Consider the following 57,671-nt stretch of genomic DNA (forward strand, 5'->3'; position numbering starts at 1 on the left):
CATTGCCCCCAGAACGGCGCCCAATAACGCCTCTTCCTTACTCCAGCGTAATCGGTGAATACACCACAAGTAGCATGCGGTGAATTGCAGGGATAAGCATACTAATAACAACACCAGTAAAAATGCGATATTTCCTTGCGCCCCAAAAGAAAAATCGCGAAATAAAAGACCAATTGACGTACCAAGAGAGAGTTGAATCACCGTCAGGCTGCCCGGCAGTACTGGCACAGAAAGACCGGTACGTTTTAACACCAGCACGGTAATAAGGGGGCCAAACATCATACCTAACGGAACGTTGCAATAGGTAAAACCCAACCCAGCCAGGATACAAAGAGCAAAACCTAACAATAATTTCATACACCTTTCTCCTGGCTACCGGGAGTGTTAAATACTCAGTGAACGGTTTCGTTAACCCAAAGGGTATTTTCAGCAACCCATTGGGTCAATGCATCAAGACGTTCGTGTATTTCCCGGCTGGACTCCGCTTGAACAATAGCACTCACGATCTCGCCATTTGTTAATTTCATCGCGTCATATTGGCGGCCGACGACACCTGTTGCCCGATATTTAACCACAAAAGGCAATGGACATTTTTCCGCAATAGAGAGGAGCGTGCCCTGTGCAGGCGGCACATTTAATTGGCCAACCCGTAAAACGGGTTGTCTTTGCGATAAATCCTGCGGATAGATTTCGCATAAACTGGCTTTAAGCCAGGTCATTCGAGGATCAAGACCAAAAGCGGCCCCTAATTCTTCATTGACAAAGCAGCCACCTAATCGGCAAGCAAGCTCGCCAAAAATAATGTTGTTATCTTTATCAACAAAAACTTCAAGGTGAAGCAATGCGTTTTCTTCCGTTGGAAAAACCTCTTCAGCAAGATATTTGGTGTAGGCAATCAGTTTACGATGCAGCGGCGTGTCATCTTCCATAACCAGACCTAATGTTTTCCCGGATAGAAAATCCAGGCAGGAGACGGTTGCACGAGATGCAGAAACAAATATCGCCTTTCCTTTTAAATACAACGCATTAATTTGATAAGCTTCGCCTTCGATAAATTTTTCAATGAGCAGATTGTGATACTCTGGCGGCTTAACCTGCGCCAGATATTTATAAAGCTGGCCTTCATTTTTAAGAACCACCACGCCCTGTGATCCACGCCCATCATTAGGTTTGATGACGCAGGGATATCCCTGTTCGGCAATGAATCGCGCCATCGCAGTCGCACTGTCGACGCGTGCCATAGCAGGAACCGGTAACTGATGAGACTGAACAAGCGATTTCATCATAAATTTATCACGGAAGAACATGGCCTTTTTTTCACGGTCGTGTGTCAAACCCAGACGATCGCTGATTCGCGCGGCCCTCAGAACATCGATTTCGGCGAGGTAAAAGATACCCGTTGCTTTATTGTCCTGGGCGTAGTGGTAAATATCCATTTCCACGAAGGGATTATCATTAAAGTTTTCATAAAAAAGGAAAGAAAAACCTGCCCCCATATGATCAAGAATATTATCGATCTGGCTTGCGCACGTTGCAATCAGAACCGGGGCCACTGATTGCAATGACTGCCACTCTTCACGTGAGTGCTGAAAAATAATTTTTGGTGGACACAGCAAGATATTCATTGTTTTTCTCATTCAATATCAAATGTAATGACAAATACATCCCGATAACCTTTTCCTGGCAACAAAGGAACCACTGCCGCGGTATAATGCTGATAATTCACATCATTGAATATTACTGCATCGCCCGCATGCAGTTTGAACGTAGAGGCATCATTGCCCCCATCATGATTAGGAATAAGCGTGGTTTCTCCACCAGTCACATTCTCAATTTCGCTGCAATAGATTGCAATGTACTTAAAACCATCTTTATGAATACCCTCTGGAGCGGGATATCCAGGCCTTCGGTCATCTGTCGTTATTCTTATTTGATGAATGCCAATATTGTAAGTCGTGTCTGGAAGCAATGGCAAAAGCTTACGAAACACCAGATTCATCACTTCTTCAGCAACGTCTTGTTTTATTTCTGGGTATTTTCTTGCAATGCCGCCAGCGTAATTGTTCAGTTTTTCCGCTTGAAAAAACTCACCCACTGCGCACAGATCAAAATACTTTTCACGTCCGGCCCTGGCCTGCATGTAACTTCTGAACCGAAAAATACCATCTTCAGCCTTAAGCCATGGATCGGGTAGTAATTCATCAAAACTATTTTTGACTTTCGCTGAAGTCTTCCCCAGTCGAATATGATGATAGGCGTGCATAGATAACGTCCTTAATACGGTAGTTTGAGCAGTCTACTTATAAGATATGAAATGCATATCCAACAATAAATAATATTGCAGACTCTTTTATACTGATAATCTATGGGCAAAAGTAAGGAGGCAGGCTCCTTACTTTTTAAATAACTCTACTTGCTTTTTTTACGTAACTCCGTCACTGGCACGCCACCAATTCCCCAGTTATCAGTCTCCACTTCATCAATGACCACGATGGTTGTGCTGGGGTTTTTATTCAGGACATCAACCAATAGTTGTGTCACTCCCTCCATTAATTTTTTCTTTTGCTGATCGGTAGCACCTTCATTAGTAATTTTAATATTTACGTAGGGCATATGAACTCCTTTTATTAGATAATTTTTGACATTGCACCAAGATAAACAAGTGCAAAGAGATTAAACGATAGAACATAACCGTAGTGCATTTTAAAACTGGTGTTACTGGGTGATACATTCAGACTGTTTGCGGCGAAAATAGCATTGATCGATACGGGAGAAATAAGCTGAGTTGCAATAAATAAGCAAATCCATATCTGATAATCAACCATCCCCCCCGTAAGATAATCAGAAAATATCGACCATGCGATACTAAAGATAATCAGTGGATGGATACCTAATAAACCAAAAAGCGGTACGATGAACAAAATAATCGCGTAGATCTGCAACGTTGTCAGCCCGCCAACATAAGCAGTGATACCCTCAGGTACATGGGAAAAAAGCAGCCAACAAACTGAGGTCAACACACTACAGCTTAAAAGCAACAATACCTCACCGGATATATTCTGTGCAGATTCAGTTAATTGCTCAGCCCAGGGTTTATCCTTTTTAACCAGATGATCGACAACAAAGAGCACGACTGCTGTAAAGGCAATACTTTGCAGTGAATTTAGATTCAGTACCGTTAATGAAAAAATGAATAGTCCCCAGAACAGACCTACACATAGCAGGATATACCGCATCCCATCACGGCTGGGTGTCACCGTCTCGTTTTCAGCGATTACCGTCACTTTTGCGCTTTGGTTGAACAAGATACTGAATAAAAAGAGAGGGATACCCACCAGCAGCGCCTTAAGATGCGGTACGTCAGGCATTGCCGCCCAAACGGCAGCAGCGCCGATGGTGGTTGGCATCAGTACCATCGTAATGCATACGGTGCGCGTAATAATCTTTGCCAGGTTGAATCTTGGCCCAATAACTGACTTGAGGCCATCGAGCAGCAATGATATTGCCCCCAGACTCATTGGCCATGTTAAGAACGCCGTCAATAACGTAACCCCAAAAGTCATGTTCGATGTTTTTCTACGCGAAAAATATCCTCCCAGAACAGCTGTAAAATTAAGAGAGGCCATGACTTGTCGTAATAAGGCAATACCAACAAGCAGTAAAATCACATCAAAATATCGCGAAAAAATTGCAGGGAGCACAATGCCTTTCAGGTTGTTTGTAGCAAGAAGAAACATCATCGAGCAGAGAAAAATAATCACACCACTTCTGGCGGATGATTTTTTTGACCAGAAAGCAAATGTCGATGCGAAGTAGAGCACGGCGGTAACTCCCGCAATAGCCGACATCGCCGCATGTTTATCCGTCAACGCACAAGCGAACAGAAATACCAGCAATGATGTTATCGCTAACGCAGGTTGCAATGATTGCCACGCCTTGCCACGGGCCTGGATTTGCTCAGTCTGCATTTATCGCTACCTCTGGCTGTGCCTGCCGCACCATCATTTGATGATACATATCTGCGACACAACGGCCTGCATCAACCAGGAATCTTGAATTAACCAGCGGACGTGGCAGGACGTAGGTGTAAAAATTCGCGCCTTCCGCAGGATTGCCCAGCACCCAAAAAGCCGTCTGCGCTTCCCCCATGCGATTAATAGGATGCTGGCATTGATCGATATCCAGCCCACCCGGGTGATACCCCTCATTCATAAATGGACGAACAATACCATTGGCTGTCATATTTCTGATTAACGGTGAAGCGTCATGTAGTGGCGAAAAACTGGCAATTTTCGCCTTGATTAAAACATCAGCCTGAATCTCAGTACTCTCTTCTTTAAAAGGTGAGTGAACTTCGAATTTTCCTTCGCAGTCGTTCAATACTAACCTTGAATCTTTACCACCGGCCAGACTCACCACATTCGCTTCCATTAATGCTAATAGTTGTTCATTTCTTAACTTCGGCGGGCCAACGGCAATGCGGTTAAAAATAGGATTAAAATGCTCAAGGAAATACTGATGTGACCGCGATTCAAGCCCTGAATTATCAATCGCTTCTCGTAAAATATCCCTGACATCACGAATAATGTCTGTCGCCGCTTTGATCGGGCCATGGACATTGCCCTCCTCAGACTCCTGGAGATCTTTACGCAGGAAATACATAAACCATTGAGTATAATCCTTTAAACTCAGATATTCCTGCGATTGATGTGGATAAAGCACACTGTCAATTACCGCGATGTCTTCAGCGCTCGGTTCATAAGAGCCAGCATCTAACCACTGCCCATTTAGGGTTGAACGATAGGCATAACACATTTCTTTATGCAGTAAGGGGAAAACTTGTTCAAGAAAATCGATTTTTGAAGATCCTTTCTCAAACACATTTTTCACCCGCAATTCTCTGATAGCCATTGCCGTTAAGAAGCGTGGGGAGTACTGCCCAGAAACGCCTTTTTGATTCGCGCCGCGACTGCTAAAAGGTAGAGCCTTACGTGAATAGATAAAAATACCCGGTTCTTTTCCGGAAGGATGATAGCGAAGCTCACCCTCTTCCCGGCTAAATTTTCCACCCCTGCCGATAGTGAGTTGCGAAATGACATCATAGGCAGTCAGACCAATACCCTGAACAATCACATTTGATTCCGCTGTTATTTTATTCAAATTATTTATTGGATAAGGAGTCGAATAGTAGTCCAGGCGTTCATTTTTCTTATAATTATTGGCAATAAATCGTTCAACAAGATGATCGTCAAACGTTTTGGCGTTGTCGCTGTGACCAGTGGTTAAATAGACGTAATCGGCCACCACACGCTGACTGTCTTCCAAGACAATAATAGACTTCGCATCGTCCTGAATCAGAATGTTGTTGGCCTGCTGATTTATCTGTGTAACCGAGATATTGTCAGGCAAACTTTTGATAATTTCGTGATAAAACCAATTTAAGTATTCACCTAATAATCGACGAGGTAAATAATCGTTGGCGTCAATTGGTTTGCCAGCCACGTCTTTTAAATAACGGTCATCAACATTTTTATAGTCCTGCTCATTAGCCCACTGATGAAAACATGGCCCTGAACGGAAAGATCCGGCATTTTTTACCGTCGCATCACCAAATAATGTTATCTGGCAAGCAACGGTGTTAACCAATAAATGGTCGGGCTGCGATAAACTGTGCGCACCTACACCCATCGCATTTTTATCAACGATAACAATATTAATATGTTCATTCTGTTTACGTTGTGCATGCTGAGCACAAATCCTTTCCAGAATACTAAGCCCCCGAGGCCCCATTCCTATAATAGCAACGGTTGTCTTTCTCATTCTTTGCTCCAACTTTGAGAGTATTTAACTTTGCTGTGTTGAACATAGCTAATCCCTGCTGCGATAAATAACGCACAAGCGCCAGATAATATTGAAATAGTCATCCCGTTTTTATTGTTCTGAAACGCACTCACGATTAATGGCCCGGCAATTTGCCCAATGCCATATGTTAACGTCACCAGACCCAGAAGATTAATTTTCTGTGGTGCAGAAATCTTTTTCGCGAGTGGCATAACGAGAGAACTGGTTCCCATGAAAGTTGCACCAAAGCCAATACAACTCAAGGTCAATAAAAGCGGGGAATGGATAAACGAGGCCATCACAACGCAGCTCGCCTGCACAATTAAGTTAACACTCAGGCAGGACAATATGCTCCACTTGCGTGCAGCCCATAACCAACCATAGCATCCTGGGATAACGGCAAGGCCAACAATAGACCAGATATGGTTGGCCAGAAATTCATTACCCACTCCCCGGGCCATTAAAGGGAGATAAGTAGCTACAATGATATAACCGAAGCCTGCCAGTCCATATAACAATGCTAAATTCCACCACTGGATGTTCGGCTCGGATGACGAAGCTTTTTTCTGAGGAGGTAGAACGTGTTTATTTGCAGGCAGCAAGATAATCAGCGCGATGAAGAGTACAGCTGAAATGATTGACGCGCCGATCCATAGTAGCTTTGCATTTAATGCATATGCGATACCGGCTATAACATATTCATTGCCTATAAAAATACCCACCCCGACGCCGGCAAACAAAGAAGCAATGACAAACGGATTATGGGTATGCTGTAGCATAAGCATCGACCCGAATATCATCATGCCTGCGCTGGCAACACCGGCGATAAATCGAATAACAATTACTATATCAGGGTGCGTAACTACTGCCATCGCAAAAATAAGCAGGCCGGTGACTAATGCAGCACAAATTAACATCGTTTTGATATTCTTCAGGCCACCAAAAATACCAAACGAGAACAGGAGGCTGCCAACCAGGTATCCGGCGTAATTCGCGCTTGCGATTAACGATAATTGCGAAAAATTAAAAATGCCTTCATGCAACATGACCGGCAGCATCGGAGTATATAAAAACCGACCAATTCCCATCCCCAGCGTTAAAACAATCATACCGAAGACAGCCGTGCTCAACTGGCGATGGCCAATAACATTGTGATCAAGATCCATTTTTCAGGCTCAATATGTCAATCAGATTTGATTGTTATGTTACATAAAGAAATGATAATAAAAAGTTAATAAAAATGACGAAAACCTTCACTTTGAGTGACAGACACGATGAACAGTACCTCATTAAATTTGTTTAAAACCGTCGCGGAAACCGGCTCTATCACCGCAGCAGCCCGTAATCTGCACTGCGTTTCTTCAAACGTCACGACGCGGCTCAAGCAACTGGAGTCCAGCCTGGATGTTTCGTTGTTTGTTCGCGAGAAGAATCGTCTTCACATCACCCCTGAAGGTGAACTGCTTCTGCGTTACGCTAACAAAATCCTCGCGCTTTTAGACGAAGCCGAGTTGTCTATGCAGGGAACGAAAGTGGCTGGCCCTCTGCGCATTGGCGCAATGGAAACCACTGCCGCCGTCCGACTTCCTGCTTTGCTGGCAAACTTCCACCGTGAAATGCCCTCCGTAGAATTAAACTTAAAAACGTCACCGACAGATGTGTTAGTTCGTCAGATCCAGAATAGTGAACTTGAAATTGCCTTCGTCGCTGACCACAAGGCGTTGCACGTAGACAATTCAAGGCTACAAACGCAGGTGCTGTGTCAGGAAACCCTGGTTCTGGTTACGGCCGCAGAGCATGGTGATGTCGTGACGGGAGCCGATCTGGAGGTGACAAGGCCGCTCGTCTTTGTGAAAGGATGTAATTATCGTTCCCGGCTTGGGCAATGGTTACGGCTACAAAATGTCGATTATGACGACCCGCTGGAGTTTGGTTCTTTTCAGGCAATACTTGGTTGCGTAAGTGCCGGAATGGGCATTGCATTATTGCCTGAGAGCGTCGTCAAACAGTATGAAACGAGCTTCCCCATACGGTGCCACTCTATTACTCCTCACATTGGTAATGTCAATACTATGATGATATGGCTTAAAAATCGTGAGGTTAGCCGGGTATTGAATTGCTTTGTTTCCTTTGTTTCATCCCACTGAGGTATTCCACAACCATATTGTGCCGTTAGGGCTTTTGGGCTGGTAAATACTCTATATGGATCTATTATCGATGCAGGCTTTCAGTTTCAGGATTGACTAATGCAATTTAATAGAGTTGCTGAAGATTTCTTTCCTGGGATTGGTCAAGAAATTTGACCACTGTTTTGTAGTAAGAATGGCATCTGCTCTCTGATTCGTTCGTTGCCAGTCTGCCATTGGCACAGGGCTGCTGTTGCAGCCCTGACAACCTTAGACTTCAATCGATTCAGAGATCTCTAACGCATCATCGACTTCAATGCCCAGATAACGGACTGTGCTTTCCAGTTTCCTATGGCCCAACAGAAGTTGGATCACCCGAAGATTCTTGGTTTTCTTGTAGATCAGGTAAGGTTTTGTTCTTCTCATGGAATGTGTGCTGTAAAGCGAATCTTCGAGACCAAGCTTTTCTACCCACCCATGAAAGATTCGGTTGTATTGCCGGGTTGAAATGTGCTGGTTAGTTCCGACCCTAGACCGAAACAAGAAGTCTTTACTGTGCAAATTGCTAAGCTGTATCAATGCAGCAACAGCTTCTCTTGTCCCTTTGGTTATCTCAAATTGCACAGGGCTACCGGTTTTCTGTTGCAACACCGTTGCTCTGCTTGAAACAGAGCTACCATATGCAACATCAGATACTTTGAGTTTGACCAGATCACAGCCTCGTAGCTTACTGTCTAAGGCCATGTTGAACAGAGCTAAATCACGCGTTTTACCTTCCAGTTCAAGCCGGATTCGGATCCCCCAGATATGAGATATCTGAAGTGGTCTTTTTTGGCCTATGATACGGTCTTTGTTCCACGGTGACATGTTCATACTCAAATCTCCTGCAATGTTGGAGATTTGAGTATGGTTGTCCCTTATGAGCGAGGAGCGGACATCCTCACTATTTTACTCTTATCAAAAAATAGTGAGTCAAGCTTGATGTAAAATATAGAATTAAACTTGTATTAAGTGATATTTTCATCTCTATGTTATTATTATTTTAAATTAACATTCTTGTTCCAAATTAATCAGGAGGTTTTATGGGTAAGAATAGTCAAAGTAGACGCGTGAATAAGAAAAAGCAGAAAAACGAAAAAATAAGAGAGTTAGCTGCAAAGAAAAATAAAATGATGCACATAAAACCTAATATATTCTTTGATGAGTCGGGTAATACCGGTGGAAATTTACTTGATTCAACACAACCTTTTTTCACCTTAAGTTCAAGTAGCATTAATAAACCAGATGCACTTAAAGCATTAGAGCTAACTGGAAGCAAGTCACCAACAGAAGCTCACTTTAAAACTCTTAGACGTAGAAAATCAGGCCAAGATGGAATTATTAGACTGCTTGAAAGCAAGTACGTCAATGAAGAAAATGTCAAAATCTTTTTGGTCGATAAAAAGTATATGTTAACAACAAAAATTGTTGATATTTTAATCGAAACATGGTGTTTCAATCGAGGGTTAGATCTTTATAAAAATGGGCAGAATCTTGCTCTATCTAATGTTTATTATTTCTGTTTCCCAGCTTTCTGTGGAGAGGAGAAAACAGATAAAATGTATCAAAAATTTATGAGCATGGTTAGAAATCAAACCCCTGAATCTATTGATGAATTTTACACGTCAGTTGATCAGCTAAAGGCATGTTCAAGCGACCAAAGGTTTGTAGACACAATCAATAGAATTAGCATTACCAAAAATGAAATTGATGACATTCTAGAAGATGTTGAAAAAAATACACTAGATCCTTCCATACCCTCTCTCTTCAAACACTGTATAGAATGGGGTAAATTATATCCCAACGGTTTTTATATTAAGCATGACGATTCCAAAGCGATTACAGAACAACAAGATATTTTTAATAAGTTTATGGATATGTCAAAAATTACGGAGGTATATGGATATGATAGAAGGACTTTTGAGTTACCAATTAAAGCTCGCTCTTTGACATTTCATTCATCGCAAGAATATCCTCAACTACAAGTCGTAGATATAGTGGCAAGTGCGGCAGCTTATTATGTTAATTGTTTAAAACGAAATGAATTAGATGATTATCTCTTTAAAGAGCTCAAAAGAATTAAAATAGATAACTATTTTAAAGATATGGTTATATGGCCTACAACATATGTTACGCCTCAAGAACTAGGAACAGTCTATACCGGTGGACTAAATCCGGCGAATGGAGTTGCAGAGTATCTTTCTCAATATCAATAGCTGATTTCCTGTTCAATTTGGGTCGCATTAGCGGCCTTTTTCTTCCCGCATTTTCTTGGCCGTACGCTTGATTAACGCACCACAACATAGCAACGTCCGCTCCTGGCACAAAGTGGACCCTGAGGAATGAGTTCTATCCTCGTGGTTCACTAAGTGCAGCAAGTTCTACTCGAATCCTGCTACCCATTTGTCCAACATATCAGCCCATTCCTGCATCATCACTGTACGCTCATCAAGATAAGTTGCATGGTTGTATGTGCGACGAACATTGTTGGTATCAGCGTGCGCAAGCTGAGCTTCGATAGCATCAGGTCGATAGCCCATCTCGTTTAAGCGCGTACTTCCTGTGGTTCTGGTTGCATGTGGGCTATAAGTACCGCTCCAGCCGAGGCTTTTAAGTAGTTGACGCAGCGAGTGTGATGTCATCGGGCCACGCGGGTTATCACGGCCCGGAAAGAGATGGTGTCGATGCCCGGTTAATCCCTGTAGTGTTCTGAGCATGTTGACAGCCTGGGAGGGAAGGGGAATAACGTGTTCTCTGCGAGCTTTCATTCGCGTTGACGGAATCGTCCACAGTGCGTTATCGAGATCGAATTCTGTCCATTCTGCCTCAGTTACTTCGGCTGGTCGCGCCAGCGTCCACCACATAAGCCACATGCAATAGTTAACTTGGTATGAGCCGCGACTGTTGTCAAAACAGCTTAATAGTTTCCCGATTTGCGGCGGATTCAATGCCTGTTTGTGCTGCGTTTTGTTTGCCGGAAGAGCTTTGCGCACGGGCCAGACAGGATCACTATCAGCTCTAAGTGTCGCTACTGCCAACTCGAAAACTGATGAAATGGTGCGGCGGGCTTCAGCGGCAACGGTCGGAGCGCCGCGCTTAGCCGTTTTCTGAAGAATTTTAAGAATGTGGTGCGGGGTGATTTCCCTGATAGGAAGTTTGCCGATGGCGGGGAAAACCACACGTTCAAGCATATCAAGTCGCCGCGTTTTGGTAATTTCGGCCTGGTCTTTCATCTGCAACCACTCTTTGGCGATCAGCTCAAAGGTGTTAGATGCGTCATTGACCTTGCGAATCTTATCTAACTGACGAGCCTGTGTCGGGCTAACTCCATCTGCGACTTGCTTACGCGCTTGCTCGCATTTCTCGCGAGCTTCGGCAAGTTTGACCGTCGGGTACTCACCCAGCGCAAACATGCTGGATTTACCGTTGAGTTTAAACCGATAGCGCCATGCCTTTTTGCCGTTGGGTTTTACTTCGAGGTAGAGACCATTGAAGTCATTGAGTCGATAGCGTTTTTCTTTCGGCTTAGCAGTGCGGCATTGCGTATCAGTGAGCATAGCGAGTCCTTGTCTATTTCTTAGACCGCTATTGCACTCACCTAAAATGAAGATGAAAACTGATTGTATTCATGTCTGTACTCATTTTTGACTGCGCTGTTATGAGATGAGTTGAGACATTATGAAAAGAAAAATCCACGCAAGTGCGTGGATTTTATAGGGTTTTTCGGTCTTCATGCGATTCACTGAGATCGCATGAGACAACAGAAGCGAATTAGACGTTGAACAGGAAGTTCATCACATCGCCATCTTTAACGATGTAATCTTTACCTTCTGCACGCATCTTACCGGCTTCTTTCGCGCCTTGTTCACCTTTATAGGTGATGAAATCTTCAAACGCGATGGTTTGTGCGCGGATAAAGCCTTTCTCGAAGTCAGTATGAATTTTACCCGCCGCCTGCGGAGCCGTTGCGCCAACAGGAATGGTCCATGCACGAACTTCTTTCACGCCAGCGGTGAAGTAGGTCTGCAGGTTCAGCAGTTCGTAACCAGCGCGGATTACGCGGTTCAGACCTGGCTCTTCCAGACCCATTTCAGCCATGAATTCTTCACGGTCAGCATCATCGAGTTCTGCGATGTCAGCTTCAACGGCAGCGCAAACTGCAACCACCACGGAGCCTTCAGCTGCGGCGATTTCACGCACTTTATCGAGGTATGGGTTGTTTTCAAAACCGTCTTCGTTGACGTTGGCGATATACATGGTTGGCTTCAGCGTCAGGAAGCTCAGGTATTTGATAGCCGCTTTGTCTTCATCAGTCAGCGTTTTCAACGCACGCAGCATGCCAGCGTTTTCCAGTTGTGGCAGGCATTTTTCCAGTGCAGCCAGTTCCGCTTTAGCGTCTTTATCGCCGCCTTTGGCCTTCTTCTGTACGCGATGGATAGCGCGCTCACAGGTATCCAGGTCAGACAGCGCCAGTTCGGTATTGATAACCTCAATGTCGTCAGCCGGATCCACTTTGTTATTAACGTGGATGATGTTGTCGTTTTCAAAGCAGCGAACCACGTGGCCGATAGCTTCGGTTTCACGGATGTTCGTCAGGAACTGGTTACCCAGACCTTCGCCTTTGGACGCGCCTTTTACTAGACCGGCAATGTCGACGAATTCCATCGTTGTTGGCAGGATACGCTGCGGTTTGACGATTTCGGCCAACTGATCCAGACGCGGATCGGGCATCGGGACAACACCTGTGTTCGGCTCGATAGTACAGAACGGGAAGTTTGCCGCTTCAATACCCGCTTTTGTGAGCGCGTTGAACAGGGTGGATTTGCCTACGTTTGGCAAACCGACGATACCGCATTTGAATCCCATGTTTAAATCACCTTAATCTTTTGATATTCAACCTGTTATGGAAAACAGATTGTAGAAAAGTAAATAACTCTGCCTATTATACACAGCACGCGAGAAAAATGCCGCACATCGCTGCTTATTGCGCTTTAAAGGTGTGTAACCGGCTCGTTGCCTTGGTCAGGCCATCTTTGAATAAAATCTCGGTACAACGTGCCGCTTCGTCAATTGCTTCATCAATTAACTTCTGTTCTGAAACAGGCGGTTTGCCTAAAACAAATCCGACAACTTTGTTTTTATCACCCGGATGACCAATTCCCACGCGTAAACGATGAAAGTTGGGGTTATTGCCCAACTTGCTGATGATGTCTTTCAGGCCATTATGTCCGCCATGACCGCCACCGAGCTTAAATTTTGCCACGCCAGGCGGCAGGTCTAATTCGTCGTGCGCGACCAAAATTTCATCGGGGTTGATACGATAAAAACTGGCCATCGCACCCACGGCCTTGCCGCTGAGATTCATAAATGTGGTCGGTACCAGCAAACGGACATCTTCCCCTTCGAGCGTTACTCTGGAGGTGTAGCCGAAGAATTTCGGCTCATCACGCAGGGACGCGCGTAATCTCTCTGCCAGTAAATCGACATACCATGCGCCTGCGTTGTGTCGCGTTGCCGCATACTCTGCGCCGGGGTTCGCCAGGCCGACAATCAATTTAATCGTCACGTGTTTTGTCCTGAGTGTTTCCATAAACGACGTGTAGTTTACTGTCTGATGCTGCTCTTGACAAAAAACTGCGTTCTAATCGCCAAAAACTGAATAATTGCACAAATGGACTATTAGAAATTGAGTGTGTTCAGTAGCTTATTTGTAAAGTTTTGTTGCGCGAGTGTTTGTAATTGTGATCGCTCCCGCACTTGCGAACGGCAGTGTTGTCTATACTTTACACATAAGGATTAGGGGTATTCCCTGTAGCAACCCAAAGTTCCGGAGGTGACACATGAAACGCAAAAACGCTTCGTTACTCGGTAACGTGCTCATGGCTTTAGGGTTGGTGGTGATGGTGGGGGGTGTTGGTTACTCTATTTTAAACCAATTGCCGCAATTTAATCTGCCACAGTTTTTCGCACATGGTGCCGTGCTCAGTATTTTTGTAGGTGGTGTTCTGTGGTTGGCGGGAGCCAGAGTGGGCGGGCACGAGCAAATCAGTGACCGTTACTGGTGGGTACGCCATTATGACAAACGCTGTCGTCGCGGTGATACCACTCATCGTCATAACTAAATCGTTTCCCGGCAGAGAGGGCTGCGGTTTGAATACAAAGTCCTGGTTGAAAAACCAGGACTCTGCTTGTTCATTATCCTTGCATAGAACGCACTTTTATATTTGCTACGGAATATAAGAAACGTTATTCGAATAACCGATAATGTAACGTTTTAACCGCGCTATCCGCGTCTTCAGCGGGCAACAGGAAACACAGGTTGTCATTTGACGCGCCGTGGCAAATCATTCGCACCGTATGCCCTTCAAGCCAGGCAAAAACGTCTTTGCAAACCCCCGCCGCCTGAGTCAGCCGATTCCCCACCAAAGTCACCAATGCCAATCCGGTTTCCACTTCCACACGACAGTGGGAGGATAATGCGGTAAACAATGCGCTGGTCAGTATATGATCTTCACCTGAGGTTGCGTGAGTCGCGTCCAGCGCCAGTGCAATACTGTTCTCTGAGGTTGTAACCAAATCCACCGTGACCGCGTGGCGAGCTAAAATGGCGAAGGACTGCGCCAGGAAAGAACCGGACGGTTGTGTCTCCAGACTATGTAATCGCAACAGCGTCTGTTTACGGCGCACGGCAAGCGCACGATAGCGAGGTGGGTTGTCGGTGGTGTTATGCACCAGCGTACCACCGGCAGCCGTATCCTTACTTGAGCCAACAAAGACCGGAATGCTTTTGCGCATTGCCGGAAGCAGCGTAGCCGGGTGGAGGACCTTCGCACCGAAGGCCGCCATATCGCTGGCCTCGGAAAATGAGATGTGGTCAATCCGTTTGGCCCGCGGCGCAATGCGCGGATCGGTGGTGTAGATCCCTGCGACATCGGTCCAGATGTCCACGCGTGCGGCGTGAAGCGCCTCACCGAGAAGCGTCGCCGTGTAATCACTACCACCGCGTCCCAGCGTAGTGGTATGCCCTGCGGCATCCCGGCCGATAAACCCCTGGGTCACCATAATCGCTTGCTCAAGACGAGGGCGCAGGTGAGTCTCCACCAGGTGGTGCAGGGTACTGAGTTCGGGTTCGGCGCAGCCGAAACTGGAGTTGGTACGCATCACGCTGCGGGCGTCAAACCACCCGGCCTCGGCATGCCGTTCACGTAAGACTTCAGTAAACAGTAAAGAGGACATCAGCTCGCCGTGACTGACCAATTCATCGCTTAGCGCATCAGACGGTGAAACGGTCGCCGTTTGTGCAAGATGGCGGATGTTGTTGAGAAGATTATCGATTTCCGTGCTGATAACGGACGGCTGCTTCAGGCGGGAAATAATGTTGTATTGGATGGCGCGTAAGGTCTCAAGCTTATCTAATTGTTGATGCGTTTCCAGACCTTCAGAAAGCTCGACCAGTAAGTTTGTAACGCCTGCTGAAGCAGACAGTACGACTAAACGGACATCTTGATCAGCAAGGACAATGCTGGCGCTTCGGTTCATCGCATCAAAATCAGCGACGCTGGTGCCGCCAAATTTGGCAACGACGGATGGTGGATAAATGCGAGTCATAACAATCTCATATCAGGGCGCCATAAAAGTATGGCTAGAAAATTTTCATTCTCGGCATAAGGGGAAACGGTGTTCGCCTTACGAAATGTCCGCCCGCGAACATTTCTGCTGACAACCCAGGGAATTCCTGTTGTCGAAAACGCGTGTCGCCTGTACGCGTTACCGGGTGCTGCGCATTAATTTTATTTACATAGCCTGCAAATAAGCGCGCCATACTAAGTGATTTATATTTAGGGATCGACTTTTTTATTCGATTTATCGACAAATAAGTGAAAAATCATGTCGTAACAAGAAAACGCGTACATTATTAATGGTAAAAACGTGTAAAAAAATAATAAAAACATGAAAATTACATGGTTTTTATAACATCGTATGCGTTGCAATTGGCTACGGTAATTGTTAATTAAATAGATATATTTCTTTAGGATTTCGTAATGAGGGGTGGCTGTTACACTTTGAATTATAAAGAAAAAACACCCGCTAAATGTGTTGAAAAATAAATGATTGAGTCCAGGGCTAAAACAACATATATTAGCCGCGCTTTTTTACAGGTAACCCTTATAACCATTTATTCAATCAGGCGTTAATCTACACCTGGTTGTAGGAGTGATATGATGACGGATAAAGTCCGTATTGATACTTTAAGTGCTAATTCATTACCACAGAGCAATGATACCTTTTTAGCAAGACAGGCTGAGTTTGAATCTAATGTCCGCAGCTATCCACGTAAACTGCCATTAGCGATTGCTAAAGCGCAGGGCGTCTGGATTACTGACGTAGAAAATAATCAATATCTTGATTGCCTGGCAGGTGCCGGAACCCTGGCGCTTGGTCATAATCATCCTGAAGTGCTGCAGAGCATTCAAAGTGTCATCACAAGCGGCTTACCGTTACATACGCTTGACCTTACCACACCGTTAAAAGATGAATTCTCATCGTATTTACTTTCTTTATTACCGGGCCAGGGCAAAGAGTATTGCCTGCAGTTCACCGGGCCGTCCGGTGCCGATGCCGTTGAAGCGGCGCTGAAGCTGGCGAAGAAAGTTACCGGCCGTTCCAGCATCATCAGCTTCTCCGGTGGCTACCACGGGATGACCCACGGCGCGCTGTCCGTGACCGGCAACCTGTCGCCGAAAGAAGCCGTCAGCAACATGATGGCGGAAGTGCAGTTTATGCCGTATCCGCATCAGTACCGTTGCCCGCTGGGTATCGGCGGCGACGCTGGCGTCAAAGCATTGACCTACTACTTCGAAAACCTGATCAACGACGTTGAGAGCGGCGTGCGTAAACCGGCTGCCGTGATCCTCGAAGCGGTGCAGGGCGAGGGCGGGGTAAACCCGGCTCCGATCGAGTGGCTGCAGCGTATTCGTAAAGTGACCCAGGAACACGGCATTCTGCTGATTATCGATGAAGTTCAGGCAGGCTTCGCGCGCACGGGTAAACTGTTCGCCTTCGAACACGCTGGTATTGAGCCGGATATCATCGTGATGTCCAAAGCGGTTGGCGGCGGTCTGCCACTGGCGGTACTGGGCATTAAAAAGCAGTTCGATGCGTGGGCTCCGGGCCATCACACTGGCACCTTCCGCGGCAACCAACTGGCGATGGCGACCGGTCTGACAACGCTGAAAATCCTCAAAGACGACAAGATTGCCGATAAAGTTGCTGCCCAGGGCGAGTGGCTGAAAGGCAAACTGACTGACCTGCAGAAACGTTACCCGGTTATCGGCCAGGTACGTGGTCTGGGCCTGATGATTGGTCTGGAAATCGTTAAGCCGAACGAAGCGCAGGATCACATGGGCTGCTACCCGGCCGATGGCGAGCTTTCCGCGCTGCTGCAGAAAAAATGTTTCGAAAACGGCCTGATTCTTGAGCGTGGCGGCCGTAACGGTTGCGTACTGCGTCTGCTGCCGTCTCTGTTGATCACCAACGCAGAACTGGAGATTTTCCTCGATAAATTCGAAAATGCCCTGCTGGGCGCTGGCGTGAAGCCGGTTTAAACGGAGTTGGATCGAATGTCAGACGTAAATCCGATTCTGTCCGGCTCGGCACAAAGCATCGCTGCCTACCAGGACGCTATCGAGCAGAGTACGCAAGCGGTCGTTGAATGGTTGAAGCAACCTGAGATGTATCAGGGCAAAACCGTTGAGCAACTGCGCGAACGTATCAACCTGAATTTTACGTCTCAGGGCCTGGGCAACCAGGCCGCTATTGAGCGTGCGGTTGAATACTTTCTGAAAGACAGCTTGTTGGTTCACCATGCGCAGTGCGTGGCGCACCTGCACTGCCCGAGCCTGGTGATTAGCCAGGCGGCAGAAGTGTTGATCAACGCCACCAACCAGAGTATGGACTCCTGGGATCAGAGCCCGTCGGCGACCATCATTGAGATCAAACTGATCGAATGGTTGCGTGAGCAGGTGGGCTATGCGGCAGGCGATGCGGGCGTGTTCACCAGCGGCGGCACCCAGAGCAACCTGATGGGCCTGATGCTGGCGCGCGACGCCTTTTTTGCCCGCCAGGGGCATTCCATTCAGCAGAATGGTCTGACCGGCGACCTGAGCAAAATCAAAGTATTTTGCTCTGAAAGCGCGCACTTCTCTGTGCAGAAGAACATGGCGCTGATGGGGTTGGGTTACCGTTCCGTCACCCAGGTGAAGACCGATGCGTTCTCACGCATGGATCTGGCTGACCTGAAAGACAAGCTGGCCCAGGCGAAAGCCAACGGCGAACAGGTGATGGCGATTGTCGCCACTGCTGGTACTACCGATGCGGGTGCAATCGATCCGTTAGCGGACATTGCGGCGCTGGCGGCAGAACACCAGATCTGGATGCATGTGGATGCAGCATGGGGCGGGGCGTTACTGCTTTCTGAGCAGTATCGTCACTTCCTGAACGGCCTTGAACTGGCGGATTCCGTGACGCTGGACTTCCACAAACAGTTCTTCCAGACCATCAGCTGCGGCGCGTTCCTGCTGAAAGACGCGCGTCATTACGAGCTGATGCGTTACCAGGCGGCGTACCTGAACTCTGATTTTGATGAAGAGGCGGGCGTACCGAATCTGGTGTCGAAATCGCTGCAGACCACGCGCCGTTTTGACGCGTTGAAGCTGTGGATGGGTCTCGAAGCGCTGGGCAAAAAGCAGTATGCCGAAATCATTGATAACGGCGTAACGCTGGCGCGTGATGTGGCTGCTTTTGTGAAAACTCAGCCACACCTGGAACTGGTGATGGAGCCGCAGCTGGCAAGCGTGCTGTTCCGTTTCCGTCCGCACAGTGACGACATGGCGTTCGTTGCGCTGTTGAACCAGCGTATTGGCGACGTTTTGCTGGCTTCTGGTAGCGCCAACGTTGGCGTGACCGAAGCAGATGGCGTAACCTGCCTGAAGCTGACGCTGCTGAACCCAACGGTGTGTCTGGAGGATGTCAAAGTCCTGCTGGCAAGCGTGAAAGCGACAGCTGAGCAACTGCTGAACGCGTAAGCAATAAGCTGATTATAAAAAAGGCTCCCACACACGGGAGCCATTTTTTTGCCTGTCATTTGTAGTCCGGTGGCGCTTCGCCTGGCCGGGCTACACGTCAGCTGATATCTGCCAGCGCGGCGTCTTTATTCGGGAAGAACGTCAGGCGTCCGGCAATCGGCTGAATGCCCGCGCGCGCCATGGTACGTAACGGCTGGAATTCCAGATTACTGATCCGCAGTTCACACCCTTCCGGGAGGCGTTTTACAAAACGCTGGAAAGCGTCCAGACCACCGGCATCCAGTACCGGGACCGCGTCCCACTTTAAGACCACAATACGTTTACCTGCAATACGCGATTCGAGATCGGTAAATAATCCCTCCGCAGCGGCAAAGAAAAGTGGGCCAATAACGCGCAGCACCAGCACATCGTCAGGTACGTCTACGTTGACCGGCGCCAGACGCGTCATGCGCGCGATACGACGCATAAACAGCAGGGAGGCGAGAACGATACCGACGCTGATGGCGATCACCATGTCGAATAGCACCGTCAGCGACATACACATAAGCATGACAATGATGTCGTCTTTTGGCGCATGACGCAGCAGATCCACCACTTTATGCGCTTCACTCATGTTCCATGCCACCATCAGCAGCAGGGCGGCCATGGCGGAAAGCGGTAACCAGGAAAGCAGCGGCGCAAGCACCAGCAGGGCAAGGATCACCAGAATCGCGTGGATGACCGCTGAAATTGGTGAGGTCGCCCCGGCGCGGACGTTTGCCGCAGAACGGGCAATTGCCGCCGTGGCGGTGATACCACCGAAGAACGGTGCCACGATGTTGCCCAGGCCCTGGCCAATCAGCTCACTGTTGGCTTTATGCTTGGTGCCAGTCATCCCATCAAGTACGACGGCGCACAGTAGAGATTCAATCGCCCCGAGCATCGCCATGGAGAAGGCGGCCGGTAACAGCGCCTGTAACGAGCTCCAGCTCAGGGTAAAGTTTGACTCCGGCATGTCCCAAGGTAATACCAGTTGCGGGAGCAACTGCGGGATACCGTTACCCTGCGAGCCATCAGCCAGAATGTAGTGGAACTGAGAACCGATGGTGGCGACATGGCCGCCGGTCAGGTTCACAATCCCCATTACCGCACAGCCTGCCAGCAGTGCAGGAAGGTGGCCCGGCAGTCGGATCCCCAGACGCGGCCAGAAAATCAGGATCCCTAGCGTCACCACGCCAATTGCGGCATCGCCAACGTTGAGGGTTGGCAGGGCCATAAACAGCGCGCCGACCTTTTGCAGGTAGTGCTCCGGGACATGGGCCATTTGCAGACCGAGAAAATCTTTAATCTGCATGGTACCGATGGTGATACCAATACCCGATGTAAAACCTAACGTAACGGATACCGGGATATATTCGATCAGGCGACCAAAACGGGCGAGGCCGAAAAGGATCAGGAATATCCCGGACATTAGCGTTGCGACCAGCAGGCCTGCCAGCCCAAACTGTTGCGACACCGGATACAGAATCACCACGAAGGCGGCAGTTGGGCCAGATACGCTAAAACGTGAACCCCCGGTAAGGGCGATAACAATCCCAGCCACGGCTGAGGTATACAAGCCGTACTGCGGCGCCACGCCACTGCCTATTGCCAGGGCCATCGCCAGCGGAATGGCAATGATCCCAACGGTTATCCCGGCGATCAGGTCGCGGGTAAAGCGAGAAGCGGTATATTTTTCTTTCCAACAAGCGTCGATGAGGGCGCGGAAAGGCATCACATGTGAGGAAAATAATCTGTTCACAATAATGTTTCATCCATGAGCGCATCATCTGTCAACTAAATGGCAGGTGAAGGAGGCATAAGTCATACAAATAGATGTTGCAGATAAAAAAACCCGCCGCAGCGGGTTTTTGAGCCGGGCTCGATTAATGCTCGAACATAGCAGAGATGGATTCTTCGTTGCTGATACGACGAATCGCTTCGGCCAGCATACCCGACAGGGTCAATGTACGCACGTTTGGCAGTGCTTTGATTTCGTCAGTCAGTGGAATAGTGTCACAGACAACGACTTCATCAATCACTGAATTGCGCAGGTTGTTTGCCGCATTACCTGAGAAGATCGGGTGGGTAGCGTAAGCAAATACGCGTTTTGCACCACGTTCTTTCAGTGCTTCTGCTGCTTTACACAGCGTACCGCCGGTATCGATCATATCATCAACCAGCACGCAGTCACGACCTGCAACGTCACCAATAATGTGCATCACCTGAGAAACGTTCGCGCGCGGGCGTCGTTTGTCGATGATAGCCATGTCGGTATCGTTCAGCAGTTTAGCGATAGCGCGGGCACGCACGACGCCACCGATGTCCGGAGAAACCACAATCGGATTGTCCAGATTCAGCTGCAGCATGTCTTCTAACAGGATCGGGCTACCGAATACGTTATCAACCGGTACGTCAAAGAAGCCCTGGATCTGTTCAGCATGCAGGTCAACGGTGAGGACGCGGTCAACGCCAACGCTGGACAGGAAATCAGCGACGACTTTAGCAGTAATCGGTACACGAGCGGAACGTACGCGACGATCCTGACGTGCATAGCCGAAGTAAGGAATAACGGCGGTGATACGGCCTGCGGAAGCACGGCGCAGCGCATCAACCATAACGACCAATTCCATCAGGTTGTCGTTAGTAGGGGCACAAGTGGACTGGATGATGAAAATATCACCACCGCGTACATTTTCATTAATTTGTACGCTGACTTCGCCGTCGCTAAAGCGACCTACAGCGGCGTCGCCGAGTGAAGTGTACAGGCGGTTGGCAATACGTTGTGCTAGTTCCGGGGTGGCGTTACCAGCAAAAAGCTTCATATCAGGCACGAGAAGAACCTCAGGCATGCGTCCATTGGTGGAAAGAATCTGCCGAAAACTGTGCGGGCCAGGCAGTATCCTCTCCATGCGGTGTATTAAAGAGCGCGATGCAACGTCTGGAACAGGGTGACGTTGTCACCGCAACTCAGCTTGCCCGGCTTACTCGTCATCTTTCACGTTTCATGTGTGCTGGCATATTTCGCCATCTTCCTGAAACCCGAATGATTTAGAGTAACGCTCTGTGCAATGGGGAGAGGTTGACACCTTTCGCCACAAAGCCTTTGAGCCATTCCGGGGCTTGCTCAAGCACCTGGCGAGCACAAGACTCAGTGTCAAATTCAGCAAAGACACAAGCCCCTGTACCAGTCAGGCGCGACGGCGCGTATTCTAACAGCCAGGAAAGCGCCGCATCAACCTCGCGAAAACGTTTTCTTGCGATAACCTCGCAATCATTGCTGAATTCACATTTTAGTAACGTTTTTATTGACCTTTTTGGCGTGTTGCGCGGGAGGTCGGGATCTTTAAAAATCACCGGCGTCGGAATACTGACTCCCGGGTGTGCGACCAGATACCATTTTTCCTCTGGCTCGACCGGCGTCAGAATTTCACCTACGCCTTCGGCAAAGGCCGAATGGCCGCGCACGAATACGGGAACGTCCGCCCCCAGCGTTAAGCCGAGTCCTGCCAGTTCATCAACCGAAAGTCCGCACTGCCAAAGGTGATTCAGCGCCACCAGGACGGTAGCCGCATTCGACGAACCTCCGCCAAGACCGCCGCCCATCGGCAGGCGTTTTTCGATACTGATGTCGGCGCCGCTCCCTTTGGGAAGGCGATCGCTTTCAGACGCCGCCTTCATCAGCAAGCGCGCCGCACGGACAATGAGATTGTCTTCATGTGCAACGCCTTCCACCGGCGTTAACAGGCGGATTTCGCCGTCGCCACGCAGCGCAATACCTAACGTGTCGCCATAATCAAGAAACTGGAATAGCGTTTGCAAAGTGTGATAACCGTCCGCACGCTGCCCGGTGATGTATAAAAACAGATTCAGTTTTGCCGGAGAGGGCCAGTGGGTCATCATTTCACAATCCAGTTATCCATTTTCAGCTTAATACGCTGATCGCCGTCGGACAGTTCCATGTTTGCCGGCATCGCAGGCTTAATTTTGCTGTCGTAGGCGCTATAGACCACTTTCCAGTTTTTACCGTCTTTGCTGTAGTTCACTTCACTCAGACGATACTGATCGTCGAGTTTGTAATCGCTGGCGTCTCCCGGCAGGCCAAGGATCCACTGGCGCAGGCTATTCAATGGAATAGGCATGCCGGTCAGTTTACCAATCATCTCTTCGGCGTCGTCAGCGGTGTAGTGCTTGCCTTTGTTATCGACAAGTTCGACGTTGCCCGGCTGGGCATTGAGTTCCAGTTCAGTGCTGCCCAGGGGATTGGTCAGCAGGAGACGATAGCGATCCTGTCCGGTTTGTTGCCAGAAAAAGCGGGCATAGACTTTCTGTTGATCGGAAATATACGCAAACGCACCGCGCGTCTGATATTGGTTCAGGGCGCGTACTTCCTGCTGGTGCTGGCGCCACTGTGGAGAGTCAGGGCTTTTGCCGGGACCTTTCGGCGCGTTGAGCGTACAGGCGGTAAGAGCCAGGGCCGCCAACGGCAGCAGGCGAATCAGGCGAAAATCAGGCAGGGTCATAATGATGACAAATCCTTGAGATACGTTGCAGTTATAACTCTTAATGCTAGCGCCGCCATCATACATCGTCTACGTTCAAGTTATCTTAAATCGCTCAAATTTGTGCACTAAGCTATTACTCCAAAAGGGGTCAGTCTCTTTTATTGACCGCACGCATCCTGTATGATGCACCCAGTCTAACCTTATCAACGCTGGTACTATTCCCGCACACATGACCCTTTTAGCGCTTGGTATTAACCATAAAACGGCACCTGTATCGCTGCGAGAACGCGTAACGTTTTCGCCGGATACGCTCGATCAGGCGCTGGACAGCCTGCTTGCGCAGCCAATGGTGCAGGGCGGGGTGGTGCTGTCGACGTGTAACCGTACAGAACTGTATCTCAGCGTTGAAGAGCAGGATAACCTGCAAGAAGCGCTGGTTCGCTGGCTGTGCGATTACCATAATCTTAATGAAGAAGACTTGCGCAATAGCTTGTACTGGCACCAGGACAACGACGCCGTCAGTCATTTGATGCGTGTTGCCAGCGGTCTGGATTCGCTGGTGCTTGGTGAACCGCAGATTCTGGGGCAGGTGAAAAAAGCTTTTGCGGATTCGCAAAAAGGTCACCTGAACGCCAGTGCGCTGGAGCGCATGTTCCAGAAATCATTCTCTGTCGCTAAACGTGTACGTACAGAAACAGACATCGGTGCCAGCGCCGTGTCCGTGGCTTTTGCCGCCTGTACGCTGGCGCGGCAGATATTTGAATCGCTCTCCACGGTGACCGTGCTGTTAGTGGGCGCAGGCGAAACCATTGAGCTGGTGGCGCGACACCTGCGTGAGCATCAAGTGAAGAAGATGATCATCGCCAACCGTACCCGCGAGCGGGCGCAAGTGCTGGCGGATGAAGTCGGCGCCGAAGTGATTTCGCTGAGTGATATCGACGCGCGTTTACAGGATGCCGATATTATTATCAGTTCTACCGCCAGCCCGCTGCCGATTATCGGCAAAGGAATGGTGGAGCGCGCGCTTAAAAATCGCCGTAATCAACCTATGCTGCTGGTGGATATCGCCGTACCGCGCGATGTCGAGCCGGAAGTGGGTAAGTTGTCCAACGCCTATCTGTACAGCGTTGACGACCTGCAAAGCATCATTTCGCATAACTTGGCCCAGCGCAAAGCGGCGGCCGTGGAAGCCGAAACCATTGTGGCGCAGGAAACCAGCGAATTTATGGCCTGGCTACGCGCTCAGGGCGCAAGTGAAACTATCCGCGAGTATCGCAGTCAGTCAGAACAGATTCGTGATGAACTGACCGCCAAAGCGTTGGCCGCTCTTCAACAGGGTGGTGATGCGCAAGCCATTATGCAGGATCTGGCCTGGAAACTGACCAACCGCTTGATCCATGCACCAACCAAATCACTTCAACAGGCCGCCCGTGACGGGGATAGTGAACGCCTGAATATTCTGCGCGACAGCCTCGGGCTGGAGTAGCAGCACACCAATCTTATTTTTTACAGGGTGCATTTACGCCTATGAAGCCTTCTATCGTTGCCAAACTGGAAGCCCTGCATGAACGCCATGAAGAAGTTCAGGCGCTGCTCGGGGATGCGGGTACTATCGCAGACCAGGAACGCTTTCGTGCACTGTCGCGCGAATATGCGCAATTAAGCGATGTATCTCGCTGTTTTACGGACTGGCAACAGGTTCAGGAAGATATCGAGACGGCTCAGATGATGCTCGACGATCCTGAAATGCGTGAAATGGCGCAGGATGAACTGCGTGAAGCAAAAGATAAATGCGAGCAGCTGGAGCAACATCTGCAGGTTCTGCTGTTGCCTAAAGATCCTGATGACGAACGTAACGCCTTCCTCGAAGTGCGTGCGGGAACCGGTGGTGATGAGGCCGCGCTGTTTGCCGGCGATCTGTTCCGCATGTACAGCCGTTACGCTGAATCGCGTCGCTGGCGGGTAGAGATCATGAGCGCCAGCGAAGGCGAACATGGCGGGTTTAAAGAAGTCATTGCTAAAATTAGCGGCGAAGGCGTGTACGGTCGACTGAAATTTGAGTCCGGTGGGCATCGCGTGCAGCGCGTACCTGCGACGGAGTCACAGGGCCGTATTCACACCTCGGCCTGTACGGTCGCGGTCATGCCGGAACTGCCGGATGCCGAACTGCCGGACATCAACCCGGCCGATCTGCGTATTGATACCTTCCGCTCATCAGGCGCAGGGGGGCAGCACGTTAACACCACCGACTCCGCAATCCGTATTACCCACTTGCCGACTGGTATCGTAGTGGAATGCCAGGACGAACGTTCGCAGCATAAAAACAAAGCGAAAGCGATGTCGGTGCTGGGGGCGCGAATTCGTGCCGCCGAAGTGGCAAGACGTCAACAGGCAGAAGCCTCTGAGCGTCGCAATCTGTTGGGCAGTGGCGATCGCAGCGATCGCAACCGTACCTATAACTTCCCGCAGGGTCGCGTGACCGATCACCGCATTAACCTGACGCTCTACCGTCTGGATGAAGCGATGGAAGGCAAACTGGATATGCTCATTGAGCCAATTGTCCAGGAATACCAGGCCGACCAACTGGCGGCGTTGTCCGAGCAGGATTAATGGATTATCAGCACTGGCTGCGTGAAGCGATAAGCCAATTACAGGCAAGTGAAAGCCCGCGCCGTGACGCCGAGATTTTGCTCGAGTTTGTTACCGGTAAGGGACGCACCTTTATTTTGGCTTTCGGTGAAACGGTATTAACCGAGGCGCAGCGTCAACAGCTCGACACATTACTGGAGCGCCGTCAGCGGGGTGAGCCGGTGGCGCATTTAACCGGCGTGCGGGAGTTCTGGTCGTTGCCGCTGTTTGTGTCTCCGGCTACGCTTATCCCTCGTCCGGATACTGAGTGTCTGGTGGAACAGGCGCTTGCTCGCCTGCCGGCCTCAGCGTGCCGCATTCTCGATTTGGGAACCGGCACGGGCGCCATTGCGCTGGCACTGGCAACCGAGCGTCCGGATTGCGCGGTAACGGCGGTTGACCGCATGCCGGATGCCGTTGCGCTGGCCACTCGCAACAAACAGCATTTGGGCATCGACAATGTTTGCGTGCTGCAAAGCAACTGGTTCAGCGCTTTGCAGGGACAGCAGTTTGACATGATTGTCAGCAATCCGCCGTATATCGACGAACAGGATCCGCACCTGGCGCAAGGCGATGTACGCTTTGAACCTCTGTCGGCACTGGTGGCGGGCGATCGAGGACTGGCGGATATCGTGCATATCATTGACCAGTCTCAGCGCGTGTTAACGCCCGGCGGCTATCTGTTGCTGGAACATGGCTGGCAGCAGGGGCAGGCCGTCCGGGACGTCTTTACTCGTGCGGGTTACCAGGCGGTTGAAACCTGTCGTGATTATGGCGGCAACGAGCGTATTACGCTTGGACGCATCCCATCATGAGTACCTTCAGTGTGTTACTCAACATTCATCTCATCAGTATTGCGCTTTCCGTTGGCTTGCTGACGCTGCGTTTTTGGTGGCGTTACACCGACTCGCGTCTTGCCTGCGCACGCTGGACGCGCATTGTGCCACCGGTTGTGGATACCGTTTTATTACTCAGCGGCGTGGCGTTAATGGTTAAAGCGCACATCCTGCCATTCACTGAGCACGGGACATGGCTGACTGAAAAGCTGTTTGGGGTTATCATTTACATCGTTTTGGGTTTTATTGCGCTCGATTATCGTCGGGCGCGCAGTCAGCAGGCGCGATTAGTCGCATTTCCGCTGGCGCTGGTGGTGCTGTACATCATCATTAAACTCGCCACCACAAAAATACCGTTACTGGGGTAAGCATGAGGTCGTTAGCTGATTTCGAATTTAATAAAGCGCCATTGTGTGATGGGATGATCCTGGCGTCGGAGTCTATCCGTCTGGATTTTCCAACACAAACTGTCTACGACGAACTGGAACGTCTGGTCAGTCTGGCGCAAGAAGAAATTAGCCAGCTCCTGTCTCAGGATGAGCAACTGGAAAAACTGCTGGCACTTTTTTACGGCGAATGGGGATTTACGGATACCCACGGCGTCTATCGTCTTTCTGATGCACTCTGGCTTGACCAGGTACTGAAAAATCGGCAGGGTAGCGCCGTGTCTCTGGGGGCGATCTTATTGTGGATTGCCAACAGACTGGAGCTGCCGCTGGTACCGGTGATTTTCCCGACGCAACTGATCCTTCGTATTGAGTCGCTCGATGGTGAAATGTGGCTAATCAATCCATTCAATGGCGAAACGTTAAATGAGCACACGCTGGAAGTGTGGTTGAAGGGGAACATCAGCCCGGTCGCGGAGCTGTTTAACGAAGACCTGGATGAAGCGGATAACGCGGAAGTGATCCGCAAACTGCTCGACACGCTGAAATCATCACTGATGGAAGAGCGGCAAATGGAGCTGGCGCTGCGTGCCAGTGAAGCACTATTGCAGTTTAATCCTGAAGATCCGTATGAAATTCGCGATCGTGGTTTAATATACGCGCAGCTCGAGTGCGAACATGTTGCGCTGACAGATTTAAGTTATTTCGTTGAACAGTGTCCGGAAGACCCGATCAGCGAAATGATTCGTGCGCAAATTAATACTATTTCGCACAAACAAATTGTATTGCATTGATTAATCACACTTTACCTACCGTTTAAGGCGATCCTATGAAACAAAAAGTGGTTAGCATTGGCGACATCAACGTGGCAAATGACCTGCCGTTCGTGCTGTTTGGCGGAATGAACGTGCTGGAATCCCGCGATCTGGCGATGCGCATTTGTGAGCACTACGTAACCGTTACTCAAAAGCTGGGTATCCCTTACGTGTTTAAAGCCTCCTTTGATAAAGCCAACCGTTCTTCCATCCACTCTTACCGTGGACCGGGCCTTGAAGAAGGGATGAAAATCTTCCAGGAACTGAAACAGACTTTTGGCGTAAAAGTGATCACCGACGTTCACGAAGCCAGCCAGGCACAGCCTGTTGCTGATGTGGTGGATGTGATTCAGCTTCCGGCATTCCTCGCTCGTCAGACCGATCTGGTGGAAGCGATGGCGAAAACCGGTGCTGTAATCAACGTTAAGAAACCGCAGTTCATCAGCCCGGCTCAGATGGGCAACATCGTGGATAAATTCCATGAAGGCGGCAACGATAAGGTTATTCTGTGCGACCGTGGTGCGAACTTTGGTTATGACAACCTGGTTGTGGACATGCTGGGCTTCAGCGTGATGAAGAAAGTCTCCGGCAACTCACCGGTGATTTTTGACGTTACCCATGCGCTGCAGTGCCGCGATCCGTTTGGCGCAGCAAGCGGCGGTCGTCGGGCGCAGGTTACCGAACTGGCGCGTGCCGGTATGGCGGTTGGTCTGGCAGGTCTGTTTATTGAAGCGCATCCGGATCCAGCCAATGCGAAATGCGATGGTCCATCCGCGCTGCCGCTGGCGAAGCTGGAACAGTTCCTGACGCAGATTAAAGCGATTGATGACCTGGTGAAAAGCTTCGACGAGCTGGATACCGAGAACTAAGTGAGTGTGACAGGCCGGAATTTCCCTCCGGCCTGCTATTTGAAAAGGGTGTCAAGGTCGCCGTCAGGCACCAGACGCGCCATCGATTGTGTTATATCGGCAGAAAAGAAAACGGCCCTCAAGAGGACCGTGCGGTACGTCTAAAATAATAATCAGGCAAATATTGTCATCAGATAGGCGATAAACAGTGCCAGATGCGCTGCACCGTTAAGCACATTGGTGCGTCCGGTGGAGAAAGAGATCTGACACAGAACCAGTGATGAAACCATCACAATCATCTCTGGCGCCCCCAGCGCAAACATCAAATCATTCCCGGTTGCCCATGCAATCAGCGTCACCACCGGTACGGTCAGCGAAATTGTGGCTAACACCGAACCGAAGAATAAATTCATTGCCCGCTGTACCTGATTGCTCAGAACCGCTTTCAGTGCGCCCAGTCCTTCAGGCGAAAGTATCAGTAACGCGACCAGGAAACCCGTAAATGCGACTGGCGCATTCAGTTCAGTCAGCAAGGTCTCAAGCGGGCTGGCGTTCATCTTGGTCACGGCGATAACAGCGATCAGATGAATGATAAGCCAGGCGGCGTGCCACAGATTGCTGTGCGCTGACGGCTTACCGTGATGCGGGTCGTCGTCGTCACCCTCGTCTTCATGCTCGTAAATGAACAGACTTTGGTGCGTTTTAGTTTGAATCAGCAAAAATACGCCGTACATCGCCGCAGAAATTAACGCCACCAACAGCGCCTGCGCGGTAGTGAAATTTGCCCCTGGCAACGCCATCGGGAATACCAGTACAATAATGGCCAGTGGGAACAGGGCGATTAAATACTGCTTAATACCAAATAGGTTCATATACTGAGTGGCAAATTTACGGCCACCTAACAGTAATGAAAAACCGACCAGACCCCCGGTTACGATCATAATGATTGAATACAGCGTATCGCGCATGAGTGTAGGTGCGGCATCGCCGGTTGCCATTAATGCGGAGATTAAGCTGACTTCAAGAATAACAACGGACAAACTGAGGATCAGCGACCCGTAGGGTTCGCCAAGTCGATGCGCTAATACGTCCGCATGACGGACAACGCTGAATGCGCTGCTTAATATACCAATAAGGGCCAGCGCATTAATACCGATGACCACTGGTAGTGACTGACTGCTCCCCCAGAAGAACAGTACTACCAGCGCCAAAATCGGGAAGACGAGAGAGGTCTCCTTGTGGCGGGTTTTTACCGCCTCATGTGCTTGTGTCATTGCATTAATTCTCCATCTCTGCAGGTATTTATAATTATAAAAAGTATTAAAGAATGTAAAAAATAACAGAAAACGTGGTTTTGTAGGTGACATTTTACGAAATTTTACTACATCACCTGTTTTCCCTCTCAAAGCGGCCAAAAACCAATTTCTTGTTTATAGACTGTTTAATTAACAGAAGGTTAGGTAAAGAAAATTTTTAAAAATGTCCATTATTGGCGTCTCGCCGCATTGTTAACCACACTTAAGGTTTAGCCTAAAAAGAGGAGTTCACAATGCCCTATAAATCTAAAAGCGATCTGCCTGACAGCGTGCAGCACGTTCTGCCAGCCCATGCTCAGGACATTTATAAAGAAGCTTTCAACAGCGCCTGGGAACAGTATAAAGACAAATCTGACCGCCGTGACGATGCCACCCGAGAAGAGACTGCACATAAGGTGGCGTGGGCCGCGGTTAAAAATGATTACCAAAAAGGTGATGATGGTAAATGGCATAAAAAGACGTAACAGTATCAATTATAATGCCTTTATAAACTCGCTTGCATCAGGCGTTAGCGAATCGTGCTACGCCGCGCGGTTACTGGCTTGCAAGCGAGCGGTGAATTGCCTATTGTCCAGCTATTGGTTTCAAAATGAGCAGTAAAAAAGCCCGGAAGGCGTCAAAAAAGTTGTCGCAGGGAAGCAGCAGTGGCGGAGGTGTAAGGTGTTAACGCGTGATTTTTTATTGAATGCCGACTGTAAGAAGGCATTTGGTGCTATTGAAGAATCACTACTCTGGTCAGCGGAACAACGTGCAGCCTCACTGGCCGCCACGCTCGCTTGTCGACCAGATGATGGACCGGTGTGGATCTTCGGTTATGGATCGTTGATGTGGAACCCGGCCTTAGAGTTTGAAGAGTCCTGTACCGGCACATTAGTCGGCTGGCACCGTGCATTTTGTCTGCGCCTGACGGCGGGGCGAGGAACGGCGTGTCAGCCAGGACGCATGCTGGCCCTGAAAGAGGGCGGACGCACCACCGGTGTGGCCTACCGTTTGCCGGACGCGTCGCTGGAACAAGAGCTTTCTCTGTTGTGGAAGCGAGAAATGATCACCGGATGCTATCTGCCGACCTGGTGCCAGCTGGCGCTTGATGACGGCCGTACGGTGAACGCGCTGGTGTTTATTATGGATCCGCGCCATCCGTTGTTTGAGTCAGACACGCGCGCGCAGGTGATCGCGCCGCTTATTGCCGCGGCCAGCGGACCTTTAGGCACTAATGCCCAGTATCTGTTCTCGCTGGAACAAGAGCTGGTCAAGCTGGGGATGCAGGATGATTGCCTTAATGATCTGGTGATCACGGTCAAACGATTGTTGGGAGAGAACCTGCCGGAAGGCGTTATGCGGCCAGGGTTTGCCTGAACCCGGCGTGGAATTGTATGCCCGAAAGCCAGGCGCTTTTCGGGCATGTCACGCTTAGGCTGCAATATAACTTATCGAATGCTCAAGCGACTGACTGTGGCTGTCGATCAGCACGTTCCAGACGCCGGTATAGGGCACGGTCAACCATGCGTTATCACGATCCTGCACGCTTAAGATGTCGGACTGCGTGTCTTTGACGTGATTTTTTTCGCTCATCAGGTGGATGTGACAGCGCTCGGAACAGCGCACAACCACCGTATCGCCACCAAATAACTTTAAACTTGCCTTCACTAATGCCATTTTTCCCCCCGTTCTTGAAAACAACGTACTTTCTGTCGAAAGTGCTGCGTGATGTTGTTCACATTTCACTCATTGCATAACACCAAAGGGGGGGCAACAGGATGCTGATTTTGATCAAAAAATGGCATAACGATTAAACAAAAGTGACAAAACACTTAAAAAGGGTTGAACGGGCGTGCTAACGTTCAACGAAACCGCGCCCATCAAATATTAAATCCGGAAATTATCGACACTTTCAGTGCGCTTTCCTGAACACGGTATATCAGAAGGTCAACACTTTATCTGCAGCCAGCGTCCATTGAGCCAGTTCTACCAGCGTGCCGACGGCCACTCCGTCAATTAACGGCAGCGCCGTGATCCCACGACCATCGGTGCAGGTTTTGCACAGTTTTACCGGAACATTTTGCGCAGTCAGGATCTCCAGCATTTGCTGAATATTGTAGCCCTCCGCGGGTTTCTGACCACGTAATCCTGCGGTTACGGCGTCAGACATTAAAAACAGACGCAGGTCGAGAGCGGCTTCCTGTTCGCGCAGGGCGATAGCCAGACGCAGGCTGTTAAATAACGATTCGCTTCCATAAGCCGCTCCGTTCGCGACGATCACTATCTTTTGCATTTTTACTCCTGTTACTGCATGTAAGCGTTAATAACCGACACGTATGTTACACCTATTTCTCAATGCCAGGATAATGCCGAAAAAAGGGGGAGGGGCTGAAAATCAACGCTGAAAACGTTATGGTTTAAGATAAGTATGCCACTGTGGCTAATTGATGTAAGAAACCACTAACGATTTGAGCCGTATTATCTGTTCTTCTCTTGCTGTATTCGCACTCTTGCCGCTGGCAGGCGGTACTGCTAACGCGCAGTCGTCCTTTGTGCACCAGGCTGAAAACCCTTTCGATAACAATAGTGATGGCTTGCCCGACCTTGGCATGGCCCCGGAGTCGCGGGCAGGCGAAAAGCATTTTGCCGAAATGGTCAAAGCGTTTGGTGAAGCCAGCATGACTGATAACGGGCTTGATACCGGTGAACAGGCGAAGCAGTTCGCGTTTGGCCAGGTGCGAGATACGGTCAGCGAACAGGTGAATCAGCAACTGGAATCCTGGCTTTCTCCTTGGGGAAACGCCAGCATCGGGTTGCAGGTGGATAACGAAGGCAGTTTTACCGGGAGTCGGGGAAGCTGGTTTGTGCCGTGGCAGGACAATCAACGTTATCTTACCTGGAGCCAGCTAGGAGTGACGCAACAGGACGACGGCTTAGTCAGTAATGCGGGGATTGGGCAACGTTGGGTACGCGACGGTTGGTTACTGGGTTACAACACCTTTTATGACAACTTACTGGATGAAAATCTGCCCCGGGGAGGCCTCGGCGCAGAGGCGTGGGGCGAATATTTGCGCTTATCCGCTAACTATTATCAACCGTTGTCTTCCTGGCAGGATCGTTTTGCAACCCAGCAACAACGGATGGCCCGCGGCTACGATCTGACCGCGCAAATGCGGATGCCGTTCTATCAACACCTCAATACCAGCGTCAGCGTGGAACAGTATTTTGGCGACCGGGTGGATCTATTTCATTCGGGAACCGGGTATCACAATCCGGTGGCGGTGAACCTCGGGCTGAGCTATACACCGGTGCCGCTAATCACGGTGACAGCGCAGCATAAGCAGGGGGAAAGCGGCATTAGCCAGAATAACCTCGGCTTAACCCTTAGTTACCGTTTTGGCGTGCCGTTAAAAAAACAGTTGATGGTCAGTGAGGTGGCGAACAGCCGTTCACTGCGCGGCAGTCGTTATGATGATCCGCAGCGTAACAATTTGCCGACGCTGGAGTATCGTCAGCGTAAAACGCTGTCGGTATTTTTGGCCACGCCACCCTGGGATCTCAAACCGGGAGAGACGGTGGCGCTGAAGCTGCAGGTGCGTAGTTTGCATGGGATCCGCCACCTGACGTGGCAGGGCGATACTCAGGCGTTGAGCTTAACGGCTGGCAGCAATAACCGAAGCGCGCAGGGCTGGACGATTATTATGCCGAAGTGGGACAGCAGAGAAGGTGCGACGAACCGCTGGCGGTTGTCTGTGGTGGTAGAAGATGAGCAGGGCCAGCGTGTCTCTTCCAATGAGATCACGCTATCACTGACCGAACCGTTTACTACCGTTTCGGAAAATGATCCTCGTTAACAATGACGCATGCGCGCGTTATCAGAAAATACGTTCCTGGTGCACCCATACCGCGGCTTCAACACGTGATTTGAGCTTCATTTTCTTCAGCATATGCTTCACGTGAACTTTTACCGTGCTTTCGGTGATGTCCAGGCGGCGGGCGATCATCTTGTTAGGCAGACCCTGGGCGATGAGCTTAAGAATATCGCGTTCGCGCGGCGTCAGTTGGGTAACATCACGGTCGGACGTTGCACGATTGGCGCGTAGGCTGGCGGCCAGAACCGGCGTTAAGGCTTCGCTCAGCACCATTTCACCGGCAGCCGCTTGCTGCAATGCTTTCAGCAAATCTTCCGGCTCCATATCTTTCAGCAGATAACCGTCGGCACCGCGCTTCAGTGCAGTAACCACGTCTTCTTCATGGTTGGATACGCTAAACACGACGATACGGCCTGACAGTGATTTCTCACGCAGCTTGTCGAGTGTTTCCAAACCGTTCATGCCAGGCATGTTGAGATCAAGAAGGATCAGATCGGGATCAAGGGATTCTGCCAGCTCGATACCCTGCTCACCATTGCTGGCTTCGCCGACAACGGTGATATCGGGCGCCATGCTGACAAGCTGTTTTACACCGGTTCGCAGCATCGGATGATCGTCGATCAACAGGATGGTTGCCGGTTCCAGATTACTCATGGGTATCTCCTTGGACTTCTGTGAAGTTTGTTTCGGGAATAAAAGTGACAGCAACTTCAGTACCGCCTGTCTCGCGACGGCGTACACGGCAATCGCCGCGCAAGCTCTGCGCACGGTCGCGCATGATTATCATGCCGTAGTGGTTACTGCGTTCGGCGTTGTCCGGTACGCCGCAGCCGTTATCTTGCACTGTAAGTTTGACCTGCTTACCATTTTGCACCACCGTCACGACTACTTCATCGGCCTGAGAGTGTTTGAGGGCGTTGCTCAGGGCTTCGCGCGCAATTTGTAGCAGGTGAATCGCCTGATGCGAAGGGACCAGACGCGGTGGCAACTGATAATCCAGCTTAACCGTAAAACCAAAACGCGCGCTGTATTCCTGACAGCTGGCTTCCAGCGCCGGTCTTAATCCAGGTTCCGTCAGCTGTAAACGGAAGGTCGTTAACAGCTCGCGCAGTTGCGCCCAGGAGGCGTTCAACTCGTTACGAATCTGACTGAGCAGCTCGCGGCAGTTATCTGAAAGCGCATCGCCCTGCATCTGCAAACAGCTCACCTGCATCTTCATACAGGAGAGCGATTGTGCAATAGAATCATGAAGTTCGCGCGCAATGGTGGCACGCTCTTCCATCACGATCAACTGCTGCTGACGCTCCTGATGCCTGTCGAGTGCAAGCGTTGCGGTCAGTTGCTCAACCAGGGTATCAACCAGTTGCTGCTGATCGTGGCTGAGATGGCGTCCGTACGGCAAAGTCGCGAGCAGGATACCATACTGGGTATGGGCGTCGGTTAGCCGCCATTTCAGTGTGATACCGCCGTCAATGGCGGGTAGCGTACCGCGCGGACACAAATGGCAGCCTTTCTCATCACAGCTAACATTGGACTGGCAGGTAAATTCCTGATGATTATCTTCATCTTCCAGATCATAGACCCGCAGTTCAATATCATGCAGCAGGGTCAAATTTTGCAGGCCGTTCAGTACCGGAGAGAGGCGTTCGCACAACGGCACCTGAGAGTGCAGACGGCGGTTGGCTTGCCACAGGAAAGAGAGGATCTGATTTTTGTGCTCCAGACCCGCCGTTTTCTCCTGTACCCGCTGTTCCAGCACCGCGTAACTTTCGGCCAGTTCTTCCGACATATTATTCAGCGCCGAGCCCAGCGCTGCCATCTCATTACGCCCACTGATATGTGCGCGTTGGGTAAAATCACGTTGACTGACGGCTCGCGCCATCGCCAGCAGTTGTTTCCACGGCTGTAACAGGCGCACGCGCAGCCAGATAATGGTGAAGACCAGCAGCAATGCCATAAATACGGCCATCAGGCGATGCAGCAAGACGACGCGTTCAATGCGTAACTCGGTGGTATGGTCAAAGGCGGTGACCAGCTTATCCAGTCCGCCCACAAAGCGCCTGACATCCTGCGCTACCGCATCAGGCGTTTGCGCATGCGCAAGCCCCGGTGCCAGTTTGGTGTGCCAGTAATCCTGTAAGGCTTTTAATTGCGCCTGTTGTCCGTCACGCTGCGCGGCACGCGTCAATTCCGGGCTAAACGCCGTTTGCTCCATTTCATCCAGTAGTGGTTGATCGTTGGCGTCCAGCGGTATGGCCGCCAGCAGGCGATAGCTTTGCATGCGTAGCGATCCCGCTTTGTTGATTGCATGCGCGCTACCCTGAACGCCCTGAACCAGCCAGCCAGAGACTGCCATACCCGCCACGCCGATGGCAGTAGACAATAAAACAATCAGCGCCACCTGGTTGACCAGCGTAAGCGGGGAGAGACAACGTTTAAACATGGTGACTTGTTCCTTCGGGTTTTCGTAAAACCGAAAACCTTATTGAATGACGATTCTGCTGCAGGCAGTGGCGTTATTCTCGGCGATACACTGGAGTATACCCATACCTCAAACGGGCTACCCCTTAATTGCCGCCAGAGGGAGAGATCCTAAACGAGGGGGAGTAGGGGACGACAGAAGCGTGAAAAACCACATCTTTTTTACCGAAGTTATGTACTCATTTAGGGTGATGATAAATTTCAGGCATCAATAATGACACCTTTTCCTTTGATTTATATCAACTTACCTCCAGCTGTAAACCCTAATGTGGCAGGCATCGAAACAAGTATCAGAGGTGTCTATGAGTCACTCATCTGCCCCGGAAAGGGCATCTGGAGCTGTAATTACTGAATGGCGGCCGGAAGATCCCGCCTTCTGGCAGCAGCGTGGTCATCGAATCGCCAGCCGTAACCTGTGGATTTCCGTCCCTTGCTTGCTGCTGGCGTTTTGCGTGTGGATGTTATTTAGCGCCGTGGCGGTGAACTTACCGAAAGTCGGATTTGATTTCACCACTGAACAACTGTTCATGCTGACGGCATTACCTTCGGTGTCCGGTGCGCTGCTGCGTGTACCGTACTCCTTTATGGTCCCCCTGTTTGGTGGACGTCGCTGGACGGCGTTCAGCACCGGTATCCTGATCATTCCTTGCGTATGGTTAGGTTTTGCGGTGCAGGATACCTCCACGCCATTTAGTACCTTTATCATTATCTCGCTGTTGTGCGGTTTTGCCGGTGCGAACTTTGCCTCCAGTATGGCAAACATCAGCTTCTTCTTTCCAAAACAGAAGCAGGGCGGCGCGCTGGGTCTGAACGGTGGTTTGGGTAACATGGGCGTCAGCGTGATGCAGTTAGTCGCTCCTCTGGTGGTTTCACTGTCAATCTTTGCCGCATTTGGCAGCCAGGGTGTTGAACAACCGGATGGTACGCAACTGTATCTGGCAAACGCCGCATGGATTTGGGTCCCGTTCCTGGCTGTTTTAACGCTGGCTGCATGGTTTGGTATGAATGAACTGGCAACCTCAAAAGCTTCGCTGAAAGAGCAACTGCCGGTGCTGAAACGCGGGCACCTGTGGATTATGAGCCTGCTGTATCTGGCAACCTTCGGTTCATTTATCGGTTTCTCTGCTGGTTTCGCGATGCTGTCAAAAACGCAGTTTCCTGAGGTACAGATCCTGCATTACGCCTTCTTTGGACCGTTGATTGGCGCCCTGGCACGTTCAGCAGGCGGCGCAATCTCTGACCGACTGGGGGGGACCCGCGTAACGCTGGTGAACTTCGTGCTGATGGCTATTTTCAGTGCCTTACTGTTCCTGACGCTGCCATCAAACGGTGTCGGTGGCAACTTTATCGCCTTCTTTGCGGTGTTCCTGGCGCTGTTCCTAACGGCTGGTCTGGGGAGTGGTTCAACCTTCCAGATGATCTCCGTTATCTTTCGCAAGCTGACGATGGACAGAGTGAAAGCTGAAGGCGGTTCAGAAGAGAAAGCGATGCGCGAGGCGGCGACCGACACTGCGGCAGCGCTGGGCTTTATCTCAGCTATTGGTGCGATCGGCGGCTTCTTTATCCCGAAAGCATTCGGTACGTCCCTGGCATTAACTGGCTCTCCGGTCGATGCGATGAAAGTATTCCTGATCTTCTATGTCGCCTGTGTGGTTATCACCTGGGCGGTGTACGGACGTCATTCTAAAAAATAAAAAAGTAGTAACTGTTGATTATCCATTGCGCGGTGTTAGACCGCGCTTTTTTTTGCCCGCTATTAGTTACAACATACTTTTATATTGTGACGCGACAACAGCCTGTTAGAACGGTGCTCGTAATATGCTAAACAGGGGGGATACCCCTTAATACCCACTTATAAAGAATTTAACATTTGTATGATAAGTGAGTTTAAAAAACTCAATAAAATTCAATATGTTGATTGATTTATCGATATCCCACTAAGGGGGTATGTGAAAATCGACCCTTAATTTTCATCCCTGCCTGCCTTGATCGTTATCAATTCTCACGCCCTTTCAGAGCGTTACCTTCGCTCTCAATCAAGCAATGTCGATTTATCAGAGAGCCGTCAGGCTCCTACAGGAGAAAACCGATGAGTAAATTCCTGGACCGGTTTCGCTACTTCAAGCAGAAGGGCGAAACCTTTGCCGATGGGCATGGCCAGCTTCTCAATACCAACAGGGACTGGGAGGATGGATACCGCCAGCGTTGGCAGCATGACAAAATCGTGCGTTCAACCCACGGTGTAAACTGCACCGGCTCATGCAGCTGGAAAATCTATGTGAAAAATGGTCTGGTGACCTGGGAAACCCAGCAAACTGACTACCCACGCACTCGTCCAGATATGCCCAACCACGAGCCTCGCGGCTGCCCGCGTGGTGCAAGCTATTCATGGTATCTCTACAGCGCTAACCGTCTGAAATACCCGCTGATGCGCAAACGTCTGATGAAGATGTGGCGTGAAGCAAAAAGATTGCACAGCGATCCGGTAGATGCATGGGCATCCATTATTGAAGACGCCGATAAAGCAAAAAGCTTCAAACAAGCGCGTGGTCGTGGTGGATTCGTTCGTTCTTCCTGGCAGGAAGTGAATGAGCTGATTGCCGCATCTAACGTTTACACCATCAAAACCTATGGTCCTGACCGCGTCGCAGGCTTCTCGCCAATCCCGGCGATGTCGATGGTTTCTTATGCGTCCGGCGCACGTTATATGTCGCTGATTGGCGGGACCTGCCTGAGCTTCTATGACTGGTACTGTGACCTGCCGCCAGCTTCCCCGCAGACCTGGGGCGAGCAGACCGACGTACCGGAATCTGCCGACTGGTATAACTCCAGCTACATTCTGGCATGGGGCTCTAACGTACCGCAGACCCGTACCCCGGATGCGCACTTCTTTACTGAAGTTCGTTACAAAGGCACCAAAACAGTAGCAATTACCCCGGACTACGCAGAAATCGCCAAACTGTGCGACCTGTGGCTGGCTCCGAAGCAGGGAACCGATGCGGCGATGGCAATGGCGATGGGTCATGTCATGCTGCGCGAGTTCCACCTCGATAACCCGAGCCAATATTTCACCGACTACGTTCGTCGTTATACCGACATGCCAATGCTGGTGATGCTCGAAGAGCGCGACGGCTACTATGCTGCTGGTCGTATGCTGCGTGCTGCGGATCTGGTTGACTCTCTGGGCCAGGAAAATAACCCGGAATGGAAAACTGTCGCTATCAACAGCAACGGCGAAATGGTTGCGCCAAACGGTTCAATTGGTTTCCGTTGGGGCGAAAAAGGCAAATGGAACCTTGAGCAGCGCGACGGCACGTCCGGTGATGAAACCGAACTGCAGCTCAGCCTGCTGGGTAGCCAGGATGATATCGCAGAAGTGGGCTTCCCGTACTTTGGTGGCGAAGGCACCGAGCACTTCAGTAAAGTCGAACTGGAAAACATTCTGCTGCATAAATTGCCCGTTAAACGCCTGCAACTGGCCGATGGCTCTACGGCGCTGGTGACCACCGTTTACGATCTGACGATGGCCAACTACGGCCTGGAACGTGGTCTGAACGATGAAAACTGCGCGACCAGCTACGATGACGTGAAAGCGTACACGCCAGCGTGGGCAGAAAAAATTACAGGCGTATCACGTTCTCAGATTGTACGCATCGCCCGTGAATTTGCGGATAACGCAGATAAAACGCACGGTCGTTCGATGATTATCGTTGGCGCCGGTTTGAACCACTGGTACCACCTCGATATGAACTATCGTGGCCTGATCAATATGCTGGTGTTCTGTGGCTGTATCGGCCAGAGCGGCGGCGGCTGGGCCCACTACGTAGGGCAGGAAAAACTGCGTCCGCAAACCGGCTGGCAGCCGCTGGCGTTTGCTCTTGACTGGCAGCGTCCGCCTCGTCATATGAACAGTACCTCCTACTTCTATAACCACTCCAGCCAATGGCGCTATGAGACGGTGACTGCGCAGGAACTGCTGTCCCCGATGGCAGACAAATCCCGCTATAGCGGTCATTTGATTGACTTTAACGTTCGCGCTGAGCGTATGGGCTGGTTACCGTCTGCGCCGCAGTTAGGGACTAACCCGCTGTATATCGCGAAAGAAGCGCAGAAAGCAGGTATGACGCCGGTGGACTACACCGTTAAATCCCTGAAAGAAGGTTCTATTCGCTTTGCGGCAGAGCAGCCGGAAAACGGTAAAAACCATCCGCGTAACCTGTTTATCTGGCGTTCAAACCTGCTCGGTTCTTCCGGTAAAGGCCACGAGTACATGCTCAAGTATCTGCTGGGTACTGAACATGGTATTCAGGGCAAAGATCTCGGCCAGCAGAGCGGCGTGAAGCCAGAAGAAGTGGAATGGCAGGATAACGGACTGGACGGCAAACTGGATCTGGTCGTTACGTTGGACTTCCGCCTGTCGAGCACCTGTCTGTATTCCGATATCGTGCTGCCGACCGCTACCTGGTATGAAAAAGACGACATGAATACCTCGGATATGCATCCGTTTATTCATCCTCTGTCTGCGGCCGTTGACCCGGCCTGGGAATCGAAGAGCGACTGGGAAATCTATAAAGCCATCGCCAAGAAATTCTCTGAAGTTTGTGTGGGCCACCTCGGTAAAGAAACCGACGTCGTTACGCTGCCGATTCAGCACGACTCCGCCGCTGAACTGGCGCAGCCGCTGGACGTGAAGGACTGGAAAAAAGGGGAATGCGACCTGATTCCAGGTGTTACGGCACCGCACATCATGACCGTAGAGCGTGATTATCCGGCAACGTACGAGCGTTTCACCTCCATCGGTCCGTTGATGGAAAAAATCGGTAACGGCGGTAAAGGGATTGCCTGGAACACCCAGAGCGAAATGGATCTGCTGCGTAAGCTCAACTACACCAAGGCTGACGGTCCAGCGAAAGGGCAACCGATGCTGGATACCGCAATTGATGCTGCTGAGATGATCCTGACGCTGGCTCCGGAAACTAACGGTCAGGTTGCCGTTAAAGCCTGGGCGGCGCTGAGTGAATTTACCGGTCGTGACCATACGCATCTGGCGCTGAATAAAGAAGACGAAAAAATTCGTTTCCGCGACATCCAGGCGCAGCCGCGCAAAATTATCTCCAGTCCGACCTGGTCAGGTCTGGAAGATGAACATGTGTCTTATAACGCCGGTTATACCAACGTTCATGAGCTGATCCCATGGCGTACGCTATCTGGTCGCCAGCAGTTGTATCAGGATCACCAGTGGATGCGTGACTTCGGTGAGAGCCTGCTGGTGTATCGTCCGCCAATCGACACCCGTTCGGTGAAAGCGGTGATCGGCGAGAAATCTAACGGTAACCCGGAAAAAGCGCTCAACTTCCTGACGCCGCACCAGAAATGGGGTATCCACTCCACCTACAGCGACAACCTGCTGATGCTGACGCTGTCTCGCGGTGGTCCGATTGTGTGGATGAGTGAAGTTGATGCGAAGGATCTGGGTATCGAAGATAACGACTGGATCGAAGTCTTCAACAGCAACGGGGCGCTGACGGCGCGTGCAGTTGTCAGCCAGCGTGTGCCGGCCGGGATGACCATGATGTACCACGCGCAGGAACGTATCGTTAACCTGCCGGGTTCTGAAATCACCCAGCAGCGCGGCGGGATCCACAACTCGGTAACCCGTATTACGCCAAAACCAACTCACATGATCGGTGGTTATGCGCAGCTGGCATACGGCTTTAACTACTACGGTACCGTCGGATCAAACCGCGATGAGTTCGTAGTTGTACGTAAGATGAAGAACATTAACTGGTTGGATGGCGAAGGCAATGACCAGGTACAGGAGAGCGTAAAATGAAAATTCGTTCACAAGTCGGCATGGTGCTGAATCTCGATAAGTGCATCGGCTGCCACACCTGTTCAGTGACCTGTAAAAACGTCTGGACCAGCCGTGAAGGTATGGAGTACGCCTGGTTCAACAACGTCGAAAGTAAGCCTGGCGTTGGCTTCCCGAACGACTGGGAAAACCAGGAAAAATGGAAGGGCGGTTGGATCCGTAAAATCAATGGCAAGCTGCAGCCGCGCATGGGTAACAAAGCACTGCTGCTGGGTAAAATCTTTGCTAACCCGCATCTGCCGGGCATGGATGATTACTATGAGCCGTTTGATTTTGACTACCAAACGTTGCACAACGCCCCAGCAAACAGTAAGGCGCAGCCGATTGCCCGTCCGCGTTCGCTGATCACCGGTCAGCGGATGGATAAAATCACCAGCGGTCCGAACTGGGAAGAAATTCTGGGGGGCGAGTTCGAAAAACGCGCTAAAGACCAGAACTTCGAAAACATGCAGAAGGCGATGTACGGTCAGTTCGAAAATACCTTCATGATGTATCTGCCGCGTTTGTGTGAGCATTGCCTTAACCCGGCGTGCGTGGCGACCTGCCCAAGCGGCGCTATCTACAAGCGTGAAGAAGATGGCATCGTGCTGATCGACCAGGACAAATGCCGCGGCTGGCGTATGTGTATCACTGGCTGCCCGTATAAGAAGATCTACTTCAACTGGAAGAGCGGGAAATCTGAGAAGTGCATTTTCTGCTACCCGCGTATCGAAGCCGGTCAGCCGACCGTTTGTTCCGAAACCTGCGTAGGCCGTATTCGTTACCTCGGCGTACTGCTGTATGACGCAGATGCGATTGAAAGTGCGGCAAGCACGGAGCACGAGAAAGATCTGTATCAGCGTCAACTGGACGTGTTCCTCGATCCGAACGATCCGGCTGTTATTGAACAAGCGCTGAAAGATGGTATTCCGCTGAGTGTCATTGATGCCGCACAGCAGTCGCCGGTTTACAAAATGGCGATGGACTGGAAGCTGGCGCTGCCGCTGCATCCGGAATACCGCACGCTACCGATGGTCTGGTATGTGCCGCCTTTGTCACCGATCCAGTCTGCCGCCGATGCGGGTGAGCTGGGCAGCAACGGTATTCTGCCGGACGTTGACAGTCTGCGTATCCCGGTTCAGTACCTGGCGAACCTGCTGACCGCAGGCGATACTCAGCCGGTACTGTTGGCGCTGAAACGTATGCTGGCGATGCGTCACTACAAACGTGCGGAAACCGTTGACGGTAAAGTTGATACCCGTGCGCTGGAAGAGGTGGGCTTAAGCGAAGCGCAGGCACAGGAAATGTATCGTTATCTGGCGATTGCTAACTACGAAGATCGTTTCGTGGTACCGAGCAGCCATCGTGAACTGGCACGTGACGCGTTCCCGGAGAAAAGCGGTTGTGGCTTTACCTTCGGTGACGGTTGCCACGGTTCTGATACTAAATTCAATCTGTTCAACAGCCGCCGCATCGACGCTGTCGATGTGACCAGCAAAACGGAGCCGCACCAATGATTGAACTTGTCATTGTTTCGCGTCTGCTCGAGTACCCAGATGCAGCCTTGTGGCAGCATCAGCAGGAACTTTTCGATGCACTCGCGTCATCTGAGAACCTGGATAAAGAGGATGCCCAGACTCTGGGCATTTTCCTGCGCGATCTCACCGCGCAGGACATGCTGGATGTGCAGGCAAGCTATAGCGAACTGTTTGACCGTGGCCGCGCCACCTCGTTGCTGCTGTTTGAACATGTACACGGCGAGTCCCGCGATCGTGGTCAGGCTATGGTTGACCTGATGGCGCAGTATGAACAGCACGGTCTGCAGCTCGACAGCCGCGAACTTCCCGATCATCTGCCGCTGTATCTGGAATACCTTGCGCAGTTGCCGAAAAGCGAAGCATTAGGGGGGTTACAGGATATCGCGCCGATTCTGGCGCTGCTCAGCGCTCGCTTGCAACAGCGTGAAAGCCGTTATGCGGTGCTGTTCGATCTGCTGTTAAAACTGGCGAATACCGTTATCGACAGCGATAAAGTGGCTGAAAAAATTGCAGATGAAGCGCGTGACGATACCCCACAAGCGCTGGATGCGGTCTGGGAAGAAGAGCAGGTGAAATTCTTCGCCGATCAGGGGTGTGGTGAGTCGGAAATTTCCGCTCACCAGCGTCGTTTTGCCGGGGCCGTTGCGCCGCAGTATCTGAATATCACCACCGGAGGACAGCAATAATGCACTTCCTGAATACGTTCTTCTTTGACATCTATCCGTACATCGCGGGTTCTGTCTTTCTGATTGGCAGTTGGCTGCGTTATGACTATGGGCAGTATACCTGGCGCGCGGCTTCCAGTCAGATGCTGGATCGCAAAGGGATGAACCTGGCGTCAAACCTGTTCCACATCGGGATCCTGGGGATTTTTGCCGGGCACTTCCTTGGCATGCTGACACCACACTGGATGTATGAAGCGTGGCTGCCGCTTGAAGTGAAACAAAAGATGGCGATGTTCGCGGGTGGTGCCAGTGGTGTGATGTGTTTGATTGGCGGCGTCCTGCTGCTGAAACGCCGCCTGTTCAGCCCACGTGTGCGGGCGACCACTACCGGAGCGGACATTCTGATCCTCTCCCTGCTGGTGATCCAGTGCGCGCTGGGCCTGCTGACCATTCCGTTCTCCGCCCAGCATATGGACGGCAGCGAGATGATGAAGCTGGTGAACTGGGCGCAGACAGTGGTGACCTTCCAGGGGGGGGCGTCTCAATATCTGGATGGCGTCGCGTTCATTTTCCGTATGCACCTGGTGCTGGGTATGACGCTGTTCCTGTTGTTCCCGTTCTCGCGTCTGGTGCACATCTGGAGCGTTCCGGTCGAATATCTGACGCGCAAATACCAGATTGTTCGTGCGCGTCATTAATCGGTTATCTGTGTAAGACAAAACCCCGCTCCGGCGGGGTTTTTTTACGACTAATTGCCGGATAAGCATTGTGCATCAGGCAAATTGCCGACCCGAATTGAGGCTTGATCGAGGGCAAGGTATGGGGCATTACAGATGGATTGGATGCTGGTGCGTTATGAAGTGATGGTGGTGGGGGAAGGATTCGAACCTTCGAAGTCGATGACGGCAGATTTACAGTCTGCTCCCTTTGGCCGCTCGGGAACCCCACCAGGGGTATACTAATTTTATGAATCTATCGAAATGAATGGTGGTGGGGGAAGGATTACTCAGCGCGGTGCGCTTCGCCCTTCGGGTCGTTGCCTGCGGCAACGCTTTCTCGCTAACGCTCGAATCGAACCTTAGTCGAAGCTTCTCATCCTTCCCGTCTGGGCAGAATATGAGGCATAACAGATGGATTTGATACAGGTGCTTTATGAAGTGATGGTGGTGGGGGAAGGATTCGAACCTTCGAAGTCGATGACGGCAGATTTACAGTCTGCTCCCTTTGGCCGCTCGGGAACCCCACCAGGGGTATACTAATTTTATGAATCTATCGAAATGAATGGTGGTGGGGGAAGGATTCGAACCTTCGAAGTCGATGACGGCAGATTTACAGTCTGCTCCCTTTGGCCGCTCGGGAACCCCACCACGGGGTAATGCTAGTTACTGGCCTGCTTCCGTTAGAAGCGGGGCGCATCATATCAAATGATGCGCCCCTGTAAAGTATTCCGTTGATAAAAAAGAACTGGTTGCCTGATTTTTACGCGTAAAGATGTAAAGGTAACCAATTCAATTATCAATCGATTACAGAATAATCGTTCGGTTACCGTAAACAAAGACGCGTTGAGCCAGAACCTGATACAGCGCGCGGCTTAATACATTTTTCTCAACGTCGCGACCCGCACGCATCATGTCTTCCGCGGTGTAGGTGTGATCCACATGAATTACGTCCTGCATAATGATTGGGCCTTCATCGAGGTTATCATTCACGTAGTGGGCTGTTGCACCGATGATCTTCACACCGCGCTCATAAGCCTGATGGTAAGGGCGAGCGCCAATAAACGCTGGCAGGAATGAATGGTGAATATTGATAATCTTATTCGGGAAGCGTGAAACAAATGTTGGTGTCAGAACGCGCATGTATTTTGCCAGCACGACATAGTCAGGTTGGTGCGCGTCGATAGCGTCGGCCATTTTCAGGTCATGTTCGTCACGCGTTAAACCTTCGTGGCTGACCAGCTCAAATGGGATATCAAACCGTTCAACCAAAGGTCGCAGCGTCTCGTGGTTGCCGATCACAGCGGCGATTTCAACATCCAGCCCGCCATAATTGGCCTTCATTAACAGGTCACCCAGACAATGTGCCTCCTTGGTGACCAAAATGACGATACGGCGGCGTCCTGCTGGTGTTAATTCACGAATGGAGCCATCTGGAAGGGCACTATCCAGATCGGCAAGCAGCGTGACGTCGTTAAAAATACCCTCCAGTTCGGTACGCATAAAAAAGCGCCCGGTACGGTGGTCCACGAACTCATTGTTCTGCACGATGTTCAGTTCATGCTTGTAACAGATATTCGTAATGCGCGCGATCAGACCTTTTTGGTCCGGGCAAATAGTACGCAGCACTTTTCGTTGTAATGAATGCATTTGCAGCGGTGATCCTGTTGAGAATGTTTGCAAAATTGATACTGTCGGGCGTTGATTAGCCGCAGCACTTTTTAAATTTTTTACCGGAGCCACAAGGGCAGGTATCGTTTCGTCCAATTTGAGGGCGTGTACCGTCTATATAGTACCACTGACCGTTTTCTTTTAAAAAACGAGAGCGCTCGATAATTGCACCTGTTTTACCTTGTTCAGAAAATCGCGCAACAAAGCTGACATAGCCGATATTTTCTGTGTCTGCCGTTTGTTGTTCAAAAACGGTCAGCCCGAGCCATTCGGTGTGGCTAAATCCTGCGATAATGTCGTCGCGAAACTCGGCTGCATGACAGTCCGGATGCCAGGTCTTGATAAGGTAATCTGCGTCTTTCATCACAAAAGCACAGTAACGAGAACGCATGAGGTGTGACGGCGTAGGTGCTACTTGCGCGCCGGACACATAACGGTAGCAACATAGGCTATACTCGACAGCGCTACCACAGGGACAAAGCTGAGACACAAAGTACTCCCTGGAATAAAAAAACGGCGTAAAAACGCCAGGGTAGCACTATGTTAACTGAGCGGTAGCGATGTTGCTACGTCTGCAAGCCAGGGGAAGTTTGTACGTACAATGAGAAAAATAAAAATTGGGCTGGCGCTAGGTTCCGGCGCGGCGCGAGGTTGGTCGCATATTGGCGTTATTAAAGCCCTAAAGCATATGGGCATTGATGTTGATATTGTGGCAGGGTGCTCCATTGGTTCGCTGGTTGGTGCAGCCTACGCATGCAATAAGTTACCTGCTCTCGAACAATGGGTTTGTTCTTTCAGCTATTGGGACGTCTTACGTCTGATGGATCTCTCGTGGCGCAGGGGCGGTTTACTGCGTGGTGAACGGGTATTCAATCAGTACCGTAATGTCATGCCGGTAGAAGCAATTGAGCAATGCACTCGCCGTTTTGCAACTGTGGCTACTAATCTGAGTACGGGTCGGGAGCTCTGGTTCACGGAAGGTGATTTGCACCTGGCTGTTCGGGCCTCCTGCAGTATTCCTGGTCTGATGTCCCCTGTAGCGCATAATGGTTACTGGCTGGTCGATGGCGCGGTGGTGAATCCCGTTCCTGTATCCTTAACTCGCGCGCTGGGCGCTGATATCGTTATTGCCGTCGATCTGCAACACGATGCGCATCTTATGCAGCAAGATTTACTCTCCTTCAACGTCAGCAGTGATGCCGAAACGGGTGATGATGTTGACGCGCTTTCATGGCGTGCCCGACTGAAAGAGCGCTTGAGCAACATAACGGCCAGGCGTGCGGTAACCGCGCCGACGGCGATGGAGATCATGACGACTTCTATTCAGGTTCTGGAAAACCGTCTGAAACGTAACCGCATGGCCGGTGACCCGCCAGATATCCTGATCCAGCCGTTTTGTCCGCAAATATCCACGCTGGATTTTCACCGAGCCAGCGCAGCAATTGCTGCTGGACAACTGGCGGTCGAGAAGAAAATGGATGAGCTTCTACCCCTGGTGAAAACCAACATCTAACGCATTTTTTATCAACACTTAAGCAAATTCTGACAGGCGTGAGTAGCAATAGCATGCCACTATTTACTAAAGCCAGTCAGGGGGGAGAATATGACGCAGCCATTGGTCGGAAAACAGATTCTTATCGTTGAGGATGAGCCGGTATTTCGCTCACTCATGGACTCATGGTTTTCCTCTTTGGGAGCGACAACGGCGGTAGCTGGCGATGGACTTGAAGCACTTGAATTACTCGGGCACTTTAACCCCGACCTGATTATCTGCGACCTGGCTATGCCACGAATGAACGGCCTTAAGCTAGTAGAGTATCTGCGTAATCGTGGCGATCAGACCCCAATCCTGGTGATATCAGCGACGGAAAACATGTCTGATATAGCCAAAGCACTGCGATTGGGTGTGGATGATGTGCTGCTAAAGCCGGTAAAGGACCTGAACCGCCTGCGCGAAACCGTCTTTGCGTGTCTGTATCCGAATATGTTTAATTCACGCGTGGAAGAAGAAGAGCGGCTGTTTCGCGACTGGGATGCGATGGTTGGTGATCCCGCCGCTGCAGCGAAGCTGTTGCAAGAATTACAGCCTCCTGTGTCGCAAGTTATTTCACGATGTCGGATCAACTATCGTCAATTGGTAGCCGCCGATCAACCGGGGTTGGTACTGGATATTGCACCGCTATCGGACCATGACCTTGCGTTTTATTGTCTGGATGTGACGCGGGCAGGGGATAATGGCGTTCTGGCAGCATTGTTACTGCGGGCGCTATTTAACGGTTTGCTGCAGGAACAACTCGCGCATCAAAATCAACGATTGCCGGAGCTCGGTGCGTTATTGAAACAGGTTAACCATTTATTGCGCCAGGCTAATTTGCCCGGACAATTCCCTTTGCTGGTGGGTTATTACCACAGCGGATTAAAAAACCTGATTCTGGTATCAGCAGGGCTGAATGCGACATTAAATACAGGTTCCCACAATGTACAAATCAGCAATGGCGTTCCGTTGGGAACCTTAGGGAATGCGTATCTTAATCAACTGAGCCAACGTTGCGAATCCTGGCAATGCCAAATTTGGGGGGCCGGTGGTCGGCTGCGCCTGATGTTGTCTGCAGAATGAACAACCGAGTGGAGTGAGAATGAAATTGGCTCACCCCCCTCATGCTGTGAGTGCTACTATCAGCGCCAGATTTATTCGTATTTATCTTAATTATACCGACGCGCGTCCTTTTCAGACCAGAAGCTTGTCGCGGTACTGATATACTTGGATGCGATACAGATTGATGAACACGTTCAATACATGAACAGTCCAGGAGAGTTTTAAATGGCTGCCCTTAATTCAAAAGTCAAAAAGGCCGTTATCCCGGTTGCGGGATTAGGAACCAGGATGTTACCGGCTACGAAAGCAATCCCGAAAGAGATGCTACCGTTGGTTGATAAGCCATTAATTCAGTACGTCGTAAACGAATGTATTGCTGCGGGCATCACTGAAATTGTACTTGTAACTCACTCGTCTAAAAATTCGATTGAAAACCACTTCGATACCAGCTTTGAACTTGAAGCTATGCTGGAAAAACGTGTAAAACGCCAGCTTCTGGAAGAAGTGCAATCTATTTGTCCGCCACATGTCACTATTATGCAGGTGCGTCAGGGACTGGCCAAAGGTCTGGGCCACGCGGTATTGTGCGCGCACCCGGTGGTTGGCGATGAGCCCGTTGCGGTTATCTTGCCGGACGTCATTCTTGACGAATACGAATCTGATTTATCACGCGACAACCTTGCCGAAATGATTCATCGTTTCGATGAAACAGGCAGCAGCCAGATTATGGTTGAGCCGGTAGAAGATGTTACCGCTTATGGTGTTGTTGATTGTAAAGGCGTTGAATTAGCGCCGGGCGAAAGCGTACCGATGGTTGGCGTTGTTGAAAAGCCGAAAGCGAATGTGGCGCCATCTAATCTGGCCGTCGTGGGGCGTTACGTCCTTAGCGCGGATATCTGGCCTCTGCTGGCAAAAACGCCTCCGGGAGCCGGTGACGAAATTCAGCTGACTGATGCTATCGATATGCTGATTGAAAAAGAAACGGTTGAAGCTTATCACATGAAGGGCAAAAGCCATGACTGTGGTAATAAGCTGGGCTATATGCAGGCGTTCGTTGAATATGGTATTCGCCATAATACTCTCGGCGCTGAATTTAAAGCCTGGCTGGAAGATGAGATGGGTATTAAGAAGTAACCTGCTGGTATTATCAGGTCTGAACGGTGCTGTTAATCCAGCACCGTTTTTTTATACCTGAACTGGGTAGGGACTGTGCGAAGTACAGGTAAAAAAAATCCCGCCAGTGGCGGGATTTTAAGCAAACTATTTCTGAATTATTCCTTGATTAAGAAATCGTCCAGTTGTTTACCTTGTTCTTCCATCGCTTTTTTGATCACTGCCGGTGTACGACCCTGACCAGTCCAGGTTTTAGTTTCACCGTTTTCGTCAACATAGCTATATTTAGCCGGACGTGCAGCGCGTTTAGCTTTGGTGCCAGATTTAACAGCAGCCATGCTATTCAGCAGTTCGTTCGGGTCAATGCCGTCAGCGATCAGCATTTCACGATATTGTTGCAGTTTACGAGTACGTTCTTCAACTTCGGCAGCTGCAGCGCTTTCTTCTTCACGGCGCTCGCTAACAACAACTTCTAATTTTTCCAGCATTTCTTCAAGCGTTTCCAGAGTACATTCTCTTGCCTGCGCACGAAGAGTACGGATGTTGTTCAGAATTTTAAGTGCTTCGCTCATTGTAGTAATCTCAAACTTATATTGGGGGTGGTTTGTTGAGCTAATAATAGAGCGATAAATTCAGTTGTGCAATAGCCAGGAATGTAAGGAATTCAAAATTGCGCTTTATTTAGTATCAGAATTAATTCATCTGTCTTAAATTCACCGCGACGTTGGGCATAAAAAAGGCTTATTGGTGAGGGGGCTTCTCAGCGGCTGAGAGTAAAAATTCAAGATTCAGGTCACATTTTATGGTGTACAAATAGTATCTCTTTGCAGTGATTTCAACCTTTTGTATTAGTTTTGCTTACATGAATTCGCTAATACATGGCGACAGTGGGTAGATTCAATAACAATAAGGGAAGGGTTTCTTTATTGCCGTAAGAAGATAAGAGGTATGGATAAATTTCATGAGCACTATTTGTGAAAGAGTGTGTATATACCCGTCCAGTTTCAGGCTGCCTGGGCTATGACTGGAGTGTACTAGCGCTCCCATGTCACTTAAAGGATCGGTTATTTAGGCGACACTGAGCGAGTCTGAACGCCTATTTATACGCCTATGCAGGCAACGCTACACCGACACGTTCGTGAAATATGCTACAATCCTGCCCATATTTATTTCCCCGGGTGAGGGCCTACGGTCAATGGCACAGCTATATTTTTACTATTCTGCAATGAATGCCGGTAAGTCGACTGCATTGCTGCAATCTTCGTACAATTATCAGGAACGTGGGATGCGTGCCGTGGTATATACAGCGGAAATTGATGATCGCTTTGGTGCCGGAAAAGTAAGTTCACGTATAGGTCTGTCGTCACCTGCAAAATTGTTTAACCAAAATTCATCATTGTTCGAAGAGATTCGGGCTGAGAATGAGCAGCAAAGAATTCACTGTGTACTGGTTGATGAGTCGCAGTTTCTGACTCGACAGCAGGTTTATGAATTATCTGAAGTTGTCGATCAGCTGGATATTCCCGTGTTGTGCTACGGCTTGCGTACCGATTTTCGTGGTGAGTTATTTGGCGGCAGCGAATACCTGTTGGCGTGGTCAGATAAACTGGTTGAATTAAAAACCATTTGTTTCTGTGGGCGTAAGGCCAGCATGGTGTTGCGTCTTGATCAGGCAGGACGACCTTATAACGAGGGCGAACAGGTGGTGATTGGCGGGAACGAACGCTATGTATCGGTATGCCGTAAGCATTATAAGCAAGCACAGTCTGAGGGCTCTCTGACGGCGATACAAGAACGACACAACCACGACTAACTCTACGCGCTTCTGGGCGCTTATTAGCACAGGGTAGGCTGAGACATTCGCTAATGTTCGCTACCCTGTCAGACACTCTCCTGACGCTATTCTCGCATCCTCCTAAGCATCCTTTTGCAGGGCCATCCTTTACACGTCGCTGAATTGGTCATGTTTCGATTCTGATAACGTAAGATGCAAAAAAAAACGGCCCCAATTCGGGACCGTTTATGGTGAAACTAAAACTTATCTGGATGAATTAAGCGGATTTCTTCGCTTTCTTCTCAGCTTTCGGCGCTGCTACTGCTTCAGTCTTAACGGCGGTTTGATCTTCGCTGTATTCACGACCGTAGTAGGTATCCATCAGGATCTGTTTCAGTTCAGAAATCAGCGGGTAACGCGGGTTAGCACCAGTACACTGGTCATCAAACGCATCTTCAGACAGTTTGTCCACGTGTGCCAGGAAGTCAGCTTCCTGAACGCCAGCTTCACGGATAGACTTAGGAATACCCAGTTCAGCTTTGATTTCGTCAAGCCAGCCCAGCAGTTTCTGGATTTTTGCAGCAGTACGGTCGCCCGGTGCGCTCAGACCCAGATGGTCTGCGATTTCAGCGTAGCGACGACGAGCCTGCGGACGGTCGTACTGGCTGAATGCAGTCTGTTTAGTCGGGTTGTCGTTCGCGTTATAACGAATAACGTTGCTGATCAGCAGGGCGTTCGCCAGACCGTGAGGAATGTGGAACTGAGAACCCAGCTTGTGCGCCATTGAGTGACATACACCCAGGAAGGCGTTAGCAAACGCAATACCGGCGATGGTTGCTGCACTGTGTACACGCTCACGCGCTACCGGGTTCTTAGAACCTTCGTGGTAGGACGCTGGCAGGTTTTCTTTCAGCAGTTTCAGCGCTTGCAGAGCCTGACCGTCGGAGAACTCAGAAGCCAGCACGGATACGTAAGCTTCCAGGGCGTGAGTGACGGCATCCAGACCACCGAACGCACACAGGGACTTAGGCATATCCATCACCAGGTTGGCATCAACAATCGCCATATCCGGAGTCAGCGCATAGTCTGCCAGCGGGTATTTCTGACCAGTTGCATCGTCAGTAACAACCGCAAACGGAGTAACTTCAGAACCGGTACCGGAAGTGGTGGTGACGGCAACCATCTTCGCTTTTACGCCCATTTTCGGGAACTTGTAGATACGTTTACGGATGTCCATAAAGCGCAGTGCCAGTTCTTCGAAGTGGGTTTCTGGGTGTTCGTACATAACCCACATGATTTTCGCGGCGTCCATCGGGGAACCGCCACCCAGCGCGATGATCACGTCTGGTTTAAAGGAGTTAGCCAGCTCAGCACCTTTGCGTACAACGGTCAGAGTTGGGTCAGCTTCAACTTCAAAGAACACTTCGGTTTCAACGCCAGCAGCTTTCAGCACGGAGGTGATCTGGTCAGCATAGCCATTGTTAAACAGGAAGCGGTCGGTCACGATCAGCGCACGTTTGTGACCATCGGTAATCACTTCATCCAGTGCGATTGGCAGAGAGCCACGACGGAAGTAGATAGATTTCGGAAGTTTGTGCCACAACATGTTTTCAGCTCGCTTAGCAACGGTTTTCTTGTTGATCAGGTGCTTAGGACCAACGTTTTCAGAGATGGAGTTACCACCCCAGGAACCACAACCCAGAGTCAGGGAAGGCGCGAGTTTAAAGTTGTACAGGTCACCGATACCACCCTGAGAAGCTGGGGTGTTAATCAGGATACGTGCGGTTTTCATCATCTGACCGAAGTAAGCAACACGTTCTGGCTGGTTGTCCTGGTCGGTGTACAGGCAAGAGGTATGACCGATACCACCCATCGCAACCAGTTTTTCAGCTTTAATAACGGCGTCTTCGAAGTCTTTCGCACGGTACATTGCCAGCGTAGGAGACAATTTTTCGTGAGCGAACGGTTCGCTTTCGTCAACAACTGTCACTTCACCGATCAGAATCTTAGTGGTTTCTGGTACGGAGAAGCCTGCCAGTTCAGCAATTTTGTATGCCGGCTGACCAACGATAGCCGCGTTCAGCGCGCCATTTTTCAGGATAACGTCCTGAACGGCTTTCAGCTCTTTGCCTTGCAGCATGTAGCCACCGTGAGTCGCGAAACGCTCACGTACTGCGTCGTATACAGAGTCAACAACGACAACGGACTGTTCAGAAGCACAAATTACGCCGTTATCGAAGGTTTTAGACATCAGAACAGATGCAACAGCACGTTTGATATCAGCGGTTTCATCGATAACCACAGGGGTGTTACCTGCGCCTACACCGATTGCCGGTTTACCGGAGCTGTATGCTGCTTTAACCATGCCTGGACCACCGGTCGCAAGGATCAGGTTGATGTCCGGGTGGTGCATCAGCGCGTTTGACAGTTCTACGGAAGGTTGATCGATCCAGCCGATCAGATCTTTCGGTGCGCCAGCAGCAATTGCTGCCTGCAGAACGATATCAGCAGCTTTGTTAGTGGCATCTTTAGCACGCGGATGCGGAGAGAAGATGATGGCGTTACGCGTCTTCAGGCTGATCAGTGATTTGAAGATTGCAGTAGAAGTCGGGTTAGTGGTTGGAACGATACCGCAGATGATACCAATCGGTTCAGCGATGGTAATGGTACCGAAAGTGTGGTCTTCAGCCAGCACACCACAGGTTTTTTCGTCTTTATATGCGTTATAAATGTATTCGGAAGCAAAGTGGTTTTTAATCACTTTATCTTCGACGATGCCCATGCCAGATTCGGCAACGGCCATTTTCGCGAGAGGGATTCGAGCGTCTGCGGCAGCCAGAGCGGCGGCACGGAAGATTTTGTCAACCTGTTCTTGAGTGAAACTGGCATATTCACGCTGGGCTTTTTTTACGCGCTCTACAAGTGCGTTAAGTTCAGCGACATTAGTAACAGCCATAATGCTCTCCTGATAATGTTAAACTTTTTTAGTAAATCATCTGCTCGATACGAGAGTATAGACAGATCGACGAAAATTTGTGTAACGTTTTGAAAATCAAACGGTTAATTAACGTCCACTTTACCTTGATTTACTAAAAGAGCTTATACGCTAGCGCCACTTAATTCTAACGCGCTACCTCCAGGTGGCGTAAGCAAGATTACTCACTTCTGAGTAGTAATTGCGTGATCTGGATCAAAATTTCGCAAGGCTGACACCTTTCAGCAGGCCCTTTTAGCGTTTATCGGTAAGTGTTAATGAATTGATGGGGTGAATGCTATTAACATTAGCATATTTAATACATATTAATAACACCAAGTATTGGAAGTGTATTTACGTAGATATACACAGATAGAAGGTGAAGTATGCTGACAAAAGGCGTATCTTCAGCGCGGATTTTATCAATTTTTATGACTCATTTTATCCGGCTAACGCTTCGGAGCTAACCGTGATCCAAACGCTATTTGATTTTCCTGTCTATTTTAAATTTTTCATTGGGTTATTCGCATTGGTTAACCCGGTCGGGATCATCCCAGTCTTTATCAGTATGACCAGCTATCAAACGGCTGCTGCGCGAAATAAAACCAACCTTACGGCAAACCTGTCGGTTGCCATCATCCTGTGGACCTCGCTGTTCCTTGGTGACGGTATTCTGCAGCTCTTCGGTATCTCGATAGATTCGTTCAGGATTGCCGGCGGCATTCTGGTGGTGACTATCGCAATGTCGATGATTAGCGGAAAACTGGGCGAAGATAAGCAAAACAAACAGGAAAAATCAGAAACAGCAATCCGCGAAAGTATCGGCGTAGTGCCGCTGGCATTGCCGTTAATGGCGGGGCCGGGGGCGATAAGCTCAACTATTGTTTGGGGTACGCGCTATCACAGTGCGATTAACCTGTTTGGTTTTTTTGTGGCGATTGCGTTGTTTGCCCTGTGCTGTTGGGGACTGTTCCGCATGGCACCGTGGCTGGTACGGCTGCTGGGCCAAACCGGTATCAACGTCATTACGCGTATTATGGGGTTGTTGTTAATGGCCTTAGGGATCGAATTCATTGTGACTGGAATCAAGTCCATTTTCCCCGGTTTACTTGCCTGATATTCCTCTTCGGCATCAACGGAGCCTCTTTCGGCTCCGTTTCCTTTCGTTATTAGTAAAACTTCTCACTAAAGTTGAAAATCAGCATAGAAATATAAAAAACTCTGATGGCCATTCATTAATTTATTCATTGATTTTATAGATATAACGCTCAGTAGGCCACCAGAGGGATCCCGACGTCACTGTTATTTTATTAACATCATACTCTGGGGCTTGCTGAAGGATTATCGAAATGTTATTAGTTATTTCAGCGTTTTTTTTAGATGAATGTGCTAATTAATAACCAATTGTTAAATTTATGTGCATTTTGGCGTGGTGTTGACACAGGACTGGGGGGTTAACACTGCGTGTGATGCAATATATTGATTTTTATCGTTTTATTGTCACAATCTTTCATTCGTAAGACTTTTTTAGTGAGATTTATTTCCAATAAAAGAGAATTGGTTAACAAATTTGTAAAATGTATTGGCGGTTAAGAAACGCATTTGATACTTTCCGGCCAGGTATTATGCAGAAGAATTCACGTTGATGAGAATCATTTTCAATTAGTTTCTCTCAACAGGGTAATAACGTGTTTCCGGCAGGGGAGGCACGTAGGCAATCGACGCAAGGCGGTCATACGAATCGCCAGAAATAAATAAAGTCGGTGATAGCAAGCAGTAAAACAAGAAACTACCTGACGGCAGAAAATCTCCGGTGCCGTACAGGGATCCTGACAGGATTAACAGTCTGGTTAAAAAACCAGCCATAATAATGAGGGAGTACAAACACAATGACTAACATCACTAAAAAAAGTTTAGTAGCTGCGGGGATCCTAACTGCGCTAATCGCTGGGAATGTTGCTACGGCGGCAGTTGTACCAGCCGGTGTGCAGCTTGCTGA

Annotated in this window: 50 protein-coding genes, 3 tRNA genes and 1 other RNA gene (2 of these 54 cut by a window edge); 25 read left to right on the top strand and 29 right to left on the bottom strand. The window is 49.9% G+C overall.

Annotation, left to right across the window (positions count from 1 at the left end):
• From OGV52_RS20115 to OGV52_RS20145, 7 genes are all read right to left on the bottom strand, one after another.
• Nucleotides 1-357 carry the 5' portion of an AbrB family transcriptional regulator gene (locus tag OGV52_RS20115; RefSeq protein WP_287109048.1) on the bottom strand. The gene continues 699 nt to the left of window position 1, outside the view, so only the first 357 of its 1,056 coding nucleotides appear in the window; it begins with the start codon at nt 355-357; its stop codon lies off the left edge, out of view.
• 35 nt (nt 358-392) lie between these two features.
• Nucleotides 393-1,625, bottom strand: coding sequence for an ATP-grasp domain-containing protein (locus OGV52_RS20120; protein ID WP_016156403.1), 1,233 nt, complete (start codon nt 1,623-1,625; stop codon nt 393-395).
• 8 nt (nt 1,626-1,633) lie between these two features.
• Entirely contained in the window at nt 1,634-2,263 is a 630-nt protein-coding gene (locus tag OGV52_RS20125) for a 2OG-Fe dioxygenase family protein (protein ID WP_016156404.1), read from the bottom strand.
• A 146-nt stretch (nt 2,264-2,409) separates the two neighbouring features.
• Complete coding sequence (locus tag OGV52_RS20130; RefSeq protein WP_016152960.1) at nt 2,410-2,613, bottom strand: tautomerase family protein; 204 nt, start codon at nt 2,611-2,613, stop codon at nt 2,410-2,412.
• 14 nt (nt 2,614-2,627) lie between these two features.
• A complete protein-coding gene (locus OGV52_RS20135) occupies nt 2,628-3,968 on the bottom strand; it encodes a hypothetical protein (protein ID WP_287109050.1) in 1,341 nt (446 codons plus the stop codon).
• Complete coding sequence (locus OGV52_RS20140) at nt 3,958-5,820, bottom strand: FAD/NAD(P)-binding protein (protein ID WP_287109051.1); 1,863 nt, start codon at nt 5,818-5,820, stop codon at nt 3,958-3,960. The genes OGV52_RS20135 and OGV52_RS20140 overlap by 11 nt, the downstream gene beginning before the upstream one ends.
• A complete protein-coding gene (locus tag OGV52_RS20145; protein WP_141875238.1) occupies nt 5,817-7,007 on the bottom strand; it encodes an MFS transporter in 1,191 nt (396 codons plus the stop codon). The genes OGV52_RS20140 and OGV52_RS20145 overlap by 4 nt, the downstream gene beginning before the upstream one ends.
• Nucleotides 7,008-7,115: 108 nt before the next feature.
• Between OGV52_RS20145 and OGV52_RS20150 the strand changes: the two genes are divergently transcribed.
• Nucleotides 7,116-7,988 carry a LysR family transcriptional regulator gene (locus tag OGV52_RS20150; RefSeq protein ID WP_047498027.1) on the top strand — a complete coding sequence of 291 codons (873 nt, stop codon included), beginning with the start codon at nt 7,116-7,118 and terminating at the stop codon, nt 7,986-7,988.
• 249 nt (nt 7,989-8,237) lie between these two features.
• On the opposite strand, the gene OGV52_RS20155 is transcribed toward OGV52_RS20150, so the two are convergent.
• Nucleotides 8,238-8,840, bottom strand: coding sequence for a site-specific integrase (locus OGV52_RS20155; protein ID WP_047498029.1), 603 nt, complete (start codon nt 8,838-8,840; stop codon nt 8,238-8,240).
• A 209-nt stretch (nt 8,841-9,049) separates the two neighbouring features.
• Between OGV52_RS20155 and OGV52_RS20160 the strand changes: the two genes are divergently transcribed.
• Nucleotides 9,050-10,222 carry a DUF3800 domain-containing protein gene (locus tag OGV52_RS20160; RefSeq protein ID WP_287109054.1) on the top strand — a complete coding sequence of 391 codons (1,173 nt, stop codon included), beginning with the start codon at nt 9,050-9,052 and terminating at the stop codon, nt 10,220-10,222.
• A gap of 165 nt (nt 10,223-10,387) precedes the next feature.
• Here the strand turns inward: OGV52_RS20160 and OGV52_RS20165 are convergent, their stop codons facing one another.
• The 3 genes from OGV52_RS20165 to pth form a co-directional block, all read right to left on the bottom strand.
• Nucleotides 10,388-11,563, bottom strand: coding sequence for a tyrosine-type recombinase/integrase (locus OGV52_RS20165; RefSeq protein ID WP_287109055.1), 1,176 nt, complete (start codon nt 11,561-11,563; stop codon nt 10,388-10,390).
• A 214-nt stretch (nt 11,564-11,777) separates the two neighbouring features.
• Nucleotides 11,778-12,872, bottom strand: coding sequence for a redox-regulated ATPase YchF (ychF, locus tag OGV52_RS20170; RefSeq protein ID WP_016153303.1), 1,095 nt, complete (start codon nt 12,870-12,872; stop codon nt 11,778-11,780).
• A gap of 115 nt (nt 12,873-12,987) precedes the next feature.
• Nucleotides 12,988-13,572: an aminoacyl-tRNA hydrolase gene (gene pth, locus OGV52_RS20175; protein WP_287109056.1), complete on the bottom strand. Its 585-nt coding sequence runs from the start codon at nt 13,570-13,572 to the stop codon at nt 12,988-12,990.
• Nucleotides 13,573-13,846: 274 nt separating this feature from the next.
• On the opposite strand from pth, the gene ychH reads away from it, so the two are divergent.
• Nucleotides 13,847-14,128: a stress-induced protein YchH gene (ychH, locus tag OGV52_RS20180; protein ID WP_016153301.1), complete on the top strand. Its 282-nt coding sequence runs from the start codon at nt 13,847-13,849 to the stop codon at nt 14,126-14,128.
• A gap of 124 nt (nt 14,129-14,252) precedes the next feature.
• On the opposite strand, the gene lysC is transcribed toward ychH, so the two are convergent.
• On the bottom strand, nt 14,253-15,614 hold the full coding sequence (gene lysC, locus OGV52_RS20185) for a lysine-sensitive aspartokinase 3 (RefSeq protein ID WP_016156744.1): 1,362 nt from the start codon (nt 15,612-15,614) through the stop codon (nt 14,253-14,255).
• A 611-nt stretch (nt 15,615-16,225) separates the two neighbouring features.
• Here lysC and OGV52_RS20190 point away from each other — a divergent pair.
• Nucleotides 16,226-17,611, top strand: coding sequence for a diaminobutyrate--2-oxoglutarate transaminase (locus OGV52_RS20190; protein ID WP_019076946.1), 1,386 nt, complete (start codon nt 16,226-16,228; stop codon nt 17,609-17,611).
• Between the two features lie 15 nt (nt 17,612-17,626).
• Complete coding sequence (locus OGV52_RS20195) at nt 17,627-19,090, top strand: pyridoxal phosphate-dependent decarboxylase family protein (protein WP_016156743.1); 1,464 nt, start codon at nt 17,627-17,629, stop codon at nt 19,088-19,090.
• A 97-nt stretch (nt 19,091-19,187) separates the two neighbouring features.
• Here OGV52_RS20195 and dauA read toward each other — a convergent pair whose 3' ends face one another.
• The 4 genes from dauA to lolB all read right to left on the bottom strand — a co-directional run bounded on the left by dauA (nt 19,188) and on the right by lolB (nt 23,631).
• On the bottom strand, nt 19,188-20,870 hold the full coding sequence (gene dauA, locus OGV52_RS20200) for a C4-dicarboxylic acid transporter DauA (RefSeq protein WP_029139565.1): 1,683 nt from the start codon (nt 20,868-20,870) through the stop codon (nt 19,188-19,190).
• A gap of 124 nt (nt 20,871-20,994) precedes the next feature.
• Nucleotides 20,995-21,942 (bottom strand): ribose-phosphate diphosphokinase, encoded by a 948-nt coding sequence (prs, locus tag OGV52_RS20205; protein ID WP_001518537.1) that lies wholly within the window; start codon nt 21,940-21,942, stop codon nt 20,995-20,997.
• 217 nt (nt 21,943-22,159) lie between these two features.
• Nucleotides 22,160-23,011, bottom strand: coding sequence for a 4-(cytidine 5'-diphospho)-2-C-methyl-D-erythritol kinase (gene ispE / locus OGV52_RS20210; RefSeq protein WP_287109057.1), 852 nt, complete (start codon nt 23,009-23,011; stop codon nt 22,160-22,162).
• Nucleotides 23,008-23,631, bottom strand: coding sequence for a lipoprotein insertase outer membrane protein LolB (gene lolB, locus OGV52_RS20215; protein WP_047358971.1), 624 nt, complete (start codon nt 23,629-23,631; stop codon nt 23,008-23,010). The genes ispE and lolB overlap by 4 nt, the downstream gene beginning before the upstream one ends.
• Before the next feature lie 211 nt (nt 23,632-23,842).
• On the opposite strand from lolB, the gene hemA reads away from it, so the two are divergent.
• The 6 genes from hemA to kdsA are packed head-to-tail and all read left to right on the top strand — an operon-like array spanning nt 23,843 to nt 29,147.
• The gene (gene hemA / locus OGV52_RS20220; protein ID WP_016153294.1) at nt 23,843-25,099 is read left to right on the top strand and encodes a glutamyl-tRNA reductase; all 1,257 of its coding nucleotides are present in this window, start codon (nt 23,843-23,845) and stop codon (nt 25,097-25,099) included.
• A 41-nt stretch (nt 25,100-25,140) separates the two neighbouring features.
• A complete protein-coding gene (gene prfA / locus OGV52_RS20225; protein WP_016153293.1) occupies nt 25,141-26,223 on the top strand; it encodes a peptide chain release factor 1 in 1,083 nt (360 codons plus the stop codon).
• On the top strand, nt 26,223-27,056 hold the full coding sequence (gene prmC / locus OGV52_RS20230) for a peptide chain release factor N(5)-glutamine methyltransferase (protein ID WP_016156740.1): 834 nt from the start codon (nt 26,223-26,225) through the stop codon (nt 27,054-27,056). Before prfA ends, prmC begins: the two co-directional genes overlap by 1 nt.
• Nucleotides 27,053-27,445, top strand: a complete 393-nt coding sequence (sirB2, locus tag OGV52_RS20235) for an invasion regulator SirB2 (RefSeq protein ID WP_016153291.1) — start codon at nt 27,053-27,055, stop codon at nt 27,443-27,445. Before prmC ends, sirB2 begins: the two co-directional genes overlap by 4 nt.
• 2 nt (nt 27,446-27,447) lie before the next feature.
• A complete protein-coding gene (gene sirB1, locus OGV52_RS20240) occupies nt 27,448-28,257 on the top strand; it encodes an invasion regulator SirB1 (protein ID WP_003020775.1) in 810 nt (269 codons plus the stop codon).
• A gap of 35 nt (nt 28,258-28,292) precedes the next feature.
• Nucleotides 28,293-29,147 (top strand): 3-deoxy-8-phosphooctulonate synthase, encoded by an 855-nt coding sequence (gene kdsA / locus OGV52_RS20245; RefSeq protein WP_016156739.1) that lies wholly within the window; start codon nt 28,293-28,295, stop codon nt 29,145-29,147.
• Nucleotides 29,148-29,299: 152 nt separating this feature from the next.
• Here kdsA and chaA read toward each other — a convergent pair whose 3' ends face one another.
• Nucleotides 29,300-30,400 carry a sodium-potassium/proton antiporter ChaA gene (gene chaA / locus OGV52_RS20250; protein WP_016153289.1) on the bottom strand — a complete coding sequence of 367 codons (1,101 nt, stop codon included), beginning with the start codon at nt 30,398-30,400 and terminating at the stop codon, nt 29,300-29,302.
• 275 nt (nt 30,401-30,675) lie between these two features.
• On the opposite strand from chaA, the gene chaB reads away from it, so the two are divergent.
• Complete coding sequence (chaB, locus tag OGV52_RS20255) at nt 30,676-30,906, top strand: putative cation transport regulator ChaB (RefSeq protein WP_016153288.1); 231 nt, start codon at nt 30,676-30,678, stop codon at nt 30,904-30,906.
• Between the two features lie 196 nt (nt 30,907-31,102).
• Nucleotides 31,103-31,798, top strand: coding sequence for a gamma-glutamylcyclotransferase (locus OGV52_RS20260; RefSeq protein ID WP_287109058.1), 696 nt, complete (start codon nt 31,103-31,105; stop codon nt 31,796-31,798).
• A gap of 54 nt (nt 31,799-31,852) precedes the next feature.
• On the opposite strand, the gene OGV52_RS20265 is transcribed toward OGV52_RS20260, so the two are convergent.
• Nucleotides 31,853-32,098 carry a DUF1883 domain-containing protein gene (locus OGV52_RS20265; protein ID WP_003833405.1) on the bottom strand — a complete coding sequence of 82 codons (246 nt, stop codon included), beginning with the start codon at nt 32,096-32,098 and terminating at the stop codon, nt 31,853-31,855.
• Nucleotides 32,099-32,360: 262 nt separating this feature from the next.
• Nucleotides 32,361-32,714: a DsrE/DsrF/TusD sulfur relay family protein gene (locus OGV52_RS20270; protein ID WP_049042858.1), complete on the bottom strand. Its 354-nt coding sequence runs from the start codon at nt 32,712-32,714 to the stop codon at nt 32,361-32,363.
• A gap of 175 nt (nt 32,715-32,889) precedes the next feature.
• Between OGV52_RS20270 and OGV52_RS20275 the strand changes: the two genes are divergently transcribed.
• A complete protein-coding gene (locus OGV52_RS20275) occupies nt 32,890-34,275 on the top strand; it encodes a YchO/YchP family invasin (RefSeq protein WP_071600324.1) in 1,386 nt (461 codons plus the stop codon).
• Nucleotides 34,276-34,296: 21 nt separating this feature from the next.
• On the opposite strand, the gene narL is transcribed toward OGV52_RS20275, so the two are convergent.
• Nucleotides 34,297-34,947, bottom strand: a complete 651-nt coding sequence (gene narL / locus OGV52_RS20280; protein ID WP_003020756.1) for a two-component system response regulator NarL — start codon at nt 34,945-34,947, stop codon at nt 34,297-34,299.
• On the bottom strand, nt 34,940-36,736 hold the full coding sequence (gene narX, locus OGV52_RS20285) for a nitrate/nitrite two-component system sensor histidine kinase NarX (RefSeq protein WP_287109059.1): 1,797 nt from the start codon (nt 36,734-36,736) through the stop codon (nt 34,940-34,942). The genes narL and narX overlap by 8 nt, the downstream gene beginning before the upstream one ends.
• Nucleotides 36,737-37,076: 340 nt before the next feature.
• Between narX and OGV52_RS20290 the strand changes: the two genes are divergently transcribed.
• From OGV52_RS20290 to narI, 5 genes are all read left to right on the top strand, one after another.
• Nucleotides 37,077-38,468, top strand: coding sequence for a NarK family nitrate/nitrite MFS transporter (locus OGV52_RS20290; protein WP_016153284.1), 1,392 nt, complete (start codon nt 37,077-37,079; stop codon nt 38,466-38,468).
• A gap of 395 nt (nt 38,469-38,863) precedes the next feature.
• A complete protein-coding gene (locus OGV52_RS20295; RefSeq protein WP_047358964.1) occupies nt 38,864-42,607 on the top strand; it encodes a nitrate reductase subunit alpha in 3,744 nt (1,247 codons plus the stop codon).
• Nucleotides 42,604-44,142, top strand: a complete 1,539-nt coding sequence (narH, locus tag OGV52_RS20300; protein ID WP_181221739.1) for a nitrate reductase subunit beta — start codon at nt 42,604-42,606, stop codon at nt 44,140-44,142. The genes OGV52_RS20295 and narH overlap by 4 nt, the downstream gene beginning before the upstream one ends.
• Nucleotides 44,139-44,849 (top strand): nitrate reductase molybdenum cofactor assembly chaperone, encoded by a 711-nt coding sequence (narJ, locus tag OGV52_RS20305; RefSeq protein ID WP_016153282.1) that lies wholly within the window; start codon nt 44,139-44,141, stop codon nt 44,847-44,849. Before narH ends, narJ begins: the two co-directional genes overlap by 4 nt.
• On the top strand, nt 44,849-45,526 hold the full coding sequence (narI, locus tag OGV52_RS20310) for a respiratory nitrate reductase subunit gamma (protein WP_016153281.1): 678 nt from the start codon (nt 44,849-44,851) through the stop codon (nt 45,524-45,526). Before narJ ends, narI begins: the two co-directional genes overlap by 1 nt.
• A 166-nt stretch (nt 45,527-45,692) precedes the next feature.
• On the opposite strand, the gene OGV52_RS20315 is transcribed toward narI, so the two are convergent.
• From OGV52_RS20315 to OGV52_RS20340, 6 genes are all read right to left on the bottom strand, one after another.
• Nucleotides 45,693-45,777, bottom strand: a tRNA-Tyr gene (locus OGV52_RS20315).
• Nucleotides 45,778-45,813: 36 nt separating this feature from the next.
• Nucleotides 45,814-45,945, bottom strand: a non-coding RNA gene (locus OGV52_RS20320) — RtT sRNA.
• Between the two features lie 44 nt (nt 45,946-45,989).
• A tRNA-Tyr gene (locus OGV52_RS20325) sits at nt 45,990-46,074 on the bottom strand.
• 36 nt (nt 46,075-46,110) lie between these two features.
• Nucleotides 46,111-46,195, bottom strand: a tRNA-Tyr gene (locus OGV52_RS20330).
• A 156-nt stretch (nt 46,196-46,351) separates the two neighbouring features.
• Nucleotides 46,352-47,194: a formyltetrahydrofolate deformylase gene (purU, locus tag OGV52_RS20335; RefSeq protein WP_016153278.1), complete on the bottom strand. Its 843-nt coding sequence runs from the start codon at nt 47,192-47,194 to the stop codon at nt 46,352-46,354.
• Nucleotides 47,195-47,249: 55 nt separating this feature from the next.
• The gene (locus tag OGV52_RS20340) at nt 47,250-47,705 is read right to left on the bottom strand and encodes a YchJ family protein (protein ID WP_029139563.1); all 456 of its coding nucleotides are present in this window, start codon (nt 47,703-47,705) and stop codon (nt 47,250-47,252) included.
• A 111-nt stretch (nt 47,706-47,816) separates the two neighbouring features.
• On the opposite strand from OGV52_RS20340, the gene rssA reads away from it, so the two are divergent.
• The 3 genes from rssA (at nt 47,817) to galU (ending at nt 50,945) form a co-directional block, all read left to right on the top strand.
• The gene (rssA, locus tag OGV52_RS20345) at nt 47,817-48,728 is read left to right on the top strand and encodes a patatin-like phospholipase RssA (RefSeq protein ID WP_016156731.1); all 912 of its coding nucleotides are present in this window, start codon (nt 47,817-47,819) and stop codon (nt 48,726-48,728) included.
• 90 nt (nt 48,729-48,818) lie between these two features.
• Nucleotides 48,819-49,832, top strand: coding sequence for a two-component system response regulator RssB (gene rssB, locus OGV52_RS20350; protein WP_016153275.1), 1,014 nt, complete (start codon nt 48,819-48,821; stop codon nt 49,830-49,832).
• A gap of 204 nt (nt 49,833-50,036) precedes the next feature.
• A complete protein-coding gene (galU, locus tag OGV52_RS20355; RefSeq protein WP_016153274.1) occupies nt 50,037-50,945 on the top strand; it encodes a UTP--glucose-1-phosphate uridylyltransferase GalU in 909 nt (302 codons plus the stop codon).
• A 137-nt stretch (nt 50,946-51,082) separates the two neighbouring features.
• On the opposite strand, the gene hns is transcribed toward galU, so the two are convergent.
• Nucleotides 51,083-51,496, bottom strand: coding sequence for a histone-like nucleoid-structuring protein H-NS (gene hns / locus OGV52_RS20360; RefSeq protein WP_003020723.1), 414 nt, complete (start codon nt 51,494-51,496; stop codon nt 51,083-51,085).
• Between the two features lie 623 nt (nt 51,497-52,119).
• Between hns and tdk the strand changes: the two genes are divergently transcribed.
• A complete protein-coding gene (gene tdk, locus OGV52_RS20365; protein ID WP_019076935.1) occupies nt 52,120-52,737 on the top strand; it encodes a thymidine kinase in 618 nt (205 codons plus the stop codon).
• A gap of 238 nt (nt 52,738-52,975) precedes the next feature.
• Here tdk and adhE read toward each other — a convergent pair whose 3' ends face one another.
• Nucleotides 52,976-55,654 carry a bifunctional acetaldehyde-CoA/alcohol dehydrogenase gene (adhE, locus tag OGV52_RS20370; RefSeq protein WP_016153272.1) on the bottom strand — a complete coding sequence of 893 codons (2,679 nt, stop codon included), beginning with the start codon at nt 55,652-55,654 and terminating at the stop codon, nt 52,976-52,978.
• Between the two features lie 487 nt (nt 55,655-56,141).
• Between adhE and ychE the strand changes: the two genes are divergently transcribed.
• Together ychE and oppA are read left to right on the top strand one after the other, a co-directional pair.
• Nucleotides 56,142-56,789: an NAAT family transporter YchE gene (gene ychE / locus OGV52_RS20375; RefSeq protein ID WP_003020714.1), complete on the top strand. Its 648-nt coding sequence runs from the start codon at nt 56,142-56,144 to the stop codon at nt 56,787-56,789.
• Nucleotides 56,790-57,561: 772 nt separating this feature from the next.
• Nucleotides 57,562-57,671 carry the start of an oligopeptide ABC transporter substrate-binding protein OppA gene (gene oppA / locus OGV52_RS20380; protein WP_016153271.1) on the top strand. It continues 1,522 nt past the right edge of the window, so the window shows 110 of its 1,632 coding nt (coding positions 1-110); the start codon lies at nt 57,562-57,564; the stop codon falls past the right edge of the window.

The organism is Citrobacter sp. Cb041 (assembly GCF_030336655.1).
Classification (GTDB): Bacteria; Pseudomonadota; Gammaproteobacteria; order Enterobacterales; family Enterobacteriaceae; genus Citrobacter; species Citrobacter braakii.

Coding starts and splice junctions, on each gene's coding strand:
- OGV52_RS20130 (WP_016152960.1), bottom strand. CDS start 2,613: ATGCCCTACGTAAATATTAAAATTACTAATGAAGGTGCTACCGATCAG.
- prmC (WP_016156740.1), top strand. CDS start 26,223: ATGGATTATCAGCACTGGCTGCGTGAAGCGATAAGCCAATTACAGGCA.
- OGV52_RS20145 (WP_141875238.1), bottom strand. CDS start 7,007: ATGGATCTTGATCACAATGTTATTGGCCATCGCCAGTTGAGCACGGCT.
- OGV52_RS20140 (WP_287109051.1), bottom strand. CDS start 5,820: ATGAGAAAGACAACCGTTGCTATTATAGGAATGGGGCCTCGGGGGCTT.
- OGV52_RS20135 (WP_287109050.1), bottom strand. CDS start 3,968: ATGCAGACTGAGCAAATCCAGGCCCGTGGCAAGGCGTGGCAATCATTG.
- ispE (WP_287109057.1), bottom strand. CDS start 23,011: ATGATGACCCACTGGCCCTCTCCGGCAAAACTGAATCTGTTTTTATAC.
- OGV52_RS20190 (WP_019076946.1), top strand. CDS start 16,226: ATGATGACGGATAAAGTCCGTATTGATACTTTAAGTGCTAATTCATTA.
- narJ (WP_016153282.1), top strand. CDS start 44,139: ATGATTGAACTTGTCATTGTTTCGCGTCTGCTCGAGTACCCAGATGCA.
- lysC (WP_016156744.1), bottom strand. CDS start 15,614: ATGACTCGCATTTATCCACCATCCGTCGTTGCCAAATTTGGCGGCACC.
- adhE (WP_016153272.1), bottom strand. CDS start 55,654: ATGGCTGTTACTAATGTCGCTGAACTTAACGCACTTGTAGAGCGCGTA.
- rssA (WP_016156731.1), top strand. CDS start 47,817: ATGAGAAAAATAAAAATTGGGCTGGCGCTAGGTTCCGGCGCGGCGCGA.
- hemA (WP_016153294.1), top strand. CDS start 23,843: ATGACCCTTTTAGCGCTTGGTATTAACCATAAAACGGCACCTGTATCG.
- rssB (WP_016153275.1), top strand. CDS start 48,819: ATGACGCAGCCATTGGTCGGAAAACAGATTCTTATCGTTGAGGATGAG.
- kdsA (WP_016156739.1), top strand. CDS start 28,293: ATGAAACAAAAAGTGGTTAGCATTGGCGACATCAACGTGGCAAATGAC.
- OGV52_RS20195 (WP_016156743.1), top strand. CDS start 17,627: ATGTCAGACGTAAATCCGATTCTGTCCGGCTCGGCACAAAGCATCGCT.
- prfA (WP_016153293.1), top strand. CDS start 25,141: ATGAAGCCTTCTATCGTTGCCAAACTGGAAGCCCTGCATGAACGCCAT.
- OGV52_RS20160 (WP_287109054.1), top strand. CDS start 9,050: ATGGGTAAGAATAGTCAAAGTAGACGCGTGAATAAGAAAAAGCAGAAA.
- OGV52_RS20265 (WP_003833405.1), bottom strand. CDS start 32,098: ATGGCATTAGTGAAGGCAAGTTTAAAGTTATTTGGTGGCGATACGGTG.
- purU (WP_016153278.1), bottom strand. CDS start 47,194: ATGCATTCATTACAACGAAAAGTGCTGCGTACTATTTGCCCGGACCAA.
- ychF (WP_016153303.1), bottom strand. CDS start 12,872: ATGGGATTCAAATGCGGTATCGTCGGTTTGCCAAACGTAGGCAAATCC.
- sirB2 (WP_016153291.1), top strand. CDS start 27,053: ATGAGTACCTTCAGTGTGTTACTCAACATTCATCTCATCAGTATTGCG.
- OGV52_RS20290 (WP_016153284.1), top strand. CDS start 37,077: ATGAGTCACTCATCTGCCCCGGAAAGGGCATCTGGAGCTGTAATTACT.
- narL (WP_003020756.1), bottom strand. CDS start 34,947: ATGAGTAATCTGGAACCGGCAACCATCCTGTTGATCGACGATCATCCG.
- narH (WP_181221739.1), top strand. CDS start 42,604: ATGAAAATTCGTTCACAAGTCGGCATGGTGCTGAATCTCGATAAGTGC.
- hns (WP_003020723.1), bottom strand. CDS start 51,496: ATGAGCGAAGCACTTAAAATTCTGAACAACATCCGTACTCTTCGTGCG.
- tdk (WP_019076935.1), top strand. CDS start 52,120: ATGGCACAGCTATATTTTTACTATTCTGCAATGAATGCCGGTAAGTCG.
- OGV52_RS20150 (WP_047498027.1), top strand. CDS start 7,116: ATGAACAGTACCTCATTAAATTTGTTTAAAACCGTCGCGGAAACCGGC.
- chaA (WP_016153289.1), bottom strand. CDS start 30,400: ATGACACAAGCACATGAGGCGGTAAAAACCCGCCACAAGGAGACCTCT.
- OGV52_RS20125 (WP_016156404.1), bottom strand. CDS start 2,263: ATGCACGCCTATCATCATATTCGACTGGGGAAGACTTCAGCGAAAGTC.
- chaB (WP_016153288.1), top strand. CDS start 30,676: ATGCCCTATAAATCTAAAAGCGATCTGCCTGACAGCGTGCAGCACGTT.
- OGV52_RS20155 (WP_047498029.1), bottom strand. CDS start 8,840: ATGAACATGTCACCGTGGAACAAAGACCGTATCATAGGCCAAAAAAGA.
- ychH (WP_016153301.1), top strand. CDS start 13,847: ATGAAACGCAAAAACGCTTCGTTACTCGGTAACGTGCTCATGGCTTTA.
- lolB (WP_047358971.1), bottom strand. CDS start 23,631: ATGACCCTGCCTGATTTTCGCCTGATTCGCCTGCTGCCGTTGGCGGCC.
- narX (WP_287109059.1), bottom strand. CDS start 36,736: ATGTTTAAACGTTGTCTCTCCCCGCTTACGCTGGTCAACCAGGTGGCG.
- narI (WP_016153281.1), top strand. CDS start 44,849: ATGCACTTCCTGAATACGTTCTTCTTTGACATCTATCCGTACATCGCG.
- sirB1 (WP_003020775.1), top strand. CDS start 27,448: ATGAGGTCGTTAGCTGATTTCGAATTTAATAAAGCGCCATTGTGTGAT.
- OGV52_RS20165 (WP_287109055.1), bottom strand. CDS start 11,563: ATGCTCACTGATACGCAATGCCGCACTGCTAAGCCGAAAGAAAAACGC.
- OGV52_RS20295 (WP_047358964.1), top strand. CDS start 38,864: ATGAGTAAATTCCTGGACCGGTTTCGCTACTTCAAGCAGAAGGGCGAA.
- galU (WP_016153274.1), top strand. CDS start 50,037: ATGGCTGCCCTTAATTCAAAAGTCAAAAAGGCCGTTATCCCGGTTGCG.
- OGV52_RS20120 (WP_016156403.1), bottom strand. CDS start 1,625: ATGAATATCTTGCTGTGTCCACCAAAAATTATTTTTCAGCACTCACGT.
- OGV52_RS20270 (WP_049042858.1), bottom strand. CDS start 32,714: ATGCAAAAGATAGTGATCGTCGCGAACGGAGCGGCTTATGGAAGCGAA.